The following is a 57671-nucleotide window of genomic DNA, read 5'->3' as shown; positions in this document are numbered from 1 at the left end:
CGGTCCACGGCGCCGTCCATCGCGAACTGCGCGGCGCCGAGACCCTCCACCACATAGCCGCGCCGGGCCTGGCCGCTCTCCTCGAAGGCGGACAGGACGCGGTACGTCGCCGAGAAGCCGCCCTCGACGCCCTCGGCCGACACCGCGCCCCGGGTCACCACGCCGTGCCGGTCCAGGAGGGTGCGGGCGAGGGCGTGGGCGCGGACGGTGGGGTCGGGCTCGTGGGCCGGGAGGAGCGACCAGCGGCCGGCGACGGTCGGGGGGCCGCTGCGGGAGGCCGAGCGGGCGGCGGCCGCCAGCGAGCCGTAGCGGCCGCGCGGGACCGCGCGCTTGGCGCGGTGAGCCGTGGAGCCGGCGGTGCGGCCCGAGCCCAGCAGGGAGCGCATCGGCGCGAGCGTGTCGTTGGTGAGGCGGCCGGACCAGGCCAGGTCCCAGAGGGCGTCGGCGAGCTGGGGATCGGTGGCGTCGGGGTGGGTGGTCGCGCGGACCTGGTCGGCGATCTGGCGGAAGAACAAGCCGTAGCCGCCCGAGAGGGCGTCCAGGACGGACTGGTGCAGTGCCGTCAGCTCCAGGGGGTGGGGCGGGGGCAGCAGCAGGGGGGCCGCGTCCGCCAGATACAGGGAGACCCAGCCGTCCTTGCCGGGCAGGGCGCCCGCCCCGGCCCACACCACCTCTCCGGCGGCGGTGAGCTCGTCGAGGAGCGCCGGGGTGTAGTCGGTCACGCGGGACGGCAGGACGAGCCTCTCCAGGGCGGAGGCGGGTACGGACGCGCCCTGGAGCTGCTCGATCGCGCGCAGCAGACCGTCGATGCCGCGCAGGGCGTGGCCCTTGCCGATGTGCTGCCACTGGGGCAGGAACTGGGCGAGCGCGGCGGGCGGGACGGGTTCGAGTTCGTGCCGCAGGGCGGCCAGGGAACGGCGGCGCAGCCTGCGCAGGACGGTCGCGTCGCACCACTCCTGGCCGATGCCGGCCGGGTGGAACTCGCCCTGGACGACGCGCCCGCCCACCCCGAGCCGCTGCAGGGCGCCCTCGGTGACCGCGACACCCAGGCCGAAGCGGGCGGCGGCGGTGGCCGACGTGAACGGTCCGTGGGTGCGGGCGTAACGCGCCAGCAGGTCACCCAGCGGATCCTTCACCGGCTCGGTGAAGGCCTCCGGGACCCCGACCGGGAGTGCGGTGCCGAGGGCGTCGCGCAGCCGCCCCGCGTCCTCGATCGCGGCCCAGTGGTCCGCGCCGGCGACACGGACCCGGATGGCGCGGCGGGCGGCGGCCAGCTCCTGCGCCCAATGGGGCTCCGCGCCGCGCTCGGCCAGCTCCGCGTCGGTGAGCGGGCCGAGCAGTCGCAGGACGTCCGCGACGCCCTCGGCGTCCTTCACGCGGCGGTCCTCGGTCAGCCACTGCAGCTCCCGCTCCAGCTCGGTGAGCACCTCGGCGTCGAGCAGCTCACGCAGCTCCGCCTGGCCGAGCAGCTCGGCCAGCAGCCGAGAGTCCAGCGAGAGGGCGGCCGCGCGGCGCTCGGCGAGCGGGGAGTCGCCCTCGTACAGGAACTGGGCGACGTAGCCGAACAGCAGGGAGCGGGCGAAGGGGGACGGTTCCGGGGTGGTGACCTCCACCAGGCGCACCTTGCGGGATTCCAGGTCGCCCATCAGCTCGACGAGCCCGGGCACGTCGAAGACGTCCTGGAGGCACTCGCGGACCGCCTCCAGCACGATCGGGAACGAGCCGAATTCGCTCGCCACCTGCAGCAGCTGGGCGGCGCGCTGACGCTGCTGCCACAGAGGGGTGCGCTTGCCCGGGTTGCGGCGCGGCAGCAGCAGGGCGCGGGCGGCGCACTCGCGGAAGCGGGCCGCGAACAGGGCGGAGCCGCCGACCTGGTCGGTGACGATCTGGTCGACCTCGCCCTTGTCGAAGACGACGTCCGCGGCGCCGACCGGCGCCTGCTCGGCGTCGTACTCCGTGCCCGCCTTCATCGGCTCCCGGTCGAGCAGGTCCAGGTTCATGAGGTCGGCGTCCGGAAGGCGCAGCACGATCCCGTCGTCGGCATGCATGACCTGGGCGTCCATGCCGTACCGCTCGGAGAGCTTGGCGCCCAGGGCGAGGGCCCAGGGAGCGTGGACCTGGGCGCCGAAGGGGGAATGCACGACGACCCGCCAGTCGCCGAGTTCGTCCCGGAAGCGCTCCACGACGATCGTGCGGTCGTCCGGGACGTGGCCGCAGGCCTGGCGCTGTTCGTCCAGGTACGACAAGACGTTGTCCGCGGCCCAGGCGTCCAGACCCGCGGTCAGCAGGCGCAGGCGGGCGTCGTCCTTGGGCAGGGAGCCGACCTCGCGCAGGAACGCGCCCACCGCGCGGCCCAGCTCCAGCGGGCGGCCCAGCTGGTCGCCCTTCCAGAACGGCAGGCGGCCGGGGACGCCGGGGGCCGGGGAGACCAGGACGCGGTCGCGCGTGATGTCCTCGATGCGCCAGGAACTCGTGCCCAGGGTGAAGACGTCGCCGACGCGGGACTCGTAGACCATCTCCTCGTCGAGCTCGCCGACCCGGCCGCCGCCCTTCTTGGGGTCGGCGCCCGCCAGGAAGACGCCGAACAGGCCGCGGTCGGGGATGGTCCCGCCGGAGGTCACGGCGAGGCGCTGGGCGCCGGGGCGGCCGGTGATCGTGCCGGCGACGCGGTCCCACACCACGCGCGGGCGGAGCTCGGCGAAGGCGTCGGAGGGGTAGCGGCCGGCGAGCATGTCGAGGACGGCCGTGAAGGCGGACTCGGGCAGTGACGCGAAGGGCGCGGCGCGGCGGACCATGGCGAGCAGGTCGTCGAACTGCCAGGTGTCCATCGCGGTCATGGCGACCAACTGCTGGGCGAGGACGTCCAGGGGGTTCGCCGGGACCCTGAGGGACTCGATGGAACCGGTGCGCATGCGCTCGGTGACCACCGCGGCCTGCACCAGGTCGCCGCGGTACTTCGGGAAGACGACGCCGGTGGAGACGGCACCCACCTGGTGGCCCGCCCGGCCGACGCGCTGGAGGCCCGAGGCCACCGAGGGCGGGGACTCGACCTGGACGACGAGATCGACCGCGCCCATGTCGATGCCCAGTTCCAGACTCGAGGTGGCCACGACGGCGGGCAGCCGGCCCGCTTTGAGGTCCTCCTCCACGAGTGCGCGCTGCTCCTTGGAGACCGAGCCGTGGTGGGCGCGCGCGATGACCGGCGGGGCGCCCTGGGCCGCCCCGGAGCCGCCCATGAGTTCGGCCGGGGCGTGGTGCTCGTCGAGGGGCTCGCCGGTGGCCCGCTCGTAGGCGATCTCGTTGAGGCGGTTGCAGAGGCGCTCCGCCAGGCGGCGGGAGTTGGCGAAGACGATCGTGGAGCGGTGGGCCTGGACGAGGTCGGTGATCCGCTCCTCGACGTGTGGCCAGATCGAGGGGCGTTCCGCCCCCTCCGAGCCGTCCGCGACCGGTGCACCGCCCAGCTCGCCCAGGTCCTCGACCGGGACGACGACCGAGAGGTCGAACTCCTTGCCGGAGGGGGGCTGGACGATCTCCACCTTGCGGCGCGGGGAGAGGTAGCGGGCCACCTCGTCGACCGGGCGGACGGTCGCGGAGAGGCCGATGCGGCGGGCCGGCCTGGGCAGGAGTTCGTCCAGGCGCTCCAGGGACAGGGCCAGATGGGCGCCGCGCTTGGTGCCGGCCACGGCGTGCACCTCGTCCAGGATCACCGTCTCGACGCCGGTCAGCGCGTCCCGGGTGGCCGACGTCAGCATCAGGAACAGGGACTCCGGGGTGGTGATCAGGATGTCCGGCGGGCGGGTGGAGAGGGCGCGGCGCTCGGCGGCGGGCGTGTCGCCGGAGCGGATGCCGACCTTGATCTCGGGCTCGGGCAGCCCCCGGCGCACGGCTTCCTGGCGGATGCCCGTCAGGGGGCTGCGCAGGTTGCGTTCCACGTCGACGGCGAGGGCCTTGAGCGGGGAGACGTACAGGACGCGACAGCGCTTCTTCGGGTCGGCCGGTGGGGGCGTGGAGGCCAGCTGGTCCAGGGCGGCGAGGAACGCGGCGAGTGTCTTGCCGGAGCCGGTCGGGGCCACCACCAGCACGTCCGAGCCCTCACGGTGGGCCTGCCACGCGCCCGCCTGGGCCGCGGTGGGCGCGGAGAACGCCCCCGTGAACCAGCCGCGGGTCGCGGGGGAGAAGCCGTCCAGGGCTCGGTGTGCGTCGCTGACCATGCGTCCATCGTGCACCCGGGGTCTGACAATGGGGCTGACCTGCGGGACTCACCTGCCGGGTTCGGCTGTGGGGCTGGGGTGTGGGGCCGACCTGCGGGGCTGATCGGCGGGGTTCGGTTATGGGGCGGACCTGCGGGGGGCGGACCCGCAAGGCGGACCCGCGGGGCTGGGCTGTGGGGTGCTCTGCGGGGGCCGGTCCGTGCGGCTGGTGTGCGGGCTTGTTGAGTGCGGGACTGACGCCGCGACGGGGTTCGCCGCAGCCGCACCTCGACCGTCGCTCCGTCCGGCCGCGACGCGTCACCGCGGGCCCGCAGCCGCACTGCGGCTGCGGGAGGGCGGAACCGTCACGGAGAATGCGGGTATGGCGGGTTCGGGTGAAGTGGCGCGGCACTGGCGGTACGCGGAGCTGCCCGGAGTCGATCTGCTGCGGGCCCGCTATGTGCGGAAGAACTTCGTGCGGCACACCCACGAGCACTTCGTGATCGCCGGCATCGTCGAGGGCGTGGAGGTCTTCCAGCACCGTGGGGGCGATCACTACGCGGGAGCCGGTGCGCTCGCGTTGGTCAATCCTGACACTCCGCACACCGGGCGGGCCGGTGTTCCCGAAGGCTGGCGGTACGAGGTCGTGTATCCGTCGCCGGAGGTCGTGGCCGGGATCGCGGCCGAGACGACCGCGTTGCGGGGCACGCCCGGGTTCGTGAGTCCGGTGCTCGACGATCCCTACGCCGTCGCGCTGGTGCAGCGGGTGCTGCGGGCCGCCGACGAGGGAAACGCGCTGGCCGCCGACACGTTGCTGCGGGTCGCCGTGACGCGGTTGCTGCGGATGAACGGCGGGACTCTGCCGGCTCGGCGGGTGTTGACGGCCGGGAGCCGGGTCGCCGCACGCGCGCGTGCCGTCCTGGAGGACCGGATGGCAGATCCGCCGACCCTGGAACACCTCGCGGCGGATCTCGGGACCAGTCCGTTCGCGTTGCTGCGTGCGTTTCGGGACGCCTACGGGATGCCGCCCCACACCTGGCTCACCGACGCGCGGGTCCGCCGGGCGCGGCGGCTGCTGGACGCCGGGACGGCACCGGCGGAGGCGGCCCTGGCGGTGGGGTTCACCGATCAGCCGCACCTCAACCGTCACTTCGCCCGGATCGTGGGTGTGCCACCGGGCGCCTACCAGCGTGAGCGCAAGAACGTACAAGACGCGCGGCGGTGATCGCTCCTACCGTCCGACGCGTGGCAGAACAGACAGCTTTCGCAGACATACGCGACGGCCGGGGTGCCAGGCCCGACGCCGCCGTCGTACGGGACGCCCTCGGAGTGGGGGTCGCCGTGGGACTCTCCGGGTTCGCCTTCGGGGTGACCTCGGCGGGCAGTGGGCTCACCGTGTGGCAGACCTGTGCGCTCAGCCTGCTGGTGTTCACGGGTGCGTCCCAGTTCGCGCTCGTCGGGGCGCTCGCCGCGGGCGGCAGTCCGCTCACGGCGGCCGCGGGCGCCTTCTTCCTGGGCGTGCGCAACGCCTTCTACGGCCTGCGCCTGTCGCAGTTGCTGGCCCTCCCGCGCGCGGTGCGACCGTTCGCGGCGCAGTGGATGATCGACGAGACGGCGGCCGTCTCGCTGGCCCAGCGCGATCGGCGCGGTGCGCGGATCGGCTTCGTGGTCACCGGGTTCAGCCTCTATGTGCTGTGGAACCTCACCACGCTGCTGGGCGCGCTGGGTGCCGAGGCGATCGGGGACACCGACGCGTGGGGGCTCGACGCGGCCGGACCCGCCGTCTTCCTGGCGCTGCTCGCCCCCATGCTGACGACCGCCACCGAGCGGGCCGTGGCCGGGCTCGCGGTGGTGCTGGGGCTCGGTCTGCTGCCCGTCCTGCCCGCCGGCGTGCCCGTCCTGGTGGCCGCGCTCGCAGCGCCGCTCGCACTCTGGGGCGAGGGCCGCCGCAAGAGCCGGACGCGTGGCCGGCCGGAGGAGGGGGAGCGGTGAACACCTGGATCGCCATCGGTGCGACCGCCCTCGGTTGCTACGCCGTCAAGCTCGCCGGACTGCTCGTTCCCGCGGGTGTGCTCGAGCGGCCACTCGTCCGGAGGCTCGCGGCCCTGTTGCCCGTCGCCCTGCTCGCCGCCCTCACGGCCCAGCAGGCGTTCGCCGACGGGCAGACGCTCGTGCTGGACGCGAGGGCGGCGGGGCTCGCCGCGGCCGCCGTGGCGCTCGTCCTGAGAGCGCCGTTCCTGCTTGTCGTCGCGGCGGCCGTGGTGGTGACGGCGGGGGTGCGGGCCGTGGGCGGGTGACGGTCGGGGCCGGGGCGGCCTGAGGATGGCTATGGGGCTGTGACGGGGAGGGGCTGGGGTGGGGACGGTTCGCGGTCGGGGTGCGCCGCGGTGGGTCACGGTCGGCGGTCGGGACGGCTCGCGGGTGGCCGTGGCCATTGGTCGGGTTGTGCCCGGGGTGGGTCAGGGCTGGTGGTCGGGTTGTGCCCGTGGTGGGCCACGGCTGCCGGGCCCGGCCCGGCGTCCCTGGGCCGCGGTCCTGGCGTCAGCCGATGGCGCGGCCGTACGCCCTCAGGGTGCGTAAGGCCTCGATCGTGACCATGGGGCGTGCCTCCAGGTCGGTGCCGGGTGCCCAGCGGCGCCATCGGACCGGCCAGCCGCCGTCCTCCTGCTGTTCGCCGGTGAGGAAGTCCAGGGACCGCTCCATCTCGTTGTCCGTGAACCACGCGCGCGCGAGAGAACCGGGGGTCCGGGCGAAGTCGTACGGGAAGTGGTGCTCGCCCGGGGCGTAGCCGGGCGGGACGGGGTGGGCGTCGCGGCGATCCGGGTCCAGTACGGCGAGCCCGTGTTCGCGCACCAGGCGGCCCAGGCGGTCGGCGGCCGCCTCCGCGCGCGGGCGGTCGGGAGCGGAGTCCAGAAACGTCACAGCAGCCTGGATCTCGTAGGGGTGGGACGTCTGCAGGGAGTCCACCGCCTGCCAGCAGAAGTCCGTGGCCCTGAACAGCCAGGCGTGCCACACCTCGTTGCGGTGGAGGACGCCCACCACCGGGCCCGTGGACAGGAGATCGCTGGGCGGGTCGTCCACGATCGGGACGAACGGGGCCGCCGGGTAGCCGCGCTGGCTGGGATGGACCGCCGGGAGCGCGCCGTCGGGAGTGGAGACGGAGGTGAGGTAGCGGCACACCCGTTCCACACGCTGGCCGCCGCAGCGCCCCAGGGAGTCCAGCACGCGCAGGGCGTGCGCGACGTGCAGGGGCTGGCTGACGGGGCCGCGCAGGTCCGGTTCCAGCGCGTGGCCGTATCCGCCGTCGTCGTTGCGGTAGGCGTCGAGCGCGGTTTCGACGGGGTCGGCAGCGCCGTGGAGGAAGTGGTGTGCGAAGAGGCGCTGTTCAAGCACGCGCGCGGTGAGCCAGACGAAGTGCTCGGCGCGGAAGAGCGGGGTGTGCGCCGGAGGCGTAGGGGGGAGTGGGGATGCTCCAGTTTCGGCCATGGTCAGACCGTAGAGCGGAAAGCGGTCTCGGCAGGCGGTCCCGGCCGGGGGCCACCCCCTGGGGCGGGATACTGGTGTCATGCGGTTGACGGTCTTCTGGCAGCGGATGGCGGAGCACTTCGGTACGGGCTACGCCGACACCTTCGCGCGCGATCACGTGATGGCGGAGCTGGGCGGGCGCACGGTGCACCAGGCGCTGGCGGCCGGCTGGGACGCGAAGGACGTGTGGCGCGTGGTGTGCACGGTGATGAACGTTCCGCAGGAGAAGCGCTGATCCACAGTGAAGATCGCACAGGGGGCTCCGACTGTCGGTGCTGTGGGCGAGACTTGATCCGTGGCACCCACTGACGAGTCCGGGCAGGTCGGCCCGCACGCACCCCCGCCGGGCACGACGCCGGGCACGACGCCGGGCACGACGCAGCTCACGCCGCCTCCGGCCGGCACAGAGGCCGGGCCGGGTGACCGCATGCCGCGCTGGCTCCCTCGCGCGATGGTGCTCGCGCTCGCCCTCGTCGGCGTGTTCCAGCTGGGCACATGGGCCTTTCACCAGCTCATCGGCCTGCTGATCAACGTACTCATCGCGTTCTTCCTGGCCCTCGCCATCGAACCCGCGGTGAGCCGGATGGCCGCCCACGGCATGCGCAGGGGGCTTGCCACCTTCCTGGTGTTCTTCGGCCTGCTCGTCGTGCTCGCCGGTTTCTTCACACTGCTCGGCTCGATCCTCGCGGGACAGATCATCAAGATGATCGAGGGCTTCCCGGCGTACCTCGACTCCGTCATCAACTGGATCAACACCACGTTCCACACCGAGCTCAGGCGCGTGGACATCCAGGAGGGCCTGCTCCACTCGGACTGGCTGAGACGGTACGCGCAGAACAGCGCGGCCGGCGTCCTGGACGTCTCCACGCAGGTCCTGGGCGGTCTCTTCCAGTTGCTGACGATCGCGTTGTTCTCCTTCTACTTCGCCGCCGACGGACCCCGCCTGCGCCGCGCCCTGTGTTCCGTGCTGCCGCCCGCCCGGCAGGCGGAGGTGCTGCGCGCGTGGGAGATCGCCGTCGACAAGACCGGCGGCTACCTGTACTCCCGCGGGCTGATGGCGCTGATCTCCGGCGGCGCCCACTACGTTCTGCTGCAGGCGCTCGGCATCCCGTACGCGCCCGCCCTCGCGATGTGGGTGGGCGTGGTCTCGCAGTTCATCCCCACCATCGGTACGTATCTCGCGGGCGCGCTGCCGATGCTGATCGCCTTCACGGTCTCGCCCTTGTACGCGTTGTGGGTGCTGATCTTCGTCGTGGTCTACCAGCAGTTCGAGAACTACATGCTGCAGCCCAAGCTGACCTCGAAGACCGTCGACATCCACCCTGCCGTCGCCTTCGGCTCGGTCGTCGCCGGCACCGCCCTCCTCGGCGCGGTCGGCGCCTTGATCGCCATCCCGGCGGTGGCCACGCTGCAGGCGTTCCTGGGCGCGTACGTGAAGCGGTACGACGTCACGGACGATCCCCGTGTCCACGGGCACCGGAGACGGGGCGACGGGCCGGGCCCGCTCACGCGCGCGCGGCGGCTCTGGACGAAGACGCGGCAGCGGATCGCCGGGCCGGTGAAGAGATCCGGATGACTGCGCTTACAGCCCATGACCCACGGCCCGGCAGCGACCGGAGTGACGTCGGTCCGGGAGTGGCTGGAGTGACGTCGCTTCGGTAGCGGCGGGGGTGACGTCGGCCGCGTGGCCCCAGCCCCGTCCCCGCTTCCGTCCACGCTCTCGTTCCCGCTGCACGTGGGCCGTCTCGGGGGAGGGGGCGGTGCTCGGCTGCTGGGGGCGCGCGTACGGGTACGGGGTGGTGAGGGCCTCGGCGGGGTACGGCACTGGCTCGCGGCGGGGCAGACGCGGTGCGGACCGGGCAGAACGCGGGGCGGGCGCGGTGCGGGCAGACCCGGCAGACGTCGCAGAGGGGGCAGGGCGTCGGCGAGGCGCGGTGCGGGCAGGGCTGAGGAGGCGTGTGCCGGCGAAGCAGTGCCGGGCGCCCACCATGCCGCGACCTGGCCGTGGCCGCCGGCCGTGTCCACGCCCCACCGAGCCGGTGCGGTCACGGTCATGGGCATGGACGCACCGGCCGCTGCATGGACCACTCCAGACCGGGGATGCGGGCAGTGTCGGAGGCGTGACCCCAGGCTCGGAAGTGCCGCGTGGTGCGCTTGACACGAAAATCGAACATCTATTCTCATGGAGGCTCCGGCGAGGCTCACGGCGGGGATTCCGTCCCGATTTGGGTGGGGAAGTGCCCGAGTTATCCACAGGCCGGACCAGCGTCGGGGCGCATTGTCAGTGGCAGGCGTTAGCGTCTTTGACGTGAAGCGATCGACTCAAGCAAATCGGGTGGAACCCATGGCAGGAACCGACCGCGAGAAGGCCCTGGACGCCGCACTCGCACAGATTGAACGGCAATTCGGCAAGGGCGCGGTCATGCGCATGGGCGAGCGGTCGAAGGAGCCCATCGAGGTCATCCCGACCGGGTCGACCGCCCTCGACGTGGCTCTCGGCGTCGGCGGACTGCCGCGCGGCCGCGTCGTCGAGATCTACGGACCGGAGTCCTCCGGTAAGACCACGCTGACCCTCCACGCCGTGGCCAACGCCCAGAAGGCCGGCGGCCAGGTCGCGTTCGTGGACGCGGAGCACGCCCTCGACCCCGAGTACGCGCGCAAGCTCGGCGTCGACATCGACAACCTGATCCTCTCCCAGCCCGACAACGGCGAGCAGGCCCTGGAGATCGTGGACATGCTGGTCCGCTCCGGTGCCCTCGACCTGATCGTCATCGACTCCGTCGCCGCGCTCGTCCCGCGCGCGGAGATCGAGGGCGAGATGGGCGACAGCCACGTCGGTCTGCAGGCGCGTCTGATGAGCCAGGCCCTGCGGAAGATCACCAGCGCGCTCAACCAGTCCAAGACCACCGCGATCTTCATCAACCAGCTCCGCGAGAAGATCGGCGTGATGTTCGGCTCCCCGGAGACCACGACCGGTGGCCGGGCGCTGAAGTTCTACGCCTCGGTGCGTATCGACATCCGCCGCATCGAGACCCTGAAGGACGGCACGGAGGCGGTCGGCAACCGCACCCGCTGCAAGGTCGTGAAGAACAAGGTCGCGCCGCCCTTCAAGCAGGCCGAGTTCGACATCCTCTACGGCCAGGGCATCAGCCGCGAGGGCGGCCTGATCGACATGGGCGTCGAGCACGGCTTCGTCCGCAAGGCCGGCGCCTGGTACACGTACGAGGGCGACCAGCTCGGCCAGGGCAAGGAGAACGCCCGTAACTTCCTGAAGGACAACCCCGACCTCGCCAACGAGATCGAGAGGAAGATCAAGGAGAAGCTGGGCGTCGGCGTGCGTCCGGAGGAGCCCGCCGCCGAGACGGGCGCGGACGCCGCGGCCACCACGGGCACGTCGGCGGACGACGCCGCCAAGACGGTTCCCGCTCCCGCCGCCAAGGCCGCCAAGACCAAGGCCGCGGCTGCCAAGAGCTGACCCGTGACGCGACGAACGGACTGGGTCGAGTACGACGCCTACCCCGTCATTCCCCGGGAGCCGGGGAGCGGGGACGGCGGCGGCCTCGCCCGGGGCGACGACTGGCCGGACGTCGGCTCGCACACGAGCGACGAGCCGGACGGCGAAGACGGGCGACGTGGCGGCCGGGCCGGACGCGGCGGTGAGGGCGGTTCACGGAGCGGGCGTGGACGCCGTCGACGCGGCTTCGGAGAACCATCCGCCGAGGACGAAGGCACTTCCGACTCGTCGAGGGCCGAGAAGGGGGAGTCTTCAGGGGACCCGGCTGAGCGGGCACGGGCGATCTGCCTGCGCCTGCTCACCGGGACCCCGCGCACGCGGAAGCAACTCGCCGACGCCTTGAGCAAGCGGGAGATCCCGGACGAGGTGGCCGAGGAGGTGCTCTCGCGGTTCGAGGAGGTCGGGCTCATCAACGACGGCGCCTTCGCGGACGCCTGGGTGGAGTCCCGGCACCACGGCCGGGGCCTGGCCCGGCGCGCGCTCGCGCAGGAGCTGCGCACCAAGGGTGTCGACTCCACCCTGATCGACGAAGCGGTCTCCCAGCTCGACTCCGAGCGCGAGGAGGCGACCGCACGCGAACTCGTCGCCCGCAAGCTGCGCTCGACCCGCGGCCTCGACCGCGACAAACGGCTCCGCCGCCTTGCCGGGATGCTGGCCCGCAAGGGCTACTCCCAGGGCATGGCCCTACGAGTGGTCCGGCAGGCGCTGGAGGAGGAGGGCGAGGACACGGACTTCTTCGGGGACACCGGCGGGGACGTGTGACCGAGGGCTCCGGACACGGCAGGTGCCGGGCGGGAGGCCCTCGATACGGCAGTTCCTGGACACGGTCGGTGCAGACACGGTAGGCCGGGTGGTCAGTCCGCGCACCGATGTGGCAGGGTCCTCGCCACGGCAGGCCCCGGACACAGCCTGCGCCGGGCGGGTCAGGCCCCTCGGTACGGCAGGTCCTGGACGGGCAGGAGTTGGACGGGCAGGTCCCGGGCGGGCAGACCGTCGACATGGCAGGCCACGACGGTGCAGGGCCTGACGCCGGATCGGTGACGGCGACAGGACTCCGCAAGGCTCCCCAGGAATCCCCCAGAGTCTGACGAAAGACCCGACGGTGGGCGACACCCGCCCCCACCGGCTCGGTTCCGGACACGGTGGACGCGGGGGCGCCCAGCGCGTCCAGGAGCAGGGGCACCGGTTGGCCCGTCAGACAGGCCGCCGCCGACCGCGCCGTTCAGTCCTCCTTCCCCGATCCCTCACCGTCCTCCTGCTCTCCGTCCGCCCGCTCTCCGTCCTCCCGCGCTGCGCCGACGCCGGCTTCCCGGCCTCCCGGCTTCCCAACCTCAAGGTGGGGACAACCCCCTCCCAGGACGCCGGGCCGCCGCAGTGCACAGACACCTGTGCACAGACGACTGTGTACGCATGTCACAGGAACTCGGCGCCGAGGAACCCTTGGACGCGGGGCGTACCCCCGCCCCCGCCGACGCAACCGATCCCGCCGCCCCCGTGGAACTCGGTGATCTGGCCGCGCTCAAGGCGCTCGCGCACCCGCGCCGTCAGCGGATGCTCGAACACCTCACCCTGCACGGCCCGGCCACCTCGGCGACGCTCGCCCGGGCTCTCGGCCTCAACACCGGATCGACCAGCTACCACCTGCGTGAACTGGCCAGATATGGCTTCGTCGAGCAGACGGAGAGCCGAGCCGCTCCGGCGGACGGCCGGGCCGCCAGGGACACGGACGCGGCGACGCACGGCAAGAACCGCAGGGGCCCCGCCCGGCACCGGGAACGCTGGTGGCGCGCGGTCCCCGGCGATCTCCGCCTTCCGCCCCGCAGCCGGCAGAGCCGCGAGATGCGACACGTCATGGACGAGCTGAACCACCATGCCTACGCCGCCGACCTGGAACTCTTCGAACGGCTCCGGCGCGACGCGGAGGACGGCGCCCCCTGGGCGGACGCGTTCCCCTACTCGCGCGGAACCGTCCGGCTCACGCTGCCCGAACTCCGTGAGTTCTTCGAGGAGTACATCGCCCTCCTCAACCGCTACAAGCGGCCCGAGTCCGAAACCCCGCCCGGGGCGCGCACCCTGCTCACCCGGTTCCTCGCCTTTCCGGCCCCGGCGCCCACGACCCCGTCACACGACGCGAGAGAGGCCGACCCCTCATGATGCTGCGCTACGCCCTCAAGACCGTCCGCGCACGCAAGACGGGCTTTCTCGGCGCCTTCCTCGCCCTGATGTGCGCGGCTGCCCTGATCACCGCGTGCGGCACCCTTCTCGAGACGGGACTGCGCGGCACCGTCCGGACCGAGCGCTACGCCGCGACCCCGGTCGTGGTCTCCGCGGACCAGAACGTCCACCGGACCACCGTCAAGCACAAGAAGGGCAAGACCAAGGTCAAGCACAAGGCCAAACCCATCGCCGAACGCGCCTGGCTCCCGGCAGATCTCGCAGACGCCCTCGTCGACACGCCCGGCGTGGCTCACGTCGTCCCCGAACTCACCTTTCTCGCCGAGCCGTTGCTCTTCGCGGGCACCGGTGGAGACGGCAGCGCCCACCGACCCTCCTACGGCCACGCCTGGGAGTCCGCCGCGCTGACGCCGTACCGGCTCACCGCGGGCACGGCGCCCGAGGCCGCCACCGACGTGGTGGTCGACCGTGACCTCGCCGAGCGCGCCCACCTCGCTGCAGGCGACCGCCTCACCGTCCAGTCGACGCAGGCCCCGCGCACCTACCGCGTCACCGGAATCGCCGCCCCCGCGGCGGACGTACGCCACCAGACGTCTCTCTTTTTCTCCACCACCGAGGCCCGCCGGCTCGCCGGCCGTCCCGGACAGGTCACCGCGTTCGGCGTGCTCCCGGCTGCGGGGACGGATCAGGAGAGGCTGCGGCAGGACGTGGCCGCCGCGCTGCGCGGCACCGGCGCGCAGGTCAGCGCCGGGGACGCCCGTGGGCCGGTCGAGTTCCTCGACGCCGCCGCGGCCCGGACAAAACTGGTCAGCATGGGCGGCGCGATGGGCGGCACCTCGCTGCTCGTGGCGATCCTCGTGGTCGTCGGGACCTTCGCGCTCTCCGTTCAGCAGCGCCACCGCGAACTCGCCCTGCTGCGTGCCATCGCCGCCACCTCCGGACAGATCCGCAAACTGCTCGGACGGGAAGCCCTGATCGTCGGAATGGCCGCGGGGGTGGCCGGCGCCCTCGTGGGGGTTTTGCTGGGCGGTTGGCTGCACTCCCGGTTCGTCGCGCTGGACGCCGTGCCACCGACACTCCGGCACACCGTCGGCGTCGTCCCGCCACTGGCGGCCGTCGCCGCGACCCTGTTCGGGGCCTGGGCAGCCGCGCGGATCGCCTCCCGCCGGGTGGCCCGGATCCGTCCGGCCGAGGCGCTTGCCGAAGCGCGCGCCGAGCGCAGCAGGCCCGCCTGGGGCCGCGTGCTCGCCGGTCTGCTGCTGCTCGCCGGCGGCACCGTGCTCGTCGCCGTCCTCAGCGTGCTGCGCACCGAGCCCGCCTCGACGCCCGTGACCTTCCTCGCCGTCGTGGTCCTGGCCACCTCCGTCGCGCTGCTCGGCCCGCTCCTGGTCAGGGCGGCCACCCTGTTCCTCGCCGGCCCGCTGCGGCTGACCGGCCCGGGCGGCCGTCTCGCCACCGCCAACCTGCGCGGCAACGCCGTCCGTACGGCCTCCGTCGTCACCCCCCTCACCCTGCTCATCGGCATGACCTGCACCGTGCTGTTCGTACAGCCGACCCTCGGCGACGCGGCCCGCGCCCAGGTCCGTGAGGGCGTCCGCGCGGATTGGGTCGTCGCCTCCCGCGGCCCCGGTGTCCCCGCCGAGGCGGCACGACAACTGCGTACCGAACGTGACGTCGTCACCGAAGTCGTCCGGACGACCGTCCGGGTCGGTCTCGACAAGTACGCGGCCCAGGGCGTCACCCCGGCCGGCCTCACCCGCACCTGGGACCCGGACGTCACCGCCGGCTCCCTCGACGGGCTCACCGAACGCACCGTCGCCGTCAGCGAACTGGCCGCGGACCAGCTCCACCTGACGACCGGCAGCTCCCTCAGGGTGACGCTCGGCGACGGCACGCCCGCCGCTGTCACCGTCGCCGCCGTCTACGCCAAGAACCTCGGATTCGGAGACCTCACCTTCGCGCACGGCCTGCTCGCCCCCCACGTCGACAACCCGCTCTCCTCCTCCCTCCTCGTCAGCACGCCCCGTGCCCAGACACAACTCACGGCCACGCTGCGTGAGTTCCCGGGAGTAGACATCCTCTCCCCGGCCGCCGCCGACTCACTCCAGGCCGAGCGACAGCAGGTCAACGCCGAGGTCAACTTCCTCGCCATGGCGCTCGTCCTGGCCTTCACCGCGATCGCCGTCGTCAACACGCTCGCCATGTCCGTCTTTGAACGGGTGAGGGAGTTCGCGCTGCTGCGCCTCGCGGGTGCGACCCGTCGTCAGGTGTTGCGGATGCTGCGCACCGAGGCCCTGTCGGTCCTCTTCCTCGCCACGGCTCTCGGCAGCGCCGTCGCCCTGGCCGTGCTGACCGCCTTCAGCGTCGGCATGACGGGCCGTGCGGCGCCGGCGGTCACGCCACTCGCGTACGTCACGGTGGTGGGGGCGGCCGGACTGCTCGCGCTGGTCGCGACCGCCCTGCCCGGCCGGGTGGCCCTCAGGGTCCGCGCGGTGACGGTGGCGACGGCGAAGGAGTGAGCCATTCCGCTTCGGAGGGAGGCCGGGACGACGCAGAAGCCGCCGTTCCGGCCTTCTGCCGTTCCGGCCATCCGTCCGTCGTTCCGGCTGCCGTCGTCCCGGCCGTCCGTCGTTCCGGCCGTCCGTCGTCCCGGGCCGTCCGCGGTCCCGGCCGTCCGAACCGGAAGCCGTGCCCCCGTGCCCGACCCCCCAGGACGCGCAGGATTACCTTGCGATCCCGGAAGGGTGAGCCCCTCCCACCTCGGAGGTACGGTCTGCTGCCGTCGCGCGGGCACACGAGCCGTCGCGCGGACACAAGCCCGGGGCCGCACGAACCCGGGCGCCCGTACGCCCCGTACCACCACCCTCGCCGTACGAGCCGTCGGGACCGCATGTACCGAACGACCAGCACGCCCAAGCCCACCCGCACGTCCCGGAAGGCGGTCCAGCCATGCCCGTGCCCACCCGTTCCCGAAGAGCGCTGGCCGGATCGGCCCTCGGCACGAGCCTGTTGCTCAGCGGCTGTGGTCTGTGGCCGCCGGAGCCCGCGAGCACGGGGGACGGCAGGATCACGCTCGGCTTCGTCAACGGCGGCACCAGCGAGTTCCACACCTGTCTGCAGAAGTCCGTCGAGCGCACGGCCCGCAACAACAGCGTCGAGCTGCACACGGCCAACTCGCGTCAGGACGCGGCGACGGAGGTCGCCAACATCGAGGACCTCATCGCCCGGCACGTCGACGCGCTGATCGTGCAGACCGTCGACGTCGACGCGCTCAAGGGGGACATCGCCAAGGCCAGGGGCGCGGGCGTACCGATCTTCCTCACCTCGGTCACACCGGACGACACCTCCGACCTCCTCGGTGCCGTCGTGGTCGATCTGAAGGAGGTGGGGCGGCTGGACGCCGAGTGGATCGAGGAGGACGCCGGTGGCCGTCAGGTGACCGTCGGCGTGATCGCGGGAGCCCCCGGAGCCGCCTCGGACGTGCTCGTCGACGCCTTCGTCGAGCGGCTCCCCGACAACGCCTCGGTGGTCGCCAACCAGCCCGGCATGTACGACCCCGGCAAGGCGCGGAGCGTCGCCGAGGAGATCATCCGGGACCACCCCGGGCTGGACTACGCCTTCGTCGCCAACGAGGAGATGGCGTTCGCCGCGCGGAAGGCCTTCGACGCGGCCGGCGCGAAGGAAGTCGACATCGTGACCGTCAACGGCACCGACGAGGCGCTGGCCGCGCTCAAGGACGGCCGCTTCGCCGCCACGGTCTCCAACTCGGCCGCCGACACCGGAGAGCTGGCGGTCGAGAACGTCGTCTCGCTGCTGCGCGGCGAGAAGACCGAGAAGATCGACAGGACGCGGGTCCGCCTGGTCACCAAGGACAACGCGGACACCGCCCCGCTGTACTGCCCGATCGACGAATACTGAGCCGACGCCTGCCGAGCCGACCGCCACGGGGACGCCACCGGGCCCGGGGCGCCGCTCCCGCGCCCTGAGCCGACGCCCGAACGAGCCGACGGCCACGGAGACGCCACCCCGCCCGGCCCCTCGCTCCGCGCGCGGAACCCGCCTACCGCGTCACCGGCAGCCCCGCCGCCCGCCACGCCTGGAATCCGCCCACCAGGTCGGTCGCCCGGCGCAGCCCCAGCTGGTGCAGGGACGCGGCCGCGAGGCTCGACGCGTAGCCCTCGTTGCAGATCACGACGATCCGCAGGTCATGGCCGGTGGCCTCGGGCACGCGATGGCTGCCCCGGGGATCCAGGCGCCACTCCAGCTCGTTGCGCTCGACGACCAGGGCCCCGGGGATCAGCCCGTCCCGCTCGCGCAGGGCCGCGTACCGGATGTCGACGAGCAACGCCTCGCCCGCGCGGGACGCCTCGTACGCCTCCCGTGGCGCCACGCGCGCGTACCCCGCCCGCACCCGCTCCAGCAACTCGTCGATGCCCAGGGGCCGCTCGCCGCTCACTGCCAGTCCTCCGGGCGTTCGACCTGCTCCAGGCGCAGCACCTGGCCGGTACGGCTGTAACGGCGGATGCGGGGCAGCGGCGGGTAGTAGGCGTGGACGGAGATCGCGTGCTCGTCGGCGGACTCGTTGAGGACCTCGTGGACGTGGTGGCGTCCGAAGGCGCGGCCCCGGCCGGCCGGCAGCCGGCGTTCCCGGTCCACGCCCTCCGTCAGTTCGAGGGTCTTCCAGCCGTCGGTGGGCAGCCGGGCGGCGAGCGAGTTCTCCTTCAGCTCGCCGCGCGCGGTGAGGAACGCGCCCACGGAGTCGGCGTGGTCGTGCCAGCCGGTGCCGGAGCCGGGAGGCCAGCCGATCAGCCAGGCCTCACTGCCGCCGGGCCCCTCCAGGCGCACCCAGGTGCGGCCTTCGGGGTCGAGGGGGAGCGAGGAGATCAGTTCGGTGTCGGCGGCCGTACGCCGGACGAAGTCGAGGAGGTCCGCCTGCGTGGGCGCGGCGACGGCGGCGGACACGGGGACGACGGAAGGGGAGACAGACACGGGTACCGTCCTGGAGGCGTTCGCGGGGAGCGCGCGGCAGCGCGAAAGCGCACACGGCGCGCGCCGGTGGAAGAAGGGGGTGCGAATCAGCAGGACGGACGACACACGCAGCCCGCGTAGCGGACGAGGTCCATATGGACCCTCCGCCACAGGCGCACACAGGTGTCGGTCACGATCCGGAGTACACCACGCCGGTCCACACCGGTCAACTCACCGTCACCACGTGGACCGCAGGTGACGGTGCGTGCGGACAGCCGGTCACCACCGCGTTCAAGCCCCACCCACACGTCCCCGCTACCCAGGTCCGCTCACTTGGCCCCGGCCCCGGCCTGTGCCCCCACCTTCCCTCCCACGGCGGTCTCCGCCGCCGTGTACAGGTCGGCCGGGCGCACCCCGCCCAGCGCCGTGACCAGATGGCCGTCGGGCCGGACCAGCAGAACCGTGTGGGGGGCCGCGCCCGGGTAACTCTCGGCGACCAGCAACTCGGCCGGACAGGGCAGAGCGGTCACCGCGGCGGCGAGCCGGGGCATGATCCCGGCGCTCACCCAGTGCTTGCGCTCCCATACCCCCGTGCCCGGCGCGATCAGTACGACGAGCAGGGCGCCGCGGCCCAGCCGGTCCCGCAACCGTACGAAGGAGCCGTCCTCGGCCGTGGCCCGGACGTCCTCGACCGCCGCGCCCCGGGGCGTGTCCACGGGCACCTCCGCCTCCAGGTGCTGCGGTGCGAGCGGGGAGTCGGCGTAGGTGCCCGGCGCACCGAGCTGGCCACGGCCCAGGTGGCCGTCCGTGAGCAGCACGTCGTGGCCGCGGGCGGCGCCGGGGACGTACGCCCTTATGCCACCGCCGCCGCGCAGCGGCGGCAGTGCCTGGTCGGCGGCGCGCAGCCGTGCGGCGACCGCCGCGCGCCGCTCCGTCTGGTAGCTGTCGAGCAGCGCCTCGCGCGGCCCGTGGTGCCAGGCCAGGGCCAGCTTCCAGGCGAGGTTGTCGGCGTCCCGCAGGCCCTCGTCGAGGCCCTGGGTGCCGAACGCGCCGAGCAGGTGGGCGGCGTCCCCGGCGAGGAAGACCCGCCCGGCCCGCCAGCGGCGCGCCAGCCGGTGGTGGACCGTGTGGACGCCGGTGTCGAGCAGTTCGTACGCGGGGGGCGAGCCGCCGCTCCAGCCCGCGAGGGTCTCGCGGACGCGGGCCACCAGGAGCTCGGGCGTGACGAGGTCCTTGCCGGGCGGCAGCAGCCAGTCCAGGCGCCAGACGCCGTCCGGCAGCGGACGTCCGGTGATTTCCCCGGCGGAGGGACCGGACGTCCGCCAGGGCGGCATCCGATGGAGCAACGCCTCACCGGTCCACGGAAGTTCCGCGCGCAGCGCGGCGACGGCGTGCCGCTCCACCGCCGTACGGCCGGGGAAGCGGATGTCCTGGAGCTTGCGGACCGTGGAACGGGGGCCGTCGCAGCCGACCAGGTAGCTGCCGCGCCACCACGTGCCCTTGGGGCCGCGGGTGCGGGCCGTGACAGCGGAAGGTTCCTGCTCGATGGTGTCGAGGCGGCTGTCCACGGCGATCCGCACCAGCGGCTCGCCCGCGAGGGCCGCGCGCAGGGCGCCGGTCAGCACGTGCTGGGCGAGGTGCAGCGGGGCCGGTTCGGTGTCGTCGAAGGTGATCTCGCGCGTCACCTGCTTGCGCCGCATCGCCCGCCATCCGGCCCAGCGGACGCCGGCCTCGGAGAGGGACGTCCCGGTGAGCCGCTCCACCAGGGCCGCGGTGCCCTCGTGCAGGACGACGGTGCGCGCGAGGCGTGGTTCGTCCTTGCCCGGCCCCTCGTCGAGGACGATCGACGGTACCTCCTGACGCGCCAGCGCCAGGGCGAGCGTGAGCCCCACGGGCCCCGCTCCGACGATGATCACCGGGTCCACGGCGTGGCGCCCCCTGCCCGCGACGATGCCCTCAGGGACGTAAGTGAACAAGAGGTTGGAGCAGGGTGCACGATCACAGAACGTATGCAACCCATTGCCGCAGCTTGCGTCAAGCGACGGAGGCAGTGGCGAGCCCGCCACTGCCTCCGTACTGGTCACACCACTTGAGTGCGGCTCAGATCTTGCCGTCCCCGCCGGTCCGGTAGGTGCCGGGGACCGCGGCGGGGTTGTCCTCGACCTCCTCCGGCGCCAGCACCGCGCCCGTGCTGCGCTTGCTGCGCCGCAGCCGACCCTCCAGCCACGAGGCGAAAGAGGTGAGGAGGAAGTTCACGACGATGAAGATGATCGCCACGACGATGAAGCTGGGGACGACGTTGGCGTAGTTGGCCGCCAGCGTGCTGCGCGCGTTCAGCAGCTCGGTGAACCCGAGCATCACGCCGCCCAGCGCGGTGTCCTTCACGATGACCACGAGCTGGCTGACGATGGCCGGCAGCATCGCGGTGACCGCCTGCGGCAGCAGGACGCTGGTCATCGTCTGGCCCTTGCGCAGACCGATCGCGTACGCGGCCTCCGTCTGTCCCTTGGGCAGGGCGAGGATGCCGGCCCGGACGACCTCGGCGAGGACCGAGGCGTTGTAGAGCACCAGGCCCGTGACGACCGCGTACAGCGGCCGGTCCTCGCTGCTGACGCCCGTGGAGCGGACGTAGAACTCGTTGGCGAACAGCATCAGCAGCAGCACCGGGATCGCACGGAAGATCTCGACGACCGCGCCGGCCGGGAGGCGTATCCAGCGGTGGTCGGACATACGGGCGATGCCGAAGACCGCGCCCAGCGGGAGGGCGATGACCATGGAGAGCGCCGCGGCCTTCAGGGTGTCACCGAGGCCCGGCAGCAGGTACGTCGTCCACGCCTGGGAGGTGGTGAACGGCTCCCACAGCGCCCACTCGAGCTGGTTCTTCTCGTCCATCATCGTCCAGATCCACCACAGGGCCAGGGCGAGGAGGACGAAGAAGAGGACGGAGAGAAGGACGTTGCGCCGCTTGGCGCGGGGGCCGGGCGCGTCGTAGAGGACGGAGGTCATCGCTTCACCGCCAGTCGCTTGCCGAGCCAGCCGAGCAGCAGGCCGGTGGGGAGAGTCAGGACCACGAACCCGAAAGCGAAGACCGCGCCGATGGCCAGTGTCTGGGCCTCGTTCTCGATCATTTCCTTCATCAGGAAGGCCGCCTCGGCCACGCTGATCGCGGCCGCCACGGTGGTGTTCTTGGTCAGGGCGATCAGGACGTTGGCCAGCGGGCCGATGACCGCGCGGAACGCCTGCGGCAGCACGATGAGCCGCAGCGTCTGGCTGAAGCCCAGCCCGATCGCGCGCGCCGCCTCGGCCTGGCCGACGGGCACGGTGTTGATGCCGGAACGGATCGCCTCGCAGACGAAGGCCGCGGTGTACGCGGCCAGACCGAGCACCGCGAGCCGGAAGCCCTGGAGCGCGAAGTCGTCGGACGCGCCCATCGTCATGCCGAAGATGTCGGCGAGGCCGAGGGAGGTGAAGACGATGATGACCGTCAGGGGGATGTTCCGGATGATGTGGACGTAAGCGGTGCCGAACCCGCGCATCAGCGGGACGGGGCTGACCCGCATCGCGGCCAGCAGGGTGCCCCAGACCAGGGAGCCGACGGCGGAGAAGACGGTCAGTTTCACCGTCAACCAGAACGCCGCGAGGACGTCGTAGCCTTCAAGAAAGTCGAACACGATCTCCCGCGCTTCCGGGTGTGTGGCGTACGTGGAGGGCGTGGCGCGCCGCCGCCGTGATCGCGACGGTCGGCGGCGCGCCCGCGGAACCCCACGGAGGCCGCGGGATTCCTACGGCAGCGGATGCCGCATGGCGAGCGGAGGCCGCATCGGGTGCGGAGGCCGCCTTACTTGACGACGACGCCGATCTTCGGGGCCGGCTCGTTCTTGTAGTTGGCCGGGCCGAAGTTCTCGTCGACCGCCTTCTGCCAGGACTTGTCGCTGACCATCTTCTCCAGCGCGGCGTTGATCTTGTTGACGGTGGCGGTGTCGCCCTTCTTGACGCCGATGCCGTAGTTCTCGTTGCTGAGCTTCTCGCCCACCAGCTTGAACTGGCCCTTGTACTTGTCCTGCGCGGCGTAGCCCGCGAGGATCGAGTCGTCCGTGGTCAACGCGTCGACCGAGCCGCTCTGCAGGGCGGCGAGGCACTCGGAGTAGCCGCTGAGCTGACGCAGGTTGGCCTTCGGGGCGATCTTGTCCCTGACGTTCTGCGCCGAGGTCGAGCCGGCCACCGAGCAGAGGTTCTTGCCGTTGAGGTCGGCACCCTTGCTGATCTTGGAGTCGGTCTTGACCAGCAGGTCCTGGTGGGCCAGCAGGTACGGGCCGGCGAAGTCGACCTTCTTCTTGCGCTCGTCGTTGATCGAGTAGGAGGCCACGATGAACTTCACGTCGCCACGGGCGAGCGCGTTCTCACGGTCGGCGCTCTTGGTCTCGACGAACTCGATCTGGTTCGCCTCGTAGCCGAGCTCCTTGGCCACGTAGGTGGCCACGTCCACGTCGAAGCCGGAGAAGGAACCGTCCGGCTCCTTCAGGCCGATACCGGGCTGGTCGTACTTGATACCGATCTTGATCTTCTCGCCGCCGCCGGAGGAGCCGCTGCCGCTGTCGTCCTTGTCGTCGGAGCCGCAGGCCGTGGCGGTCAGGGCGAGGGCGAGGACGGCGGCCGAGGCGGCGGTGACCTTGCGAAGCTTCATGGTGAACGTCCTTTGGATGATGCCTTCGGTATGAAGGAATACGGGGCCGTCGGAAGGCGGGTGACGCGGGTCGTCGGGTGCGCCGGGGCGCGTCAGTGGTGAAGGATCTTCGACAGGAAGTCCTTGGCGCGGTCGCTGCGCGGGTTGCTGAAGAACTGGTCGGGCGCAGCTTCCTCGACGATGCGGCCGTCAGCCATGAAGACCACGCGGTTCGCGGCCGATCGCGCGAACCCCATCTCGTGGGTGACGACGATCATGGTCATACCGTCCCGGGCGAGCTGCTGCATGACCTCCAGCACCTCGTTGATCATCTCCGGGTCGAGGGCCGAGGTCGGCTCGTCGAAGAGCATCACCTTCGGCTCCATGGCCAGGGCCCGCGCGATGGCGACACGCTGCTGCTGGCCGCCGGAGAGCTGGGCGGGGTACTTGTCGGCCTGGGTGCCCACCCCGACCCGGTCCAGGAGCTGGCGGGCGGTCTCCTCGGCCTTCTTCTTGTCGGTCTTGCGGACCTTGATCTGGCCCAGCATCACGTTCTCGAGCACGGTCTTGTGCGCGAACAGGTTGAAGGACTGGAAGACCATGCCGACGTCGGCACGCAGCCGGGCCAGCGCCTTGCCCTCCTGGGGCAGCGGCTTCCCGTCGATCGTGATCGTCCCCGCGTCGATCGTCTCCAGGCGGTTGATGGTGCGGCACAGGGTGGACTTCCCGGACCCGGAGGGTCCGATGACCACGACGACCTCACCGCGCTCGATCGTCAGATCGATGTCCTGGAGAACGTGCAACGCGCCGAAGTGCTTGTTGACGCTCTTCAGGACGACCAGTTCTCCGGGCGCGGCCGCGTCTTCCTTGGCCACCGATACTTCGGTCATCGCTCTAGGGCTCCGTCCTCCTCGGTTTCGGAGGACAGTAGTAACCACTCTCGACCAGCGTCATTACATCTGAGGGGAATCTGAGCATCACGATCCGATAGCAATCGGACACCTGTCGTAGCAGTGGTGACCTGGGCGCGTATCGGCCGGATAACGGAAGCCGCGCGCAACCGGAACCCACTTGACGGCGTCCTCGTCCATCGGCGTGACTGCCATGGTGCACGCGCGTGTGCCGCGTTTCCGTGGCGCGCTGGAACCGTACGCCCGGACCGTACGACTTTGTACAGAGCCGGACCGAACGCCCGATGAACCGGAGGAGGCCGGAATGAGACTGCTGCTCGTCGAGGACGACAACCATGTCGCCGCCGCGCTGTCCGCGGTGCTGAAGCGGCACGGTTTCGACGTCACCCACGCGCGCAGCGGTGAGGAGGCACTCCAGGCCCTCGTCCCGGAAGGGCCCGGCTTCGGGGTCGTCCTGCTCGACCTGGGCCTGCCCGACCAGGACGGCTACGAGGTCTGCGGCAAGATCCGCAAACGCACCTCCACCCCGGTCATCATGGTGACGGCCCGCTCCGACGTGCGCTCCCGCATCCACGGTCTCAACCTGGGCGCCGACGACTACGTGGTGAAGCCCTACGACACCGGAGAGCTGCTCGCCCGGATCCACGCCGTCAGCCGGCGCACCGCCCACGAGGACCCGGCCGCGGCCGGTGAGGACACCCTCAACCTGGGGCCCGTGCACATCGAGCTGCCCACCCGACGCGTCACCGTCGACGGTTCGGTCGTCCAACTCACCCGCAAGGAGTTCGACCTCCTGGCGCTGCTCGCCCAGCGCCCCGGCGTCGTCTTCCGCCGGGAGCAGATCATCAGCGAGGTGTGGCGCACCAGCTGGGAGGGGACCGGGCGCACCCTGGAGGTGCACGTCGCCTCCCTGCGCGCCAAGCTGCGCATGCCCGCGCTGATCGAGACCGTACGCGGCGTCGGCTACCGGCTCGTCGCCCCGGCCGCGTAGCGGGGACCTGTTGCGCACACGTCTCCTGCCGCTGCTCATCGTCCTGATGGCGGCCGTGCTGCTCGCCCTCGGCGTGCCCCTGGCGGTCAGCGTGGCCGGTGCGCAGCAGCAGAAGGTGGTCGTGGACCGCATCGACGACACGGCGCGCTTCGCCGCCCTCGCCCAGTTCGTCACCGCCCCGCCCGCCACGTCCGGTGCCGTCTCGACGTCCAACGACGAGCGCCGTGAGACCCTCAGCCGCGAGCTGGCCAGTTACTACGAGGTCTACGGCATTCGTGCCGGTGTCTTCTACCGCACCGACACCCCCATGGCCCATGCGCCGAGGGACTGGTACCTCCCCGAAACGGGCGAGGTGCGGGACGCGTACGAGGAGGCGCTGCTCAGCCGTCGCAGCCATGACCCCGAGCAGGTGTGGCCCTGGCAGCGCAACCGCCTGGTGGTGGCGTCGCCGGTGATCCGGGACGGTGACGTCGTCGCGGTCGTCGTCACCGACTCGCCCACCGGCGAGATGCGGTCCCGGATCCTGCACGGCTGGCTGGTCATCGGCGCGGGCGAGATCGCCGCGATGCTGCTCGCCATAGGAGCGGCCCTGCAGCTGACCGGCTGGGTGCTCAAACCCGTACGCGTCCTGGACGCCAGCACCCACGACATCGCCACCGGGCGTCTGAAGTCCCGGGTCGCGGTCGCGAGCGGGCCGCCGGAACTCAGGCGCCTGGCGCGGTCGTTCAACGAGATGGCGGACAACGTCGAGGACGTGCTGGAGCAGCAGCGCGCCTTCGTCGCCGACGCCTCGCACCAGCTGCGCAACCCGCTCGCGGCGCTGCTGCTGCGCATCGAGCTGCTCGCCTACGAACTCCCGGAGGGCAACGAGGAGATCGCCTCGGTCCAGAACGAGGGCAAACGCCTCGCGCAGGTCCTGGACGACCTGCTCGACCTGGCCCTGGCCGAGCACACCGAGGCCGACCTCAGGGTCACCGACATCGGCGCGCTGACCGCCGAGCGCGTCGCCGCCTGGGCGCCGACCGCCGAGGCCAAGGGCGTCCGGCTGGTGGGCGACTGCCCGCCCACCACGGCGTGGGCCGATCCGGTCACCCTGTCCAGCGCCCTGGACGCGGTGATCGACAACGCGGTGAAGTTCACGCCGGAGGGCGAGAGCGTGGAGGTGACGGTCGCCTCCAACGGGGAGACCTCGACCGTCGTCGTCACGGACAACGGCCCCGGCCTGACCGACGAGGAACTCACGCGCGTGGGCGACCGCTTCTGGCGCAGCGGCCGCCACCAGAACGTCAAGGGCTCCGGCCTGGGCCTGTCCATCTCCCGGGCCCTGCTCGCGGCCGGCGGTGGATCACTGTCGTACGACCACCACGAGCCGACCGGGCTGACGGTGACGGTGTCGGTGCCGCGGTCGCGGCCTGTGGTCTGAGGGGCGCGGGCGGGAGCGGTCGCGGCCCCAGGGGCCGGCGCGTGAGCTGTGGGTGGTCGGTGGCCTGACGGGCCAGTCACGGCCCTACGGCTTCACCGACCGGTAGTAGCGGCGGGCGCCCTCGTGCAGGGGGAGCGGGTCGGTGTAGATGGCCGTGCGCAGATCGACCAGCTGGGCGGAGTGGACGTGCGCTCCGATTCCGTCCCGGCTCTTGATCACGGTCCGGGTCAGCCACTCGGTGAGCCGGGGATCCGCGTCGGTGCGGGTCATCAGCAGGTTGGACACCGCGATCGTCGCCACGGTGGAGCCGTTCTGGATGGTCGGGTAGGCCGACTCCGGCATGTTGGTGGCCCGGTAGTAGCTGGTGGCGTCGTCCTGCTCGTGCATCCTGGCGACGAGCTCGGCGTCGATCGGCACGAAGCGGAAGGTGAAGCTGTCGGCCAGCTTCTGCAGACCGGCCGTCGGGACCCCGCCCGACCAGAAGAACGCGTCGATCTTGCCCTGCTTCAGCTGCTCGGGCCCGGTGTCGATGCCCTCCGACACCGCCGTGAGGTCCTTCCCCGGGACCAGGCCCGCCGCCTTGAGCACCCGGTTGGCGATCAGGCGCACACCCGAGCGGGGCAGACCCGTGGCGACCGTCCTGCCCTTCAGGTCCGCCAGGGACCGGACGTCCGAGTCGCGCGGGACGACGAGCTGGACGTAGTCGTCGTACAGCCGGGCGACACCGCGCAGCCGGGCGGCCGAGCCGGGGTGCTGGGCCTCGTAGGTCGCCACCGCGTCGGCCGCGGCGATGGTGAGGTCCGCCCGGCCCTCCGCCACGCGCGCGACGTTCTCCTGCGACCCGTTGCTGGTCGTCAGGTTCACGTCCAGGTGTGGCATGTCCTCGGCGAGCTCGGTGCGCAGACGGCTTCCGTACTCGTAGTAGACGCCACTCGTCGTGCCCGTGCTGAAGGTGATCGTGCCGCTCGGCGGCTCCTCGCCCAGGGGCAGCAGCCACCACAGCAGCAACCCGAGGACGACGGCACCGGCGGCCGCGCCCTGCAGGGCCCGGCGCCTGCCGACAGGGGGCAACACCTTGGACATGCGCGCGATCCTGCCAGGCGGGAGCGGCCCTGACCAGGGCGGGGCTCACAGTGCGGCCCCCCGGGGCCCGCCCCGCGGGGCCGGGGGAGGGGCGGTGGGTTCCGGAAGGGGAGTGTCAGTGGCTGTCGTTACAGTCGGTGCATGAGTTCCTCGCCCGCCGACCTCGTCCGTGCGTTCCACCTCGCCTTCGGGCTCGACGTCCGCAGTACGCCGACGGAGGTGTCGCCCCACCTCGCCGCGCACCGCGGGGAGCTGCTGGCCGAGGAGGCCGCGGAGGTCGCCGAGGTGTCGGTGAGCGGCCCGCTGGACCGGCTCGCGCACGAGCTGGCCGATGTCGTCTACGTCGCGTACGGCACGGCCCTCGTGCACGGGATCGACCTCGATGCGGTGATAGCCGAGATCCACCGTTCCAACATGACGAAGCTGGGCCCCGACGGCCGGATCGAGCGCCGCGCCGACGGCAAGGTCCTCAAGGGCGAGCACTACGAGGCTCCGGACGTGGCGGCGGTGCTGCGCCGCCAGGGTTGGGTGCCCGGCGACGAGGCCTGAGGGTTTGCCGGGCGGCACCGCTCGAGAACCTGCGGGGCGCACGGCCTGAGGCCCGGGGGCGGTGCGCTGGGTGCGGCGGGGCGGCGCGCTGTGTACGGCGGGGGCGGCGGGGCGGCGCGCCGGGTGCGGGAGGGCGCCCTGACGGGTGCCGGAGGGCGCCTGCCGGCTCTGTTCCGCTCGCGGTGAAGGCGGCCCGTCGGCTCCGGCTCGCGGCGCAGGCGCCCCGCCGCCCCGTTCGTCAGTCGCCCACCGGCGTCTCCTTCCGTGCCTCCGGCATGGGCTCCGGAGCGTGCCGGCGGGTGTCCCGGCGTCGCGCGAACCGTGTCGCCAGCGGTTCGGTGTAGCGGGCGGTGAGCGGGCCGAGGACGACCAGGATCAGGACGTACGCCGTCGCCAGGGGGCCGAGCGCCGGCTCGATGCCCGCGGTGACCGCCAGTCCGGCGATGACGATGGAGAACTCGCCGCGCGCCACCAGCGCCCCGCCCGCGCGCCAACGGCCCTTGACGGAGATCCCGGCCCGCCGGGCCGCCCAGTAGCCGGTGGCGATCTTCGTGGCGGCGGTGACGGCGGCCAGCGCGAGGGCGGGCAGCAGGACGGGAAGGATGCTGGCCGGGTCGGTGTGCAGACCGAAGAACACGAAGAAGACCGCGGCGAACAGATCCCGCAGCGGGCTCAGCAGGGTGTGCGCGCCCTCGGCCACCTCCCCGGACAGCGCGATGCCCACCAGGAAGGCGCCCACCGCAGCCGACACCTGCAGCTGCTGCGCCACACCGGCGACCAGGATCGTCAGCCCCAGGACGACGAGCAGCAGCTTCTCCGGATCGTCGCTCGACACGAAGCGGGAGATGACCCGGCCGTAGCGCACCGCCACGAACAGCACGAGCCCCGCGGCGCCCAGCGCGATCGCCAGGGTCGCGCTGCCGGACGCCAGCCCGACCCCGGCCACCAGCGCGGTGACGATCGGCAGGTAGACCGCCATCGCCAGGTCCTCCAGCACCAGGACGCTCAGGATCACCGGGGTCTCCCGGTTGCCGACGCGGCCCAGGTCGCCGAGGACCTTGGCGATCACCCCGGACGACGAGATCCAGGTGACGCCCGCCAGCACCACGGCCGCCACCGGCCCCCAGCCCAGCAGCAGCGCGGCGGCCGCGCCCGGGAGGGCGTTGAGGGCGCAGTCCACGAGACCGGACGGGTGGTGCGCCTTGAGATGGGAGACCAGATCGCTCGCCGTGTACTCCAGGCCGAGCATCAGCAGCAGCAGGATGACGCCGATCTCGGCGCCGATGGCGACGAACTCCTCGCTCGCGCCGAGTGGCAGCAGTCCGCCCTCGCCGAAGGCCAGACCGGCCAGCAGGTAGAGCGGTATGGGCGAGAACCGGAAACGGGCCGCGAACCGGCCGAGCAGGCCGAGGCCCAGGATGATGGAACCGAACTCGATCAGCAGGACGGCGGAGGAGTGCACCGGTTCACTCCCGCCCGAGTATCGCCGCGGCCGCGTCCACGCCCTCACGGGTGCCGATGACGATGAGGATGTCACCGCCCGCGAGCCGGAAGTCCGGCGCGGGCGACGGAATGGCCTCGGCCCGCCGCAGCACCGCCACGATCGACGCCCCGGTCTCCGTGCGCATCCGGGTGTCGCCCAGCAGCCGCCCGTTCCAGCGGGAGCTCGCGGCCACCTCGACGCGTTCGGCGACCAGCCCCAGATCGGTGGTGTACAGCAGACTCGCGCTGTGATGGGACGGCATGAGCGCGTCGATCAGCGAGTCCGCCTCGGCGGCGGTCAGCCGCAGGGACTGGGCACAGGAGTCGGGGTCGTCGGCGCGGTACACGTTCACCGTCCGGGTGCCGTCACGGTGCGCCACCACGGACAGATGGCGTCGCTCGCGCGTCACGAGGTCGTACTGGACGCCGATGCCTGGCAGCGGTGTCGTCCGGAGGCGTGGAGCGGACACGTTTCTTCCCCTTGTTCTCGTTCGACCTGCGGGTCGTTCATGTCGCTGGTGCGTGCCGGCAATTCGTGTTGCCGGCGGTTCTTCTTGCCGGTGGCCGGTGGCCGGTGGCCGGGTGCTGGTGGTGCGTGGTGCCGGTGGTGCGTGGTGCCGGTGGTGCGTGGTGCGTGGTGCCGGTGTTCGTCCTTCTGGTCGGTCGTGCTGGGTGCTCCGCGTGCTGGCCGGCCGCCGTCGGGCATGGTGGTGCAGGTTCCCGTCCGGTCGCCGTGCAGGCTTGAGGACGGTCACGCGGGGTGCGCACGAACCGGGCGAGCGCGGCGGGCCCGGCAGGCCGCGTCCGGCGGCCCGTACCGGCCGCCGGTCACGTGCGCGGAGCCGCCATGCTGTCATCCCCCCGTACCGTGACGACATGGGTGTCGTGACGGATGGACAGGGCCGGCGGAGGACGGAAAGGCTGGTCACGGCGGTGCCGTGGACCGGAAGTCGGCAGTCGGCGAGGACCGGGGGAGGGGGAGTCGCGCACGTGTCGCTGTTCTGGCGGATCTTCGCCCTCAACGCCGTCGGTCTGATCGTGGCCGCCGCGCTGCTCCTCGGGCCGGTCACCGTCTCCACGCCCGTCCTGCCCGACGAGGCGCTCGTCGTGGTGGCGGGTCTGGCCGGGCTGCTCGCCGTCAACGCGGTCGTGCTGCGGGTCGGTCTGGCCCCGCTCGGGCGCCTGGGGAGGGCCATGGCCGACGTCGATCTGCTGCACCCCGGGGCCCGTGCCGTCGTCGGCGGACCGGTGGAGACCGCCGAACTGATCACGACCTACAACGCCATGCTCGACCGGCTGGAGGCCGAACGCGCCGCCAGCGTCGCCCGGGCCCTCTCCGCACAGGAACGCGAACGCCACCGGGTCGCCCGCGAACTCCACGACGAGGTCGGCCAGACCCTGACCGCCGTGCTCCTCCAGCTCAAGCGCGTCGCCGACCGCGCCCCCGACGGCCTGCGCGGGGAGGTGGGCCAGGCACAGGAGGCCACTCGCGCCGGCCTCGACGAGATCCGCCGCATCGCCCGGCGCCTGCGCCCCGGTGTCCTCGACGAACTCGGCCTGTTCAGCGCTCTGCGCTCGCTCGCGGCCGACTTCACCACCCATGGACTGACGGTCCGCCACGACCTGCGGGCCGGTCTGCCCCCGCTGACCGAGGAGACGGAACTCGTGCTCTACCGCGTGGCCCAGGAAGCCCTCACCAACACCGCCCGGCACTCCGGCGCCGACCGTGCCGAACTCCACCTCCGCCCGGTCGCCGGCGGCGTCGAACTCCTCGTCCGGGACAACGGCAAGGGTCTGGGCCCTGCGGCGGCCGAGGGCGCCGGTATCGGCGGCATGCGCGAACGCGCCCTGCTCATCGGAGCGACACTCACCCTGACCTGCGGACCCGACGGCGCCGGGACGGACGTACGGCTGCGGACCGGACGGCTGCGGCGGCCCGGTGGGCCGGAACAGTCCGGGCCCGAGTGGCTCGCCCCGGGGCCGGAGACGGGCACCGGAGGTACGGGCACCACCGCCGGAACCGACACCGCCGCGGACGAAGGCGAAGGCGCGTCGCGGGTCCGTCCCCCGGTCACCTCCGGAGGCCGCGAATGACCGGCGCGACGCCACGGCTCCCGCCCACCTCGTCCACCCCGCCCACTCCGCCCGCCCCGCCCATCCGCGTCCTTCTCGCCGACGACCACACGCTCGTCCGCCGGGGCGTGCGGCTCATCCTCGACGGCGAACCCGACCTGACGGTCGTGGCCGAGGCCGGGGACGGGGCCGAGGCCGTCGAGCGGGCCCGGGCCGGGGACGTCGACCTGGCCGTCCTCGACGTGGCCATGCCCCGCACCACCGGTCTGCAGGCGGCCCGCGAACTCTCCCGCCGCCTCCCCGGCCTGCGCATCCTCATCCTCACGATGTACGACAACGAGCAGTACTTCTTCGAGGCCCTCAAGGCCGGAGCCGGCGGTTACGTCCTGAAATCCGTCGCCGACCGCGACCTGGTCGAGGCGTGCCGGGCGGTCATGCGGGACGAGCCGTTCATCTACCCGGGCGCGGAGCGGGCCCTCGTCCGCTCGTACCTGGACCGGCTGCACCGCGGTGACGGCGTCGGCGGTCTGCCCGAGCGGCCCATCACCGAGCGCGAGGAGGAGATCCTCAAACTCGTCGCCGAGGGGCACACGTCCAAGGAGATCGGCGCGCTGCTCTTCATCAGCGCCAAGACCGTCGAGCGCCACCGCGCCAACCTGCTGCACAAACTGGGCATGCGCGACCGGCTGGAACTCACCCGCTACGCCATCCGCGCGGGCCTCATCGATCCCTGAACACCTGGCGTACCGGCCCGGCGGAGGCGACGACGCCGGCACGGCGCGCGCCCGCCCGCCCCGCTCACCGACGTCGACGACAGCCACCTCACCGGACCACCTACCCTTGAGGAATGACCAGCAGCAGCGACCGGAGTCTCGCAGTGGGCGTTGAAGGACCTAAGAGCTACGAAATCCGCACCTACGGGTGCCAGATGAACGTCCACGATTCCGAGCGCTTGTCCGGGCTGCTCGAAGAGGCCGGTTACGTGCGCGCCCCCGAGGGGTCGGACGGCGACGCCGACGTCGTCGTCTTCAACACCTGCGCGGTCCGGGAGAACGCGGACAACCGGCTGTACGGCAACCTCGGCCGGCTGGCGCCGAAGAAGGCGAGCCGGCCGGGCATGCAGATCGCGGTCGGCGGCTGCCTCGCCCAGAAGGACCGCGACACCATCGTGAAGAAGGCGCCCTGGGTGGACGTCGTCTTCGGCACGCACAACATCGGCAAACTGCCGGTGCTGCTGGAACGGGCCCGCGTGCAGGAGGAGGCGCAGGTCGAGATCGCCGAGTCGCTCGAGGCCTTCCCGTCCACCCTGCCGACGCGTCGCGAGAGCGCGTACGCCGCCTGGGTCTCCATCTCCGTCGGCTGCAACAACACCTGCACCTTCTGCATCGTCCCGGCGCTGCGCGGCAAGGAGAAGGACCGCCGTCCCGGCGACATCCTCGCCGAGGTCGAGGCCCTGGTCGCCGAGGGCGTCTCCGAGATCACCCTGCTCGGCCAGAACGTCAACGCGTACGGCTCCGACATCGGCGACCGCGAGGCCTTCAGCAAGCTGCTGCGCGCCTGCGGAAAGATCGAGGGCCTGGAGCGGGTCCGCTTCACCTCCCCGCACCCGCGCGACTTCACCGACGACGTGATCGCGGCCATGGCCGAGACGCCGAACGTGATGCCGCAGCTGCACATGCCGCTCCAGTCCGGCTCGGACACGGTGCTGAAGGCGATGCGCCGCTCCTACCGACAGGAGCGCTACCTCGGGATCATCGAGAAGGTCCGGGCCGCCATCCCGCACGCGGCGATCAGCACCGACATCATCGTGGGCTTCCCCGGCGAGACCGAGGAGGACTTCGAGCAGACGCTGCACGTCGTCCGCGAGGCCCGCTTCGCGCAGGCCTTCACCTTCCAGTACTCCAAGCGGCCCGGCACCCCGGCCGCGACCATGGAGAACCAGATTCCCAAGGAGGTCGTCCAGGCGCGCTACGAGCGTCTCGTCGCCCTTCAGGAGGAGATCTCCTGGGAGGAGAACAAGAAGCAGGTCGGCCGCACCCTGGAGCTGATGGTCGCGGAGGGCGAGGGGCGCAAGGACGGCGCCACCCACCGCCTCTCCGGCCGCGCCCCCGACAACCGCCTGGTCCACTTCACCAAGCCGGAGCAGGAGGTGCGCCCCGGCGACGTGGTGACCGTCGAGATCACGTACGCCGCCCCGCACCACCTCCTCGCCGAGGGCGCCGTCCTCGACGTGCGCCGCACGCGCGCGGGGGACGCCTGGGAGAAGCGCAACGCCGAGAAGGAGGCCAAGGCGGTCGGCGTCATGCTCGGCCTGCCCAAGATCGGCGTTCCGGCACCGCTCCCGGTGGCCACCGGCAGCGGCTGCGGTTGCGACTGACCCGGAGACCCTCTTCGTCGAGTACGTGATCAGCGACTGGCACGCTGGTCGTGCTGGTCGTGCTGGTCGTGCTGGTGGTGCTGGTTCGTGCTGGTGGTGCTGGTCCTGGCGGTGATCCATCTGCCGGACGTGCTGACCGAGGACTGACCGCGCGCGGGGGTTACGCTGCCGATCATGCTTGTCGCCGCCGCAGTCTGCCCCTGCCCGCCCCTGCTCGTGCCCGAGGTCGCCGCGGGCTCCGCGCCCGAGCTGGACGCCGCGCGTGCCGCCTGCTCCGAAGCGCTGGGCGTGCTCGCCGCGGCCCGTCCGGACCGGCTCCTGGTCCTCGGGCCCGCCGACGAGTCCGGGCGGGGGACGTACCCGGAGGGCGCGCGGGGCTCCTTCCGCGGCTTCGGGGTCGATGCCGCCGTACGCCTCGGCCGGGGCGGCGGGGAACCGGCGTCCGGACGGGAACTGCCCCCCTCCCTCGCCGTCGGCGCCTGGCTCCTCGAGCGGGCCGGCTGGTCCGGCACCCCGGTCGAGGGACTCGGCGTGGCGGAACCGCTCCCGGCCGGGCGGTGCGTCGAACTCGGCAGGGACATCGGCGGACGGCCCGGACGGATCGCGCTGCTGGTGATGGGCGACGCCAGCGCGCGCCGCTCGCTCAAGGGGCCGGGCTACCTCGACGAGCGCGCCGCGCCCTTCGACGCGGAGGTCGCGCGGGCCCTCGGCAGCGCGGACGTCGCGGCCCTCGAGGCGCTCGACGTCGAGCTGGCGCGCGAGCTGAAGGCCGCGGGCCGCGCGCCCTGGCAGGTGCTCGCGGGCGCGGCCGAGAACACCGGGCTGACGGGCACCCTCCTGTACGAGGACGCGCCGTACGGGGTCGGCTACATGGTCGCCGCCTGGTCCTAGAAGGCGCCGGATGACCCGTCCCCGTCGTCCACCGGAGGCGTGGGGAGGCGTGGCGGGAGAGGGCAGCGGCGACGGGGTCTCTGCGGGCCGGGCAGCGGCGACGGGGTTCCCGCATCGGCAGCGGCGACACCGGCGACGCGATCCTGGCGGGAGCGGCAGCCGCGACGGGGTCCCCGAAACACGATCGGTGGCAGGGGGCCCGCCGGTGAACCCGCGGCGGCGCCGCATCCGTCGTGGAACGGCGGACGGCCGCGCGCGTTCCCGCTGCGCGGCCGTCCGCCGATCGATGTGCTGCTGTGGACTGCTGGTCAGGAGCTCGGCGGGGGCGTGCTCGGCGGGGGCGTGCTCGGCGGGGTGAACGTGTCGCCGCCCGCCCCCGGCCCGTCCTTGTGCGCGAGCCGGTCCATGGCGCCCTTCGCCTTGCCGGTGCCCGTGTGGATCCTGTCGCTGTACTTGCCCTTGGTCCTCTCGTCGACGACCTTGGCGGCCTTGTCGATCCCGTGCTGGATCTTGTCCTCGTGCCGCTGAGCGAGGTCCGAGACTTTGCCCTTGGCCGGGGCGAGCCTGGACTTCAGATTGTTCAAAAGACCCATGGGTCACCTTCCCTGGCGGGTCCGTTACGAGCGGGCGCTCTCGCCGGCGTCGCTGTCGACGGCCTCCTCGGCGGACTGCTGCCGGGGGATCTCGACGCCGTCGGTGGCGGCGGCCGCATCGATCCCGGTCGCCCTCTTCGGGGCGTCACCGGCCTCGGCGGGCTCCCGCACCGGCGTGTCCCCGGCGGCCCGCTCCGCCTCGGCGCCCTCCACCGCCGTACCGGCCGGTGCCTCGGCGCCTGTCCCCGCCTCCCGAGCGTTCGTCTCCTCCGTGGCCGTCTCCTCCGTACTCGCCGCCTCCGCGGCCGTCTCCTCCGTGGCCTTCGACCTCCGGAAAAGCCGCGCCAAAACGCCCATATCCACTCCATACGGTACTCGTGCGGGCGAAATCCCGCGTTGCCCGGTGCGTCCGATTGCGTCACCGGAGTGCGCCGCCCCCGCGAACGGGCGACGGGAACTCGCAACGGGCAACGACGCCGGACGGGCCTCGTCACGTAACTCGTTCGAGGGCGGGGTCGGAGGTTTGCGAGACTGGGGCCGTGAGCAGCACAGCCCCCACCCCCCGCGTCATCGCCGTCGTCGGTCCGACCGCGGCCGGAAAGTCCGATCTGGGCGTCTTCCTGGCCCGGCAACTCGGCGGCGAGGTCGTCAACGCCGACTCCATGCAGCTCTACCGAGGGATGGACATCGGCACCGCCAAGCTGACGCGGGAGGAGCGCGCCGGTGTCCCGCACCACCTTCTGGACATTTGGGACGTCACCGAGACCGCCTCCGTCGCCGAGTACCAGAGACTGGCCCGCGCCCGGATCGACGCGCTGCTCGCCGAGGGCCGCTGGCCGATCCTGGTCGGCGGCTCCGGACTGTACGTCCGCGGCGCCGTCGACAACCTGGAGTTCCCCGGCACCGACCCCGAGGTCCGCGCCCGCCTGGAGGAGGAGCTCACCCTGCGCGGCCCCGGCGCGCTGCACGCCCGTCTGGCCGCCGCCGACCCGGAGGCGGCGCAGGCGATCCTGCCCAGCAACGGCCGCCGTATCGTCCGCGCCCTCGAGGTGATCGAGATCACCGGCAAGCCCTTCACGGCCAACCTGCCCGGCCATGACTCGGTCTACGACACCGTCCAGATCGGCGTCGACGTGGCGCGTCCCGAACTCGACGAGCGCATCGCCCGCCGCGTCGACCGGATGTGGGACGCGGGCCTCGTCGACGAGGTGCGCGCGCTGGAGGCGCAAGGCCTGCGCGAGGGGCGTACGGCCTCGCGCGCGCTCGGCTACCAGCAGGTCCTGGCCGCCCTGGCGGGTGAGTGCACGCAGGACGAGGCGCGGGCGGAGACCGTCCGTGCCACCAAGCGCTTCGCGCGCCGTCAGGATTCGTGGTTCAGGCGCGACCCGCGGGTGCACTGGTTGAGTGGGGCTGCGGCGGATCTCACAGAACTTCCACAGCTCGCGTTGGCGTTGGTCGAACGACCGGTTACAGCCTGATCACGTCATGGCATCGGGACGCTCCGGCCGCCGTCCGGGCCTTCGGCACCGTGCCATCATCGAGCTTCGATCGACCAAGTGGAGTCCGAGTTGGGAGGGCGCGTGGCGATGGAGGCCGGCCCTCGCGACACCGCACAAGGCACCGAGCACCTCACCACCGAGCGGGGTGAACCGGAGCCGGAGGAAAGCCGTCTGAGCCCCGACGGGCCGGACGCCGACGACACCCAGGACGGCGTGACCGCCGACGGGCCCGAACCCGAGGAGATGTTCGCGGGCGGCCCCGAGGTCGAGGTCGAGCTGCGCCCCCAGCGCCGACTGCGGATCTGGCAGCTCGCCCCCATCGTCGGTCTGGCCGCGACCGGCTCCCTGATGTTCGCGTTCCCCCTCGCCTTCGACTTCGGCGACAGCGGAGCCGTGATCGCCATGCTGGGGCTGCTGATCTGCTCCTGCGCGGCGGGCTGGGGGATGATGGCCGCACGCCGCGTCGGTCACACGTGGCCCGGCCTGCCCCAGCGCGGCTCCGGCCGCCGCCCCGACTGGCGGGTCGTCCTCACGTACGTCGTGATGGTCGCCGCGGTCGTGGTCCTGGCGGTGTGGCGGGTCGCCCGGCTCCGCTAGGCCGCCGACGCCGGGGCGGTGCAGCCACCCCGTACGATCGAGGAATGAGCACGCGGATCGCCTTCCTCAAGGGTCACGGCACCGAGAACGACTTCGTGATCGTCCCCGACCCCGAGAACGCCATCGACCTTCCCCCGGCCGCCGTCGCCGCCCTGTGCGACCGCCGCGCGGGCATCGGCGGTGACGGGCTGCTGCACGTCGTGCGCTCCGCCGCCCACCCCGAGGCGAAGGACATGGCGGCCGAGGCGGAGTGGTTCATGGACTACCGCAACGGCGACGGCTCCGTCGCCGAGATGTGCGGCAACGGCGTCCGCGTCTTCGCGCGCTACCTCCAGCACGCCGGACTCGTCACCGAAGGCGACCTCGCGGTCGCCACGCGCGGTGGCGTGAAGACCGTGCACCTCGCCAAGGACGGCGACATCACCGTCGGCATGGGCAGGGCACGCCTCCCCGAAGGGGACGTCACCGTGAGCGTCGGCGAGCGCAGCTGGCCCGCGCGGAACGTGAACATGGGCAACCCGCACGCCGTCGCCTTCGTCGACGACCTCGCGCACGCGGGCGACCTGTTCTCCCCGCCGCCCTTCAGCCCCGCCTCCGCCTACCCGGACGGGGTCAACGTCGAGTTCGTCGTCGACCGCGGCCCGCGGCACGTCGCGCTCCGCGTCCACGAGCGCGGTTCCGGCGAGACCCGTTCGTGCGGCACGGGCGCGTGCGCCGTCGCCGTGGCGGCCGCCCGCCGGGACGGCGCCGACCCGGCCGTCACCGGGACGCCGGCCACGTACACCGTGGACGTTCCCGGCGGTCGCCTCGTGATCACCGAACGACCCGACGGCGAGATCGAGATGACCGGACCCGCGGTGATCGTCGCCGAAGGCACGATCCATCCGGAGTGGCTGGAAACCGCCGTCCGTTGACGGGCGTGGTGACTTGGCATCAGAGGTCGACGCGGCCCGGTGAGGCGCGGGAGTGCTGCCGGGGGCGAACCCGCGAGTTCGAAACCACGACCCACTCCAGGTCAGGCGGCGCAAAACCGTAAACCTCCGCGCCATCGCTCGAATGGGTGATCCGTTTCACGCTCGGGGAGAGGCGGTCAGTCGGGCGTGATGGGCTCGGTAGCATCAAGCACCGGCCCGGACGGGGGATCGATGCCAGCCCCCTGAGCCGTGTCCGCCCTGGGGCACTCCGTCCGCCGGTCCACGCAGCCGGAGGTGCCCATGAGTGCGGAGGCCACGAATCCCGCGACCCCAGGCCCGGTAGTGCCTGCCGCTTCCCGCAGGCGCAGCCGCCCCCGGATCGACCTGCGTCGCCTGGGCCGGGCCGCGTTGCTCGGCCCCACCTCCCGCGGCCGACTGCCCGACGCGATCGGTCACGTGGTCGACGCGCACCGCGCCCACCATCCCGACGCCGACCTGGAACCGCTGCGCCGCGCCTATGTGCTCGCCGAGTCCTCGCACCGCGGCCAGATGCGCAAGAGCGGCGAGCCGTACATCACGCACCCCCTCGCGGTGACCCTCATCCTCGCCGAACTCGGCGCCGAGACCACGACCCTGACGGCCTCTCTGCTCCACGACACCGTCGAGGACACCGACGTGACGCTCGCCCAGGTCGGCGAAGAGTTCGGCGAGGAGGTGCGCTACCTCGTCGACGGCGTCACCAAGCTGGAGAAGGTCGACTACGGCGCCGCGGCCGAGCCCGAGACCTTCCGCAAGATGCTCGTCGCCACCGGCAACGACGTCCGCGTGATGTCGATCAAACTCGCCGACCGGCTGCACAACATGCGCACCCTCGGTGTGATGCGTCCCGAGAAGCAGGAGCGCATCGCCAAGGTGACCCGCGACGTCCTCATCCCGCTCGCCGAGCGCCTCGGTGTCCAGGCGCTCAAGACCGAGCTGGAAGACCTCGTCTTCGCGATCCTGCACCCCGAGGAGTACGAGCACACGCGCCAGTTGATCGTCGACAACGCCTCCCGCGCGGACGACCCGCTGGCCGAGTTCGCCGACGCGATGCGCGCCGTCCTGCGCGACGCCGACATCCCGGCGGACGTCCTCATCCGGCCACGGCACTTCGTCTCCGTGCACAGGGTCTCGCGCAAACGCGGTCGGCTGCGCGGCTGCGACTTCGGCCGCCTGCTCGTCCTCGTCAACGAGGACGCCGACTGTTACGCGGTCCTCGGCGAACTGCACACCTGTATGACCCCCGTCGTCTCGGAGTTCAAGGACTTCATCGCCGTCCCCAAGTTCAACCTGTACCAGTCGCTGCACACCGCCGTCGCCCGTGAGGACGGACAGGTCGCCGAAGTCCTCATCCGCACCCACCAGATGCACAAGGTCGCCGAGGCCGGCGTCGTCGCGCTCGGCAATCCCTACGCTCCTCCTGCCGAGGAGCAGGGCGGCGAGGGCGGAGCGGGCGACGGAGCGCGCGTCGAGGGGGAGCGCGTCGACCCCACCCGGCCCGGCTGGCTCTCCCGCCTCCTCGACTGGCAGGAGGCCGCTCCCGACCCCGACACCTTCTGGTCCACCCTGCGCGAGGACCTCGCCCAGGACCGCGAGATCACCGTCTTTCGCCCCGACGGCGGCACCCTGGGCCTGCCCGAGGGCGCCACGTGCGTGGACGCCGCGTACGCGCAGTACGGCGAGGACGCCCACGCCTGCATCGGCGCCCGCGTCAACGGCCGCCTGGCGACCCTGAGCACCGTTCTGCGGGACGGCGACACCGTCCAGCTCCTCATGGGCCAGGACCCGGCTTCCGAACCCTCACGGGAGTGGCTGGAGCACGCCCACACGCCGGCCGCCCGCATCGCCATCCAGCGGTGGCTGGCGACGCATCCGGGGACGGACGGACCGGCCGCGGACTCCGGCGATGAAGCCGTCGGCGCCGGCGGGGAGATGCGGGGGGCGGGTGCGGCCCGAGAGGTCGGGAGGATCGCGCCTGCTGACGAGGTCGAGGGAGGGGAAACCCGTGAGGGCGTCGCCGCCCGCCCCGCGGCCGAGGAGCCCGCTCCCCGCCCGGACGCCGCGATCACCGTGGCGGACCGTCCCGGAGCCACCGTCCGGCTCGCCGGGTGCTGCACGCCCGTGCCCTCCGACGAGGTGACCGGTTTCGCCGTGCGCGGGGGAGTGGTGACCGTGCACCGCGTGGAGTGCGCCGCCGTGGCCCGTATGACGGACGCGGGGCGCGCGCGGGTCGACGTGGGCTGGGGGGACACCACCGGGTGCCGGGTCACCCTGGTCGCCGAATCGTTCGGCCGCCCCCACCTGCTCGCCGACCTCACCGAGGCGATCGCCCTGGAAGGCGCGGAGATCGTCTCCGCGACCGTCGAACCCCCGAGCCAGCAACGCGTACGCCACACGTACACCCTCCAACTCCCGGACGCGGCCCACCTCCCCACCCTGATGCGCGCCATGCGGAACGTGCCCGGCGTGTACGACGTGAGCCGGGCACAGCACCACGCGCCGGCCTCCTGAGGGAGCCCGGCCCGAGGGCGGGTGTCGACCGAGTCTCCAGGGACGCGAGCCGGTCGTGCGCGGGGTGCGCCGGATGCGGGGGCGTGCGCTCCCGGCGGTCGGCCCCGGGACTGCTCCGGAGGGGTACGTCACCCAGCACGCGCGTGGGGGCAGGTCCGTTCGGGTGGGCCGGTCGCGCGTCGCCGTCGAGGGGCGGGCGGGCGCTGGTAGCGGTGGTGCATGCTCCTCACCCCCCTGACGTCCCGCGCCCGCACCGCCCGCTCCCGTCGCCTGAAGGCCACCCTGCTCGCCTCGGCCGTCTCCGTCTGTCTCGTCGCCGCGAGCGCCCCGGCGACCCCGCTCGGTGTCGGCGACCGCCTCTTCCCGTATCTGGGCAACCCCGGGTACGACGTGGCCTCGTACGACCTGGCCTTCACCTATTCCGGCAGCAACAGCAAGCCGCTCCAGGCGGTCACCACCATCGACGGCTGGACCACCACCGCTCTGGACCGGATCAACCTCGACTTCACCCACGGCAAGGTCGAGTCCGTCGAGGTCGACGGCGAGCCCGCCGCCTTCGCCAGCGCCGGCGAGGACCTGGTGATCACGCCCGAGGAGCCGCTGCCGAAGGGTGACTGGATGCGCGTCACCGTGCGCCACACCAGCGACCCGGTGAGCAGCGAGGGCCGGGACGGGGGCTGGGTGCGCACCGCGGACGGCCTGGCGATGGCCAACCAGGCCGACGCCGCCCACCTGGTCTTCCCCTGCAACGACCACCCCTCCGACAAGGCGAGCTTCACGATCAGGGTCACCGCACCCGACGGCTACACGGCCGTCGCCAACGGCCTCCCCGTCGGCGTCGACCGGGCCGGCCGCACGACCACGTGGACGTACCGGACGCGGCACCCCATGGCCACCGAGCTCGCCCAGGTGTCCATCGGCCGCTCCACCGTCCTGCACCGCGAGGGCCCGCGCGGACTGCCCGTACGGGACGTCGTGCCCACCAAGGACCGCGATCTCCTGGAACCGTGGCTGAAGAAGACTCCCGACCAGATCACCTGGATGGAGAACAGGGTCGGTCCCTACCCCTTCGAGACGTACGGCCTGCTCATGGCCGACGCCACGACCGGCTTCGAGCTCGAGACGCAGACCCTCTCCCTGTTCGAGCGAGATCTGTTCACCGAGCAGGACTACCCCAGGTGGTACGTCGAGTCGATCATGGTGCACGAGCTGGCGCACCAGTGGTTCGGCAACAGCGTCAGCCCGCGCACCTGGTCCGACCTGTGGCTCAACGAAGGACACGCCACCTGGTACGAGGCCCTCTACGCGGAGGAGAAGGCGGGCCGCACCCTGGAGGCACGCATGAAGGCGGCGTACGGCGCCTCCGACCACTGGCGCGCGGCCGGCGGTCCGCCCGCGGCCCCCAAGCCGCCCACGCCCGGCCAGAAGATCGGCATCTTCCGTCCGAACGTCTACGACGGCGCCGCCCTGGTGCTGTACGCCCTGCGCCAGGTGATCGGCACCCGGGCGTTCGAGCAGCTGGAGCGTGCCTGGGTGCGCGACCACCGGGACTCCACGGCGAGCACCGCCGACTTCCGGCGCCTCGCCGAGCGGATCTCCGGACGTGACCTCGGGGCCTTCTTCAAGAGCTGGCTGTACGACGAGAAGACCCCGCCGATGCCCGGACACCCGGACTGGAAGCCGACGGCGCCCGCGCGGACCGGCAAGGCCGCGAAATAAGGCCGCGAAATAAGGCGGTGACGAGACGGGCCGTGCCGTGCGACCATCGTGAGGTCGGCGTGGTACGGGACAACGGGAATCTCCCGGGGTACTCGTGCGTTGTGCAGTATGACCGCCGAACAGGCATCCCCAACGACGTAAGGACCCAATGACCTCCTCTTCTTCCCCTTCCCAGGACACCAAGCGCCTCGCGCACGCCTACCCCGAGGGTCTTCGGGCCGATGCCCTGATGGAAGAGGACGTCGCCTGGAGCCTCGAGATCGACGGAGAGCGGGACGGCGACCAGTTCGACCGCTCCGAGCGCGCGGCCCTGCGCCGCGTCGCGGGCCTCTCCACCGAGCTCGAGGACGTCACCGAGGTCGAGTACCGTCAGCTCCGCCTGGAGCGGGTCGTGCTCGTCGGCGTCTGGACCTCGGGGACCGTACAGGACGCGGAGAACTCCCTCGCGGAGCTCGCCGCCCTCGCGGAGACCGCGGGCGCTCTCGTGCTCGACGGCGTGATCCAGCGCCGTGACAAGCCCGACGCGGCCACCTACATCGGCTCCGGCAAGGCCGACGAGCTGCGCGACATCGTGCTGGAGACCGGCGCGGACACCGTCATCTGCGACGGTGAGCTCAGCCCGGGCCAGCTGATTCACCTCGAGGACGTCGTCAAGGTCAAGGTCATCGACCGTACGGCCCTGATCCTCGACATCTTCGCCCAGCACGCCAAGTCCCGAGAGGGCAAGGCGCAGGTCGCGCTCGCGCAGATGCAGTACATGCTGCCGAGGCTGCGAGGCTGGGGTCAGTCGCTGTCCCGTCAGATGGGCGGCGGCAAGGGCGGCGGCCTCGCCACCCGTGGTCCCGGTGAGACCAAGATCGAGACGGACCGGCGTCGGATCCGCGAGAAGATGGCGAAGATGCGCCGGGAGATCGCGGAGATGAAGACCGGCCGCGAGGTCAAGCGCCAGGAGCGCAAGCGCCACAAGGTGCCGTCCGTGGCCATCGCGGGCTACACCAACGCCGGCAAGTCCTCGCTGCTCAACCGCCTCACGGGCGCGGGCGTCCTGGTCGAGAACGCCCTGTTCGCGACCCTGGACCCGACCGTGCGCCGGGCCGAGACCCCGAGCGGCCGCCTGTACACGCTGGCGGACACCGTCGGATTCGTCCGGCACCTGCCGCACCACCTGGTCGAGGCGTTCCGCTCCACCATGGAGGAGGTCGGCGAGTCCGACCTGATCCTGCACGTGGTGGACGGCTCGCACCCGAACCCGGAGGAGCAGCTGGCCGCCGTGCGCGAGGTGATCCGGGACGTCGGCGCCACCGACGTGCCCGAGATCGTCGTGATCAACAAGGCGGACGCGGCCGACCCGCTGACGCTGCAGCGGCTCATGCGGATCGAGAAGCGCTCCATCGCGGTCTCGGCCCGCACCGGCAAGGGCATCGACGAGCTGCTCACGCTCATCGACGACGAGCTGCCGCGGCCCTCGGTCGAGATCGAGGCGCTCGTGCCGTACACGCACGGCAGGCTGGTCGCCCGTGCCCACACCGAGGGCGAGGTGATCTCCGCGGAGCACACGGCGGAGGGCACGCTGCTGAAGGCGCGGGTGCACGAGGAGCTGGCAGCGGACCTCGCGCCGTACGTCCCGGCGCAGCTCGGCTGACACCTCCCCCTACGGAGTGCGAAGGCCCCGCCCCCAACTCGGCGCGGGGGCGGGCCTTCGGTGTGTTCGAGTCTCACTGACCGCCGTGGGTCTCGCTCATGTTCTCGTACAGCGCCTGGGCCTCCTGGCCGAGCTGCGGGCCCGCCAGCCAGGTGTTGTCGGTCGGGCCGATCGAGGTGTTGGAGACCAGTTCGGTCTTGCCGTCCACCATCCGGAACCAGCCGCCGCCGGACGAACCGCCGGTCATGGTGCAGCCGATGCGGTACATCGTCGGCAGCGCCGGGCTCAGCGACAGCCGCCCGGGCCGGTCGACGCACTTGAACATCTTCAGCCCGTTGTACGGCGCCGCCGCCGGGTAGCCCCAGGCGCCCATCGCGTCGACCTCCGTCGCGGGCGGCGCGGAGAAGTCGACGTCCAGCGCTCCGCCGAGGGTCTCCTCCAGCGACTTGGAGCCGGACTCCGGCGTCACGTGCAGCACGGCGTAGTCGTACGCGGCACCCGCGCCGCCCGTGTCCGAGCCGCCCCGGATCCACTGGTTCGACGTCGACGCCCAGTCGGCCCACCAGTTGCCGTAGGGGGCGATCTCCGAGGCCGTCGCCTTGCCCAGCTGCGCCTCGCTCTTGCCGAGGTCGTTGTAGGCCGGGACGAAGACGATGTTGCGGTACCAGCCGCCCTCGCCACCGGCGTGGACACAGTGGCCGGCCGTCCAGACGAGGTTCGACCTGCCCGGGTGGTTCACGTCCGAGACGACGGTGCCCGAGCAGACCGCCGTGCCGGCGGGGGTGTCGAAGAAGACCTTGCCGACCGGGGCCGCGTTCTCGTGGTACGGCGTCTTCTCGGCCGCCGCGTCGACGGGCGCGGGCTCCGGGTCGCTGACGCCCTGGTCGGCGGCGGTGTCCTTCGTCGTGACCGTCTTGTTCGCCTCCTTGGCGGAACGCATCCGCTCCGGCTTCCACAGGCCTTCGATCACCGGGTTGACGAAGTCCTTGGCCTCACTGAGCCACTTGTCCTTGTCCCAGTCCTTCCAGCCGCCGTTCGCCCAGTCGTCGACGTCGATGCCCTGCTTCCTCAGCTTGTCGGCGATGCCGGAGGGGACGCGGACCTTGCCGTCGCCGGTGTCGGCGGACTGGGACGCGGTGGCCGAGGCGTCGGCCCGGGTGTCGGCCGAGCCGCCGCAGGCGGTCCCGGTCAGTGCCAGGGCCGCGGTGAGCCCGGTGGCCACAAGGGTGCGCCGTCGGCCGCGCCGATGTGCGACGGGCGTGCGTGTGGAGCGCATGGTGCGATGTCCCTGTCCCCCGTTGAAACGCTGTATGTCATGTTCTTGTCAGGCGGTGGTGCCTCCGGACCGAGACCATCGGAGGCAGCACCCCACTATGCCCGGGGAATCCGGGACGAACGGCGGTGAGGTGGTGAAAGGTCCCGTCAGACACCCCACCGCCGTCGATCACTGCCCGGCGAACTTCTCGCTCACCGAGTCGTACACGCCCTTGGCCGCCTCACCGAGCCGCGGCCCCGCGAGCCAGCCCGCGTCCACCGGGCCGATCGAGGTGTTGGACACCAGCGCCGGCTTGCCGTCCGAGCCCGTCGCCACCCAGCCCCCGCCGGACGAACCACTGGTCATGGTGCAGCCGATGCGGTACATCGTCGGGTCCGAGGCGTTGAGCGACAGCCGGCCCGGCTTGTCCTGGCACTGGTACAGCTTCTGCCCGTCGTACGGCTCCGCGGCCGGGTACCCCGTGGCGGTGATGCTCGGCACCTTGGTGACGGCCGGCGCCGCGAAGTCCACCGGCAGCGCCGAACCGACCGTCTCCTCCAGCGACTTGCCGGAGCCACCCTCCTCGGGCGTCACATGGATGACGGCGAAGTCGTACGCGGCCCCGTCACCGCCGGTCGGCCCGCCCTGCTCGATCCACTGGTCCGAGGTCTGCGCCCAGTCGCCCCACCAAACCCCATACGGCGCCGCCTCCTCCCTGGTGGCGGTCTGCAACTCCGCGGCCGACTTGCCCTCGTCGTTGTACGACGGCACGAACGCGATGTTGCGGTACCAGCCGCCCTTCTTGCCGGCGTGCACGCAGTGGCCCGCCGTCCACACCAGGTTGGACTTGCCGGGGTGGGCCGGGTCCTGCACGACCGTCGCCGAGCAGACCATCGTGCCCTCGGGGGAGTCGAAGAACACCTTGCCCGCCTCGGGAGCGTTGGCGTGGTACGTGGGCGACACGGCCGTCGCGTCCACCGCCGCCGGCGTCGGGTCGGTCACGCCCTGGTCGTCGGAGAGGTCGCTGTCGTCGACGCCCCGGTCCGGGTCCTCGGCCTCGCGCATCCGGTCCGGGTCCCACAGGCCCTCGATGATGGGGTTGATGTAGTCCTGCGCCTCACGCAGCCAGTCGTCCCTGTCCCAGTTCTTCCAGGCGCCGTTCCGCCACGTGTCGAGGTCGATCCCGTGTTCCTTGAGCCGGTCCTTGATGTCGTCCGGGATCGTGATCTTCCCGTCGCCGTCCGCCGGGGCGGACGCGGTGGCCCGGCCCTCCGTGTTGGTGTCACCCGAGTCGCAGGCGGTCGCGGTGAGGGCGAGCGCCGAGACGAGGGCAACGGCGCCCAGTACGGGGGAAGTCCTGCGGCGGGCGTTCCTCCCCCGGCGAGTGGTGAACGACGGCCGTATGGATCGCATGGTCTGACTCCCCCTGCTGTCAACGAACTTGGTGCGGTGCTGTTCCCCGCCGCGGAACTCATGGTGATCTCAGGCCCGGTTCACACGGGTCTCACGGCCTGGTGGAACGGCATCACACGATATGCGTTCGCGACGGGGGACTCCCGACGGAACGGCAACGGTTCGGCTACAAGCCGTCTGACCTGGAACGTCCCGGGGTCGACCGGGTTCGGCGCCTTGTCGCGTCCGATCCCGTCGGGTCGGCAGCCCCGGCCTCTCTCCTACGCGCGTGTCCGGGGGCGCAGGCCAAGGGCCCGGCCGAGCCCGAGAAGTGCCCCTCACTCCGGGGCACCCACGCGGCACGGCCGGGCCCACCGGCCCCTCCGCCTCAGTGACGGGCCGCCTCACCGGCGCGCCGCACGCCGGCCACGGCCACCACGGCGCCGATGACGCACAGCACGCCGGCGACCTGCACCGCGGTGTGCACGCCGTTCATGAAGGCCTGGTGGCTTCCCTCGAGGACGGCGGTCCTGAGCTGGGCGGGCATGTCACCGGTGACCGGGGCGACGCCCATGGCCACGGCGTCCTTCGCCTCGTGCAGGCCCTGTGCCGCGGGCACGGGCACCCCGGCGGAGGTCAGCTCGCCGGTGAGCGTGGAACCGACCCGGCTGCTGATGAGCGACACCAGCACGGAGGTGCCGAGCGCGCCGCCGACCTGCAGTGCGGTCGCCTGCAGTCCGCCCGCCACGCCGCCGTCCCTGACCGGCGCGTTGCCGACGATGGCATCGGAGGAGGAGGCCATGACCATGCCCACGCCCAGGCCGAGCGCGATGAACGGCAACCACATCGCGGCGTAGGAGGAGTCCGCGCTCCAGCCGAGCATGGCGAAGCAGGCGATCGCCTGCAGCACCATGCCGAGCGGCATGGTGAGCCGCGGCCCGAACCGGTCCGTGAGCGCGGCGCCGAGCGGGGAGGCCACGACCGAGGCCAGGCTCAGCGGCAGCGTGCGCACACCCGCTTCCACGGGGGTGAAGCCGCGCACGTTCTGCAGGTAGAGCATGACGAAGAAGATCACGCCGAGGAGGACGAAGAAGTTCAGCGCGGTGATGACCGTGCCGATGGTCAGCGCGGGACTGCGGAACAGGCGCATGGGCAGCAACGGCGCGGCCACGCGCGTCTCGTACCAGCCGAAGACCCCCAGGACCAGCACGCCCGCCGCGATCGCGCCCAGGGTGCCGCCCGAAGTCCAGCCCCACGTCTCACCCTTGACCACACCGAACACGACGGCGAGCAGACCGAGGGCCAGCAGGACGACTCCCGCGATGTCGAACTTCTCCTGCGCGGCGGCCGTGTTCCTGCTCTGCGGAAGGACGACGGCGCTGAAGACGAGCGCGATGACGCCGATGGGAGCGTTGATGTAGAAGACGGACTCCCAGTTGACGTTCTCCACGAGCAGACCGCCGACGATGGGGCCGAGGGCGGTGGAGACCGAGGACACCATGGCCCAGATGCCGAGCGCCATGCCGAACTTCTTCGGCGGGAAGACGGCCCGCAGCATGCCGAGGGTGTTGGGCATCAGCAGGGCGCCGAAGAAGCCCTGGAACGCGCGGAAGACGATGACGCCCGTGATGGACCCGGAGAGTCCGATGGCGACGGACGCGACGGTGAAGCCGACGACGCCGACCAGGTAGAACGTACGGCGCCCGAAACGGTCACCCAGCTTGCCGCCGAGGATCAGCGCCGCGGCGAGCGCCAGCAGGTAGGAGTTGGTCACCCACTGCAGGTCGGCGGTGGACGCGTTCAGGTCGCGGCCTATCTCGGGGTTGGCGATCGACACGACCGAACCGTCGAGACCGACCATGAAGAGGCCGAAGGCGACGGCGACGAGCGTCAGCCACGGGTTGGCCCGCATACCGCAGGGCGGGTCCTCGGACGGGGCTTCGAGCGGTGAGGGGGAGCTCATGGTGGCGGAGGGCATGACTGTGCCTGTCCTTCGTATGGCATGGGGAGGCGCGGACGGAACTCGGCCCGACCGCGGGAAAGGGGGAATGACGAGACCGGGCGACCGGCGCATGGGTGACCGGAGCGCGAAGGGAGCCGGCCCGCAGCACGCCTGCCGGGTCCACAGGGGGGACCCGGTGCGCGTGATCAGCGGGCGGAGTGGTGGAGGTGCCGGTGAAGCACCTCGAGCGCGCCCAGAGCGGAGCCGAGGGCGCCCCGTTCGCCGTCGGTCATGGCGCGCAGCGCGTGCGCGATGTGGGCGCCCATCAGCTGCGCTACCTCGGCGAGTCGCTGCCGGGCGGTCGCCGTGAGGTGCAGATGCGCGATCCGCTTGTCGGCGGCGTCCTGCCGACGCTCCACCAGCCCCTGTTCGGTCAGCTGGGTGACCAGCGCGCTGACGTTGTTCGGCTTCATCAGCAGGGCCTCGGCCGCGGCGCGCACGGTGACGCCGTCGTTGGCCTCGACGTGCCGCAGCAGCGCGAGCTGGGCCTCGGAGGGCTTGGGGTGCGGGTAGTCCCGGTCGATCTGCCGCTCAAGGGCCCGGGCCAGCGCGGGCAGGCACGCCACGAGGCCCGCGGCCACATGGTCGATGTCCTGTGCGGACGCGCTGTGCTGGGGCATGTCAGCAGCATAGGTAAAAAGACATACCTATGTCAACATACCTAAGTGTCCCGCCGGTCGGTCAGGCCCCGACGGATGCGTGGCCTCCTGTCGGACCGATCGCACTGGAGCGCTGTGCCCGTGGCCGACCGGTGACGCCGGGAGCGGGGGCGGGGGCGCCGAGGGGCCGGTGAAATGCAGGCCGACGAGGTTGGCCGGGTCGAGGGGGGGGCGGTCGGGTCGAGGGGTCGGCCTCGTGGGGGGATAAGCGCGGGGGCGGTGCCGGCGCCGCCGACTCGGCAGGGCGGTCCCTGTGCCACACGAGACGCCGGCCACGGTACGCGGCGACGGGGGAGAGGCGGTCGCCGATGGATGTCAGCCCGAGCCCGCGGAGTGGACGTCGACCCGGCCGAGGTGGCAGCTGTCTCAGTGCGTCGCGGCAAGGGAATTCGGGGTAACCCGTAACCCGGTGGACCATCCGGGGTTGGTAGCCGTGGAGCCTGCCGCCTGCTTGCGGCCCTCCGTGCGGGAATCCACCGAGGGTGCGGGGAAGCCGTTTTCCTCGCGGTCGACTTCCTCGCGGTCGACGGACACGACGTCGGCCCTGGCGTTCCGCGACGCACCAACTCGCCTGTGGACAGCGGGAGGACAGGGAGCCGTGGCCGTGACCGAGCCTGTACCTGGAGAAGCGTCCTCGGGACGCTCCGGTGGTGGGGACGCTGCTACGGCGGCGGCCCGTGCCGGGGTTTCCGACGCGCGGGGCGACGGAGGCGAGGGCGCCTGCGCCGGTGGCGGCCCGCTGGGCGGGCGGCCGGCGCACGAGGGCATTCTGCGGCGGCAGTCGGCGCGCGAGTCGGCGGCCCGTACCTACGCGCGCGCCCTGCCGATCGTGCCCGTGAGGGCACGCGGGCTGACCATCGAGGGCGCCGACGGCCGCCGTTACCTCGACTGTCTCTCGGGCGCCGGCACCCTGGCACTGGGCCACAACCACCCCGTCGTGCTGGAAGCCATCCGCAAGGTCCTCGACTCCGGCGCGCCCCTGCACGTCCTCGACCTCGCGACCCCCGTCAAGGACGCCTTCATCACCGAACTGTTCCGCACCCTGCCCCCCGGGCTCGCCGGCCACGCACGCGTGCAGTTCTGCGGACCGGCCGGCACGGACGCGGTGGAGGCCGCGCTCAAGCTGGTCCGGGCCGCCACCGGCCGTACGGGTGTCCTGGCGTTCACCGGCGCCTATCACGGCATGACCGCCGGATCCCTCGAAGCCTCCGGTGGTGCCTTCGACGTACGGGTGACGCGCCTGCCCTACCCGCAGGACTACCGCTGCCCGTTCGGCGTCGGCGGCGAAAGGGGTGCCGAACTCGCCGCCCGCTGGACCGAGTCCGTCCTCGACGACCCCAAGTCCGGTGTACGCCCGCCGGCCGGGATGATCCTCGAACCCGTCCAGGGCGAGGGCGGTGTGATTCCCGCACCGGACACCTGGATGCGGCGCATGCGGCAGATCACGGCCGACCGGTGCGTCCCGCTCATCGTCGACGAGGTCCAGACGGGTGTCGGCCGGACCGGTGCCTTCTGGGCGGTGGAGCACAGCGGGGTCACCCCCGATGTCATGGTCCTCTCCAAGGCGATCGGCGGCAGCCTGCCCCTGGCCGTCATCGTCTACCGCGACGACCTCGACGTCTGGGAACCCGGCGCCCATGCGGGCACCTTCCGCGGCAACCAACTCGCCATGGCCGCCGGCACGGCCACGCTCGCCTACGTCCGCGCCAACAATCTCGCCGACCGCGCGGCCACCCTCGGCGCCCACCTGCTGGACCGACTCCGGCGGCTGGCCCGGGGCATCCCGTGCATGGGGGATGTGCGGGGGCGGGGACTGATGATCGGAATCGAGATGGTGGACCCCGAGGGCGAATACGGCGGCAGCGCGCCGGGATGGGCCGGCGTGAGTGAGGGCGGGTGGGAAGACCGTGCCGGGCGAGGGGACGCACCCGGGCTCGGGTCCGGGTCCCTGACCGCGGTCGCGGCGGACCCTGCCCGGATGGGGGGACCGCCTGCGGCTGCCTCGCCGGGGCTCGACCCGCCGGCCCTGGGGATGACCATCCCGAGGGAAGCCGCCCGTGGTCCTCGCCCCGCCGCCCCGGACCTGGCCCTCGCGGTGCAGCGGGAGTGCCTGCACCGGGGCCTGATCGTCGAACTCGGCGGACGCCACGCAAGCGTCGTGCGTCTGCTGCCGCCCCTGACGATCACCGACGAGCAGGCGGCCGCCGTCCTGGACCGGCTGGCGGACGCGCTGGAAGCGGTGGCCCGCGCCCACGCCGGCCGCACGGGCCGGGCCGGCCAGGGCCGGTCGAGCCCACCACGACAGCCGACCGGCCCACCCGCGCCGCCCCCGACCTCTGCCGACGGCACGAGGTAACCCGGGCGATCGCCCCACATTCCTCCTACGTCCCCCAAAACCAGCGGCCGCCGGTGTGCGACAACGCTTCCGTGCTCCGCGAGCGAGCCGGCGCACGGGCCACTCGGGGGCCGTTCCGTCCCGCGGAGCAGGTCGCCCCGGGCCACCGCTGCCGAACACCCACCTCTCGATGGGGAGCCCTCCGTCCACCGACCGGCGAAGCCACCCCCGTAGCACCCCGCTTCGTCGCCGACCCAGCCGATCCCACCCGACGAGGAACGACCTTGAACACGTCCCGCCAGCCTGCCGGATCCGCCCTCCGGGCAACCGCCACTTGCCCCGCATCGGCGTCGACCTCCTCCGTCCCGTCATCGGTTTCCGCTCCACCGCTCCCGGCACCCCGCCACCGGGGAGACACCCCGCACGCCGAACCGCCGCATCACCGACCGCCACACCACGCCGTCACCGATCTCGTCGATCACGCTGCCGCGCTCGCGGCGGCCCAGTCCGCGGCAGTGGAGAACCTGCTGCGCTGCTGGGTGCGCGAGACCGGCCTGTCCACCTCCGGGGACGGCACGCTGCGCATTCCGCTGCCCGCCACCGGAACCTCCCTGCTCACCCCCGTCCACTACTGGTCACCGACGGGCTGCCACCGCCTTGGCCTCCCGCGCCTGGCAGACGCTCCGGAACACTCCCCGCCCGCGGACGCGACCACGGTCGCGGCCCTGCTGGCCCGAGAGACGCTCCGGGCGCACGGCACGACCGCGGTCACCACCCAGGAGCGCGTCGGCGAAGGGCTGGAGGTGCTCGTCGACCAGGGGGGCACCGCCTCCTCAGACCCGGCACCCCGCCTCGCCGGCACCCCCGCCCACCCCTCCACATGCGGAGACGGCATCGATCTCGTCGCTCGCGTCGCCGACTCCGTCCGCCGTACCGCGGCCTTCATCGGCGCCCGCCGGGAACACCCGGCCGACGAACCCGATCTGTTCCTCTCCGCCGAACAGGCACTGCTGCTCGGGCATCCCTTCCACCCGACCCCCAAGAGTCGCGAGGGTCTCTCCGACGCCGAAGCAGCGCTCTACTCACCTGAGCTGCACGGCTCCTTCCCCTTGCACTGGCTGGCCGTCGCCCCCTCCGTACTCGCCGCCGACTCCGCCTGGACCGAGCGTGGCCGCCCCGTCCCCGCGGACGGGCTGACGGCCCGACTCGCCGACCCCGGGCTGCCGCTCCCGGACGGCCACGCCGCCCTGCCCCTGCACCCCTGGCAGTGGGACGAGGCCCGCCACCGTCCCGAGGTCGCCGCCCTGCTCGACGCAGGACTGCTCCGAGACCTCGGCGCCCACGGACTCCCGTGGCATCCCACCTCCTCCGTCCGAACCGTCTACCGCTCCGGCGCCCCGGCGATGCTCAAACTGTCGCTGGGACTGCGCATCACCAACTCCCGCCGCGAGAACCTCCGCAAGGAACTCCACCGCGGTGTCGAGGTGCACCGCCTGCTCCGCACCGGCCTGCTCCAGCAGTGGCAGGCAGCCCATCCGGGCTTCGACATCGTCCGCGACCCGGCCTGGCTCGCGGTCGACGGACCGGACGGAGTGCCGGTGACGGGCCTCGACGTGGTGATCCGGCACAACCCGTTCACCCCGTCCGACGACGTCTCCTGCATCGCCGCCCTCGTCGCTCCTCGGCCGTCCGTCCGACGGAACACCGAGCGAGACGTCCGGGGAGACATGCAGCGAGGCTTTCCACGAAGCGAACAGCGGAACGCCGAACCCGGCGATCCCACATCCGAGGTGCCACTGGCCGCCCAGGACCGGGCTCCCTGCCTGCCGTCCCGGCTCGCCGAGCTCGTCACGCACCTCGCTCGCAGGACAGGCCGCCCGCGCGGGACCGTGGCCACCGAGTGGTTCCTGCGCTACCTGGAGAAGGTCGTCCGCCCGGTGCTGTGGCTGGACGGTGAGGCAGGCATCGCCCTCGAAGCACACCAGCAGAACACGCTCCTCCTGCTGGACCCCGACGGCTGGCCCGCCGGCGGACGCCACCGAGACAACCAGGGCTACTACTTCCGTGCGTCCCGCCGCGCGGAACTCGACGCGCGACTGCCCGGAATCGGCGAACACAGCGACACCTTCGTCTCCGACGAGGTCACCGACGAGCGCTTCGCCTACTACCTCGGCATCAACAACGTGCTCGGACTCATCGGCGCGTTCGGCTACCAGCGGCTCGCCGACGAACACGTGCTGCTCGCGGCCTTCCGACGCTTCCTCACCGAAGCCGCCCGCGGCCCCGCTCGGTTGCGCAGTTCACTGCCCGCCCGTCTGCTCGACTCACCCGTCCTGCGCTGCAAGGCCAATCTGCTGACCCGGTTGCACGGCCTCGACGAACTCGTCGGTCCGGTCGACACCCAGTCCGTGTACGTCACCATCGCCAACCCCCTGCATTCCTGAACCGCTCGCCTTCCTGTCACCCACTCGCCTACTCACCACTCACCCATTCCCTTCGGCCCCTGAGGCCCTCGTCCCCTCCCGCCTTCAGAGAGGAGCCACACTGTGCCTCCCACCGACACCGAGGACAGGCTGGACCTGCGTCCGCCCGCCGCCGACCCGCTGGACCACGTCGGCGACTGGGGGCCGGCTGTCACTCCGGCCGGCACCTTCCGTTTCGTCCCCGTGCGGATCGAGAGGGACCTCCACCTCATCGGCAGGTGGATGAACGACCCCGCTGTCGCCGCGTTCTGGGACCTGGCGGGCCCCGTCGGCGTGGTCGAGGAACACCTGCGCCGCCAAATCGACGGTGACGGACGCAGCGTTCCGTGTCTCGGCGCGCTGGAGGGCACCCCGATGAGCTACTGGGAGATCTACCGGGCCGACCTCGACCCGCTGGCCGACCACTATCCGGCCCTACCGCACGACACCGGCATCCACCTCCTCATCGGCGGTGACGCCGACCGCGGGCGAGGACTCGGCGGCATCCTGCTCAGAGCCGTCGCCGGCCTCGTACTCGACATGAGACCCGCCTGTGCGCGCGTCATCGCGGAACCGGACCTTCGAAACACCCCCTCCCTGGCCGCCTTCCTCAGAGCCGGCTTCCGGTTCTCCGCCGAGGTCGACCTGCCCGCCAAGCGAGCAGCCCTCATGGTCCGAGACCGACAACCGCCTCTGCTGTAGTGACCCTCCGCAGTCGTGCCGTTACAAGTTGAACGCCGCGGGTCGCGAACCAGTTCCCGGGAGCCCGGAAAGCCGACCACTTTTTCTCGCGAGCTGCTCGCTCGGCCTCACGGCCCATTGCCCAGCCGACCCGCTCACCTCATCCGCCGGACTCCTCGGTCCTGTCGGCCCACTCACCTCACCCGCCGGATTGTCTAGCTCCGGTCGCCCCACTCACCTCATCCGCCGGACTTCCTCGCTTCCGTCGCCCCGCTCACCTCACCCGCCGGAGTGCCCCGCCGAGTGTCTCGCTCCATCCACCGATACCGCTGCTCCCGCCCCCTCCCCAACCACCGATGCGAGAAGCTCCCGACCTTGACCGTCTCCGTCCTCACCCCTGACCACCTGCATGACCACACGTTTGTCAGTCCCGCGCCGTAGGGTGGTCGCGCTATGACGAAGCCCTCACTTCCCGAACTCCTGCATGCCGCCGTCGCCGCCGTCGGCGGTACGGAGCGCCCTGGCCAGGTGACCATGGCCGAAGCCGTCGCCGAGGCGATCGACGACGGCTCCCATCTGCTGGTCCAGGCCGGCACCGGCACCGGTAAGTCGCTGGGGTACCTCGTGCCCGCGCTCGCGCACGGGGAGAAGGTCGTCGTGGCGACCGCCACGCTGGCGCTGCAACGTCAGCTCGTCGAGCGGGATCTGCCGCGCACGGTCGACGCGTTGCATCCGCTGCTGCGCCGCCGACCGGAGTTCGCGATGCTCAAAGGCCGGTCGAACTATGTGTGCCTGCATCGTCTGCACGAAGGCATGCCGCAGGACGAGGAGGAGGGACTCTTCGACCAGTTCGAGGCCGCCGCTCCCACCAGCAAGCTCGGTCAGGACCTGCTGCGGCTGCGCGACTGGGCGGACGAGACCGAGAGCGGAGACCGCGACGACCTGACGCCCGGCGTCTCCGACCGCGCCTGGGGTCAGGTGTCGGTCTCCTCGCGGGAGTGTCTGGGCGCCTCGAAGTGCGCGTACGGAGCCGAGTGCTTCGCGGAGATGGCCCGTGAGCGCGCCAAGCTGTCCGAGGTCGTCGTCACCAATCACGCGCTGCTGGCCATCGACGCCATCGAAGGTGCCCCGGTCCTGCCGCAGCACGAGGTGCTGATCGTCGACGAGGCGCACGAGCTGGTGTCGCGAGTCACCGGAGTGGCCACCGGCGAGCTCACCCCGGGCCAGGTGAACCGCGCGGTGCGCCGGGCGGCGAAGCTGGTCAACGAGAAGGCCGCCGACCAGCTCCAGACCGCCGCCGAGGGGTTCGAGCGGCTGATGGAGCTGGCGCTCCCGGGCCGTCTGGAGGAGATCCCGGAGGACCTCGGTTACGCCCTCATGGCGCTGCGCGACGCCGCACGCACCGTCATCTCCGCGATCGGCGCGACCCGCGACAAGTCCGTCCAGGACGAGGACGCGATCCGCAAGCAGGCGCTCGCCTCCGTGGAGACGGTGCACGACGTGGCGGAGCGGATCGTCAACGGCTCCGAGTACGACGTCGTCTGGTACGAGCGCCACGACCGCTTCGGCGCCTCCCTGCGCGTCGCCCCCCTGTCCGTGTCCGGCCTGCTGCGGGAGAAGCTCTTCGCGGACCGTTCCGTGATCCTCGCCTCGGCGACCCTGAAACTGGGCGGGGACTTCAACGGCGTGGGTGCCTCGCTCGGCCTCGCCCCGGAGGGCACGCAGGGTGAGGACGTCCCGCAGTGGAAGGGCATCGACGTCGGCTCGCCCTTCGACTACCCGAAACAGGGCATTCTGTACGTCGCCAAGCATCTGGCGCGCCCCGCGCGGGACGGCGACCGCGCGGACATGCTGGACGAGCTGACCGAACTGATCCAGGCGGCCGGCGGGCGCACCCTCGGCCTCTTCTCGTCCATGCGGGCCGCTCAGCTCGCCGCCGAGGAGCTGCGCACGCGGATCCCCGAGTTCCCCATTCTGCTGCAGGGCGAGGAGACGCTCGGCGAGCTGATCAAGAACTTCGCGGCGGACCCCATGACCTGCCTCTTCGGCACGCTGTCGCTCTGGCAGGGCGTGGATGTTCCCGGGCCCAGCTGCCAGCTGGTGGTCATGGACAAGATCCCGTTCCCGCGCCCGGACGATCCACTGATGAGTGCCCGCCAGAAGGCGGTGGAGGACGCCGGCGGCAACGGCTTCATGGCTGTCGCCGCCACGCATGCCGCGCTGCTGATGGCCCAGGGCGCGGGCCGGCTCGTGCGCGCGTCGGGCGACCGCGGCGTGGTCGCCGTACTGGACCAGCGGCTGGCGACCGCCCGGTACGGCAGCTACCTGAAGGCGTCCATGCCCGACTTCTGGTACACGACGGACCGTAACCAGGTCCGCAAGTCACTGGCTGCGATCGACGCGGCGGCCAAGAAGGCGGAAGCGGAAGCACAGTGAGGGGTGGGGGGGGGGGGGGGGGGGGGGGGGGCCCCCCCCCCCGGGGGGGGGCGGGGGGGGCCCCCCGGGGGGGGGGGGGGGGCGGGGGCGGGGGGGCGAGGAACACGAAACAGGCCCCGG

The 57671-nt window shown here is 72.2% G+C and carries 46 protein-coding genes and 1 pseudogene (1 of these 47 cut by a window edge); 27 read left to right on the top strand and 20 right to left on the bottom strand.

Going from position 1 to position 57671, the window contains the following annotated elements; genetic code table 11:
* Positions 1–4211 carry the 5' portion of an ATP-dependent helicase gene (locus ACIBBD_RS30110; RefSeq protein ID WP_399422714.1) on the bottom strand. The gene continues 688 nt to the left of window position 1, outside the view, so only the first 4211 of its 4899 coding nucleotides appear in the window; the start codon lies at positions 4209–4211; its stop codon lies off the left edge, out of view.
* Positions 4212–4572: 361 nt separating this feature from the next.
* Between ACIBBD_RS30110 and ACIBBD_RS30105 the strand changes: the two are divergent.
* The 3 genes and pseudogenes from ACIBBD_RS30105 to ACIBBD_RS30095 all read left to right on the top strand — a co-directional run.
* A pseudogene (locus tag ACIBBD_RS30105) lies at positions 4573–5412 on the top strand (AraC family transcriptional regulator); the annotation flags it as partial.
* A 23-nt stretch (positions 5413–5435) separates the two neighbouring features.
* The gene (locus ACIBBD_RS30100) at positions 5436–6182 is read left to right on the top strand and encodes an AzlC family ABC transporter permease (protein ID WP_399422713.1); all 747 of its coding nucleotides are present in this window, start codon (positions 5436–5438) and stop codon (positions 6180–6182) included.
* Positions 6179–6487, top strand: a complete 309-nt coding sequence (locus ACIBBD_RS30095) for an AzlD domain-containing protein (RefSeq protein WP_399422712.1) — start codon at positions 6179–6181, stop codon at positions 6485–6487. The genes ACIBBD_RS30100 and ACIBBD_RS30095 overlap by 4 nt, the downstream gene beginning before the upstream one ends.
* A 244-nt stretch (positions 6488–6731) precedes the next feature.
* Here ACIBBD_RS30095 and ACIBBD_RS30090 read toward each other — a convergent pair whose 3' ends face one another.
* A complete protein-coding gene (locus ACIBBD_RS30090) occupies positions 6732–7676 on the bottom strand; it encodes a hypothetical protein (protein WP_399422711.1) in 945 nt (314 codons plus the stop codon).
* 79 nt (positions 7677–7755) lie between these two features.
* On the opposite strand from ACIBBD_RS30090, the gene ACIBBD_RS30085 reads away from it, so the two are divergent.
* The 7 genes from ACIBBD_RS30085 to ACIBBD_RS30055 all read left to right on the top strand — a co-directional run bounded on the left by ACIBBD_RS30085 (position 7756) and on the right by ACIBBD_RS30055 (position 17322).
* A complete protein-coding gene (locus ACIBBD_RS30085; protein WP_399422710.1) occupies positions 7756–7950 on the top strand; it encodes a DUF3046 domain-containing protein in 195 nt (64 codons plus the stop codon).
* Positions 7951–8010: 60 nt separating this feature from the next.
* Positions 8011–9291 (top strand): AI-2E family transporter, encoded by a 1281-nt coding sequence (locus ACIBBD_RS30080; protein ID WP_399422709.1) that lies wholly within the window; start codon positions 8011–8013, stop codon positions 9289–9291.
* 768 nt (positions 9292–10059) lie between these two features.
* On the top strand, positions 10060–11190 hold the full coding sequence (gene recA, locus ACIBBD_RS30075; protein WP_399422708.1) for a recombinase RecA: 1131 nt from the start codon (positions 10060–10062) through the stop codon (positions 11188–11190).
* A 3-nt stretch (positions 11191–11193) separates the two neighbouring features.
* Complete coding sequence (recX, locus tag ACIBBD_RS30070) at positions 11194–11991, top strand: recombination regulator RecX (RefSeq protein ID WP_399422707.1); 798 nt, start codon at positions 11194–11196, stop codon at positions 11989–11991.
* Between the two features lie 648 nt (positions 11992–12639).
* Positions 12640–13383, top strand: coding sequence for an ArsR/SmtB family transcription factor (locus ACIBBD_RS30065; protein WP_399422706.1), 744 nt, complete (start codon positions 12640–12642; stop codon positions 13381–13383).
* Entirely contained in the window at positions 13380–15923 is a 2544-nt protein-coding gene (locus ACIBBD_RS30060; RefSeq protein ID WP_399422705.1) for an FtsX-like permease family protein, read from the top strand. Before ACIBBD_RS30065 ends, ACIBBD_RS30060 begins: the two co-directional genes overlap by 4 nt.
* 430 nt (positions 15924–16353) lie before the next feature.
* Complete coding sequence (locus ACIBBD_RS30055) at positions 16354–17322, top strand: sugar ABC transporter substrate-binding protein (protein WP_399422704.1); 969 nt, start codon at positions 16354–16356, stop codon at positions 17320–17322.
* 142 nt (positions 17323–17464) lie between these two features.
* Here the strand turns inward: ACIBBD_RS30055 and ACIBBD_RS30050 are convergent, their stop codons facing one another.
* The 8 genes from ACIBBD_RS30050 to ACIBBD_RS30015 form a co-directional block, all read right to left on the bottom strand.
* Positions 17465–17860: a rhodanese-like domain-containing protein gene (locus ACIBBD_RS30050; protein ID WP_399422703.1), complete on the bottom strand. Its 396-nt coding sequence runs from the start codon at positions 17858–17860 to the stop codon at positions 17465–17467.
* Positions 17857–18393 carry a cysteine dioxygenase gene (locus ACIBBD_RS30045; protein WP_399422702.1) on the bottom strand — a complete coding sequence of 179 codons (537 nt, stop codon included), beginning with the start codon at positions 18391–18393 and terminating at the stop codon, positions 17857–17859. The genes ACIBBD_RS30050 and ACIBBD_RS30045 overlap by 4 nt, the downstream gene beginning before the upstream one ends.
* Before the next feature lie 86 nt (positions 18394–18479).
* Complete coding sequence (locus ACIBBD_RS30040) at positions 18480–18551, bottom strand: putative leader peptide (protein WP_309544753.1); 72 nt, start codon at positions 18549–18551, stop codon at positions 18480–18482.
* A 150-nt stretch (positions 18552–18701) separates the two neighbouring features.
* Positions 18702–20297 (bottom strand): FAD-dependent monooxygenase, encoded by a 1596-nt coding sequence (locus tag ACIBBD_RS30035; protein ID WP_399422732.1) that lies wholly within the window; start codon positions 20295–20297, stop codon positions 18702–18704.
* A 175-nt stretch (positions 20298–20472) separates the two neighbouring features.
* Complete coding sequence (locus ACIBBD_RS30030; protein WP_399422701.1) at positions 20473–21378, bottom strand: amino acid ABC transporter permease; 906 nt, start codon at positions 21376–21378, stop codon at positions 20473–20475.
* Entirely contained in the window at positions 21375–22043 is a 669-nt protein-coding gene (locus ACIBBD_RS30025) for an amino acid ABC transporter permease (RefSeq protein ID WP_399422700.1), read from the bottom strand. The genes ACIBBD_RS30030 and ACIBBD_RS30025 overlap by 4 nt, the downstream gene beginning before the upstream one ends.
* Positions 22044–22210: 167 nt before the next feature.
* Entirely contained in the window at positions 22211–23056 is an 846-nt protein-coding gene (locus ACIBBD_RS30020; RefSeq protein WP_399422699.1) for a glutamate ABC transporter substrate-binding protein, read from the bottom strand.
* Positions 23057–23148: 92 nt separating this feature from the next.
* Positions 23149–23925 (bottom strand): amino acid ABC transporter ATP-binding protein, encoded by a 777-nt coding sequence (locus ACIBBD_RS30015; RefSeq protein ID WP_399422698.1) that lies wholly within the window; start codon positions 23923–23925, stop codon positions 23149–23151.
* Between the two features lie 325 nt (positions 23926–24250).
* Here ACIBBD_RS30015 and ACIBBD_RS30010 point away from each other — a divergent pair, with 325 nt between their 5' ends.
* Positions 24251–24937, top strand: coding sequence for a response regulator transcription factor (locus ACIBBD_RS30010; protein WP_399422697.1), 687 nt, complete (start codon positions 24251–24253; stop codon positions 24935–24937).
* A 10-nt stretch (positions 24938–24947) separates the two neighbouring features.
* Entirely contained in the window at positions 24948–26360 is a 1413-nt protein-coding gene (locus tag ACIBBD_RS30005) for an ATP-binding protein (RefSeq protein WP_399422696.1), read from the top strand.
* A gap of 84 nt (positions 26361–26444) precedes the next feature.
* On the opposite strand, the gene ACIBBD_RS30000 is transcribed toward ACIBBD_RS30005, so the two are convergent.
* Complete coding sequence (locus ACIBBD_RS30000; RefSeq protein WP_399422695.1) at positions 26445–27443, bottom strand: TAXI family TRAP transporter solute-binding subunit; 999 nt, start codon at positions 27441–27443, stop codon at positions 26445–26447.
* A 141-nt stretch (positions 27444–27584) separates the two neighbouring features.
* On the opposite strand from ACIBBD_RS30000, the gene ACIBBD_RS29995 reads away from it, so the two are divergent.
* Positions 27585–27992: a MazG nucleotide pyrophosphohydrolase domain-containing protein gene (locus tag ACIBBD_RS29995; protein ID WP_399422694.1), complete on the top strand. Its 408-nt coding sequence runs from the start codon at positions 27585–27587 to the stop codon at positions 27990–27992.
* A gap of 238 nt (positions 27993–28230) precedes the next feature.
* Here the strand turns inward: ACIBBD_RS29995 and ACIBBD_RS29990 are convergent, their stop codons facing one another.
* On the bottom strand, positions 28231–29454 hold the full coding sequence (locus ACIBBD_RS29990) for a cation:proton antiporter (RefSeq protein ID WP_399422693.1): 1224 nt from the start codon (positions 29452–29454) through the stop codon (positions 28231–28233).
* A gap of 4 nt (positions 29455–29458) precedes the next feature.
* Positions 29459–29944, bottom strand: a complete 486-nt coding sequence (locus tag ACIBBD_RS29985) for a cation:proton antiporter regulatory subunit (protein ID WP_399422692.1) — start codon at positions 29942–29944, stop codon at positions 29459–29461.
* Positions 29945–30464: 520 nt separating this feature from the next.
* Here ACIBBD_RS29985 and ACIBBD_RS29980 point away from each other — a divergent pair.
* From ACIBBD_RS29980 to miaB, 3 genes are all read left to right on the top strand, one after another.
* On the top strand, positions 30465–31568 hold the full coding sequence (locus tag ACIBBD_RS29980; RefSeq protein WP_399422691.1) for a histidine kinase: 1104 nt from the start codon (positions 30465–30467) through the stop codon (positions 31566–31568).
* Complete coding sequence (locus tag ACIBBD_RS29975) at positions 31565–32281, top strand: response regulator (RefSeq protein WP_399422690.1); 717 nt, start codon at positions 31565–31567, stop codon at positions 32279–32281. The genes ACIBBD_RS29980 and ACIBBD_RS29975 overlap by 4 nt, the downstream gene beginning before the upstream one ends.
* A 113-nt stretch (positions 32282–32394) precedes the next feature.
* A complete protein-coding gene (gene miaB / locus ACIBBD_RS29970; RefSeq protein ID WP_399422689.1) occupies positions 32395–33924 on the top strand; it encodes a tRNA (N6-isopentenyl adenosine(37)-C2)-methylthiotransferase MiaB in 1530 nt (509 codons plus the stop codon).
* Positions 33925–33953: 29 nt separating this feature from the next.
* Here the strand turns inward: miaB and ACIBBD_RS29965 are convergent, their stop codons facing one another.
* A complete protein-coding gene (locus ACIBBD_RS29965) occupies positions 33954–34100 on the bottom strand; it encodes a hypothetical protein (protein ID WP_399422688.1) in 147 nt (48 codons plus the stop codon).
* Between ACIBBD_RS29965 and ACIBBD_RS29960 the strand changes: the two genes are divergently transcribed.
* Positions 34099–34815, top strand: coding sequence for a class III extradiol dioxygenase subunit B-like domain-containing protein (locus ACIBBD_RS29960; RefSeq protein ID WP_399422687.1), 717 nt, complete (start codon positions 34099–34101; stop codon positions 34813–34815). The genes ACIBBD_RS29965 and ACIBBD_RS29960 overlap by 2 nt on opposite strands.
* A gap of 308 nt (positions 34816–35123) precedes the next feature.
* Here the strand turns inward: ACIBBD_RS29960 and ACIBBD_RS29955 are convergent, their stop codons facing one another.
* Together ACIBBD_RS29955 and ACIBBD_RS29950 are read right to left on the bottom strand one after the other, a co-directional pair.
* Entirely contained in the window at positions 35124–35408 is a 285-nt protein-coding gene (locus tag ACIBBD_RS29955; protein WP_399422686.1) for an antitoxin, read from the bottom strand.
* Between the two features lie 24 nt (positions 35409–35432).
* The gene (locus ACIBBD_RS29950; protein ID WP_399422685.1) at positions 35433–35765 is read right to left on the bottom strand and encodes a hypothetical protein; all 333 of its coding nucleotides are present in this window, start codon (positions 35763–35765) and stop codon (positions 35433–35435) included.
* A 182-nt stretch (positions 35766–35947) separates the two neighbouring features.
* Here ACIBBD_RS29950 and miaA point away from each other — a divergent pair, with 182 nt between their 5' ends.
* The 6 genes from miaA to hflX all read left to right on the top strand — a co-directional run bounded on the left by miaA (position 35948) and on the right by hflX (position 44329).
* A complete protein-coding gene (gene miaA / locus ACIBBD_RS29945; RefSeq protein WP_399422684.1) occupies positions 35948–36886 on the top strand; it encodes a tRNA (adenosine(37)-N6)-dimethylallyltransferase MiaA in 939 nt (312 codons plus the stop codon).
* 108 nt (positions 36887–36994) lie between these two features.
* On the top strand, positions 36995–37504 hold the full coding sequence (locus ACIBBD_RS29940; RefSeq protein WP_399422731.1) for a hypothetical protein: 510 nt from the start codon (positions 36995–36997) through the stop codon (positions 37502–37504).
* 44 nt (positions 37505–37548) lie between these two features.
* The gene (gene dapF, locus ACIBBD_RS29935) at positions 37549–38418 is read left to right on the top strand and encodes a diaminopimelate epimerase (protein ID WP_399422683.1); all 870 of its coding nucleotides are present in this window, start codon (positions 37549–37551) and stop codon (positions 38416–38418) included.
* Positions 38419–38718: 300 nt separating this feature from the next.
* Positions 38719–40968, top strand: coding sequence for a RelA/SpoT family protein (locus tag ACIBBD_RS29930; RefSeq protein WP_399422682.1), 2250 nt, complete (start codon positions 38719–38721; stop codon positions 40966–40968).
* Between the two features lie 219 nt (positions 40969–41187).
* On the top strand, positions 41188–42687 hold the full coding sequence (locus ACIBBD_RS29925) for a M1 family metallopeptidase (RefSeq protein ID WP_399422681.1): 1500 nt from the start codon (positions 41188–41190) through the stop codon (positions 42685–42687).
* Positions 42688–42835: 148 nt separating this feature from the next.
* Entirely contained in the window at positions 42836–44329 is a 1494-nt protein-coding gene (hflX, locus tag ACIBBD_RS29920) for a GTPase HflX (RefSeq protein WP_399422680.1), read from the top strand.
* Positions 44330–44402: 73 nt separating this feature from the next.
* Here the strand turns inward: hflX and ACIBBD_RS29915 are convergent, their stop codons facing one another.
* From ACIBBD_RS29915 to ACIBBD_RS29900, 4 genes are all read right to left on the bottom strand, one after another.
* The gene (locus ACIBBD_RS29915; RefSeq protein WP_399422679.1) at positions 44403–45605 is read right to left on the bottom strand and encodes a trypsin-like serine peptidase; all 1203 of its coding nucleotides are present in this window, start codon (positions 45603–45605) and stop codon (positions 44403–44405) included.
* 168 nt (positions 45606–45773) lie between these two features.
* Positions 45774–46997 carry a trypsin-like serine peptidase gene (locus ACIBBD_RS29910; RefSeq protein WP_399422678.1) on the bottom strand — a complete coding sequence of 408 codons (1224 nt, stop codon included), beginning with the start codon at positions 46995–46997 and terminating at the stop codon, positions 45774–45776.
* 367 nt (positions 46998–47364) lie between these two features.
* Positions 47365–48954 (bottom strand): MFS transporter, encoded by a 1590-nt coding sequence (locus ACIBBD_RS29905; RefSeq protein WP_399422677.1) that lies wholly within the window; start codon positions 48952–48954, stop codon positions 47365–47367.
* Between the two features lie 170 nt (positions 48955–49124).
* Positions 49125–49598, bottom strand: coding sequence for a MarR family winged helix-turn-helix transcriptional regulator (locus ACIBBD_RS29900; RefSeq protein ID WP_399422676.1), 474 nt, complete (start codon positions 49596–49598; stop codon positions 49125–49127).
* A 778-nt stretch (positions 49599–50376) separates the two neighbouring features.
* Here ACIBBD_RS29900 and ACIBBD_RS29895 point away from each other — a divergent pair.
* From ACIBBD_RS29895 to ACIBBD_RS29880, 4 genes are all read left to right on the top strand, one after another.
* Positions 50377–51993, top strand: coding sequence for a diaminobutyrate--2-oxoglutarate transaminase family protein (locus ACIBBD_RS29895; protein WP_399422730.1), 1617 nt, complete (start codon positions 50377–50379; stop codon positions 51991–51993).
* A 263-nt stretch (positions 51994–52256) separates the two neighbouring features.
* The gene (locus ACIBBD_RS29890) at positions 52257–54416 is read left to right on the top strand and encodes an IucA/IucC family protein (protein ID WP_399422675.1); all 2160 of its coding nucleotides are present in this window, start codon (positions 52257–52259) and stop codon (positions 54414–54416) included.
* 102 nt (positions 54417–54518) lie between these two features.
* On the top strand, positions 54519–55136 hold the full coding sequence (locus ACIBBD_RS29885) for a GNAT family N-acetyltransferase (RefSeq protein ID WP_399422674.1): 618 nt from the start codon (positions 54519–54521) through the stop codon (positions 55134–55136).
* Positions 55137–55568: 432 nt separating this feature from the next.
* The gene (locus ACIBBD_RS29880; protein WP_399422673.1) at positions 55569–57551 is read left to right on the top strand and encodes an ATP-dependent DNA helicase; all 1983 of its coding nucleotides are present in this window, start codon (positions 55569–55571) and stop codon (positions 57549–57551) included.
* Positions 57552–57671 lie beyond the last annotated feature (120 nt).

The sequence above is a fragment of the Streptomyces sp. NPDC051315 genome (assembly GCF_044455165.1).
In the GTDB taxonomy this organism is placed as follows: Bacteria; Actinomycetota; Actinomycetes; order Streptomycetales; family Streptomycetaceae; genus Streptomyces.
Note: the sequence above shows the minus strand (reverse complement) of the source record. Positions and strands in the feature narration are given on the sequence as shown.

Bases quoted from the DNA above. Each gene is read 5' to 3' on its own strand.
- recA (WP_399422708.1), top strand. From the start codon at position 10,060: ATGGCAGGAACCGACCGCGAGAAGGCCCTGGACGCCGCACTCGCACAG.
- ACIBBD_RS29925 (WP_399422681.1), top strand. From the start codon at position 41,188: ATGCTCCTCACCCCCCTGACGTCCCGCGCCCGCACCGCCCGCTCCCGT.
- ACIBBD_RS30000 (WP_399422695.1), bottom strand. From the start codon at position 27,443: ATGTCCAAGGTGTTGCCCCCTGTCGGCAGGCGCCGGGCCCTGCAGGGC.
- ACIBBD_RS30055 (WP_399422704.1), top strand. From the start codon at position 16,354: ATGCCCGTGCCCACCCGTTCCCGAAGAGCGCTGGCCGGATCGGCCCTC.
- ACIBBD_RS30060 (WP_399422705.1), top strand. From the start codon at position 13,380: ATGATGCTGCGCTACGCCCTCAAGACCGTCCGCGCACGCAAGACGGGC.
- ACIBBD_RS29930 (WP_399422682.1), top strand. From the start codon at position 38,719: ATGAGTGCGGAGGCCACGAATCCCGCGACCCCAGGCCCGGTAGTGCCT.
- ACIBBD_RS29900 (WP_399422676.1), bottom strand. From the start codon at position 49,598: ATGCCCCAGCACAGCGCGTCCGCACAGGACATCGACCATGTGGCCGCG.
- miaB (WP_399422689.1), top strand. From the start codon at position 32,395: ATGACCAGCAGCAGCGACCGGAGTCTCGCAGTGGGCGTTGAAGGACCT.
- ACIBBD_RS29910 (WP_399422678.1), bottom strand. From the start codon at position 46,997: ATGCGATCCATACGGCCGTCGTTCACCACTCGCCGGGGGAGGAACGCC.
- dapF (WP_399422683.1), top strand. From the start codon at position 37,549: ATGAGCACGCGGATCGCCTTCCTCAAGGGTCACGGCACCGAGAACGAC.
- ACIBBD_RS29880 (WP_399422673.1), top strand. From the start codon at position 55,569: ATGACGAAGCCCTCACTTCCCGAACTCCTGCATGCCGCCGTCGCCGCC.
- ACIBBD_RS30015 (WP_399422698.1), bottom strand. From the start codon at position 23,925: ATGACCGAAGTATCGGTGGCCAAGGAAGACGCGGCCGCGCCCGGAGAA.
- ACIBBD_RS29965 (WP_399422688.1), bottom strand. From the start codon at position 34,100: ATGATCGGCAGCGTAACCCCCGCGCGCGGTCAGTCCTCGGTCAGCACG.
- ACIBBD_RS29905 (WP_399422677.1), bottom strand. From the start codon at position 48,954: ATGCCCTCCGCCACCATGAGCTCCCCCTCACCGCTCGAAGCCCCGTCC.
- ACIBBD_RS29955 (WP_399422686.1), bottom strand. From the start codon at position 35,408: ATGGGTCTTTTGAACAATCTGAAGTCCAGGCTCGCCCCGGCCAAGGGC.
- ACIBBD_RS30020 (WP_399422699.1), bottom strand. From the start codon at position 23,056: ATGAAGCTTCGCAAGGTCACCGCCGCCTCGGCCGCCGTCCTCGCCCTC.
- ACIBBD_RS30085 (WP_399422710.1), top strand. From the start codon at position 7,756: ATGCGGTTGACGGTCTTCTGGCAGCGGATGGCGGAGCACTTCGGTACG.
- ACIBBD_RS30065 (WP_399422706.1), top strand. From the start codon at position 12,640: ATGTCACAGGAACTCGGCGCCGAGGAACCCTTGGACGCGGGGCGTACC.
- ACIBBD_RS30010 (WP_399422697.1), top strand. From the start codon at position 24,251: ATGAGACTGCTGCTCGTCGAGGACGACAACCATGTCGCCGCCGCGCTG.
- ACIBBD_RS29940 (WP_399422731.1), top strand. From the start codon at position 36,995: ATGGAGGCCGGCCCTCGCGACACCGCACAAGGCACCGAGCACCTCACC.
- ACIBBD_RS29960 (WP_399422687.1), top strand. From the start codon at position 34,099: ATGCTTGTCGCCGCCGCAGTCTGCCCCTGCCCGCCCCTGCTCGTGCCC.
- ACIBBD_RS30090 (WP_399422711.1), bottom strand. From the start codon at position 7,676: ATGGCCGAAACTGGAGCATCCCCACTCCCCCCTACGCCTCCGGCGCAC.
- ACIBBD_RS29995 (WP_399422694.1), top strand. From the start codon at position 27,585: ATGAGTTCCTCGCCCGCCGACCTCGTCCGTGCGTTCCACCTCGCCTTC.
- hflX (WP_399422680.1), top strand. From the start codon at position 42,836: ATGACCTCCTCTTCTTCCCCTTCCCAGGACACCAAGCGCCTCGCGCAC.
- ACIBBD_RS29915 (WP_399422679.1), bottom strand. From the start codon at position 45,605: ATGCGCTCCACACGCACGCCCGTCGCACATCGGCGCGGCCGACGGCGC.
- ACIBBD_RS30030 (WP_399422701.1), bottom strand. From the start codon at position 21,378: ATGACCTCCGTCCTCTACGACGCGCCCGGCCCCCGCGCCAAGCGGCGC.
- ACIBBD_RS29975 (WP_399422690.1), top strand. From the start codon at position 31,565: ATGACCGGCGCGACGCCACGGCTCCCGCCCACCTCGTCCACCCCGCCC.
- ACIBBD_RS29950 (WP_399422685.1), bottom strand. From the start codon at position 35,765: ATGGGCGTTTTGGCGCGGCTTTTCCGGAGGTCGAAGGCCACGGAGGAG.